This window comes from Postechiella marina, from assembly GCF_039538365.1.
In the GTDB taxonomy this organism is placed as follows: Bacteria; Bacteroidota; Bacteroidia; order Flavobacteriales; family Flavobacteriaceae; genus Postechiella; species Postechiella marina.
Genome location: NZ_BAABCA010000004.1, coordinates 230,686 through 288,356, shown reverse-complemented (window position 1 = coordinate 288,356; position 57,671 = coordinate 230,686). Strand labels below are relative to the sequence as shown.

36 protein-coding genes (2 of these 36 only partly in view) are annotated in these 57,671 nt (G+C 33.3%); 8 read left to right on the top strand and 28 right to left on the bottom strand.

Annotation, left to right across the window (positions count from 1 at the left end; all coding sequences use genetic code 11):
• From aldA to ABD715_RS10510, 5 genes are all read left to right on the top strand, one after another.
• Nucleotides 1-1,151, top strand: the 3' portion of a protein-coding gene (gene aldA, locus ABD715_RS10530) for an aldehyde dehydrogenase (RefSeq protein ID WP_344788177.1). 304 nt of this gene lie to the left of the window's left edge; 1,151 of the gene's 1,455 nt are visible here — the last part of the coding sequence; its start codon lies beyond the left edge, outside the window; the stop codon is at nt 1,149-1,151.
• A 48-nt stretch (nt 1,152-1,199) separates the two neighbouring features.
• Nucleotides 1,200-2,294: a mandelate racemase/muconate lactonizing enzyme family protein gene (locus ABD715_RS10525; RefSeq protein ID WP_344788176.1), complete on the top strand. Its 1,095-nt coding sequence runs from the start codon at nt 1,200-1,202 to the stop codon at nt 2,292-2,294.
• A 76-nt stretch (nt 2,295-2,370) separates the two neighbouring features.
• A complete protein-coding gene (locus ABD715_RS10520; protein WP_344788175.1) occupies nt 2,371-3,402 on the top strand; it encodes an aldose epimerase family protein in 1,032 nt (343 codons plus the stop codon).
• Nucleotides 3,403-3,430: 28 nt separating this feature from the next.
• Entirely contained in the window at nt 3,431-4,450 is a 1,020-nt protein-coding gene (locus tag ABD715_RS10515; protein WP_344788174.1) for an L-rhamnose/proton symporter RhaT, read from the top strand.
• A 21-nt stretch (nt 4,451-4,471) separates the two neighbouring features.
• On the top strand, nt 4,472-5,725 hold the full coding sequence (locus ABD715_RS10510; protein ID WP_344788173.1) for a glycoside hydrolase family 117 protein: 1,254 nt from the start codon (nt 4,472-4,474) through the stop codon (nt 5,723-5,725).
• Between the two features lie 80 nt (nt 5,726-5,805).
• Here ABD715_RS10510 and ABD715_RS10505 read toward each other — a convergent pair whose 3' ends face one another.
• From ABD715_RS10505 to ABD715_RS10465, 9 genes are all read right to left on the bottom strand, one after another.
• Nucleotides 5,806-9,114 carry a VCBS repeat-containing protein gene (locus ABD715_RS10505; RefSeq protein ID WP_344788172.1) on the bottom strand — a complete coding sequence of 1,103 codons (3,309 nt, stop codon included), beginning with the start codon at nt 9,112-9,114 and terminating at the stop codon, nt 5,806-5,808.
• Between the two features lie 11 nt (nt 9,115-9,125).
• Nucleotides 9,126-10,802: a glycerol-3-phosphate dehydrogenase/oxidase gene (locus ABD715_RS10500; RefSeq protein ID WP_344788171.1), complete on the bottom strand. Its 1,677-nt coding sequence runs from the start codon at nt 10,800-10,802 to the stop codon at nt 9,126-9,128.
• Between the two features lie 10 nt (nt 10,803-10,812).
• Nucleotides 10,813-12,294 (bottom strand): glycerol kinase GlpK, encoded by a 1,482-nt coding sequence (gene glpK / locus ABD715_RS10495; protein WP_344788170.1) that lies wholly within the window; start codon nt 12,292-12,294, stop codon nt 10,813-10,815.
• Nucleotides 12,295-12,311: 17 nt separating this feature from the next.
• Nucleotides 12,312-13,967 carry a solute:sodium symporter family transporter gene (locus ABD715_RS10490; protein ID WP_344788169.1) on the bottom strand — a complete coding sequence of 552 codons (1,656 nt, stop codon included), beginning with the start codon at nt 13,965-13,967 and terminating at the stop codon, nt 12,312-12,314.
• A gap of 3 nt (nt 13,968-13,970) precedes the next feature.
• The gene (locus tag ABD715_RS10485; RefSeq protein WP_344788168.1) at nt 13,971-15,743 is read right to left on the bottom strand and encodes a glycoside hydrolase family 36 protein; all 1,773 of its coding nucleotides are present in this window, start codon (nt 15,741-15,743) and stop codon (nt 13,971-13,973) included.
• Nucleotides 15,744-15,895: 152 nt separating this feature from the next.
• Nucleotides 15,896-17,491, bottom strand: a complete 1,596-nt coding sequence (locus ABD715_RS10480) for a RagB/SusD family nutrient uptake outer membrane protein (protein ID WP_344788167.1) — start codon at nt 17,489-17,491, stop codon at nt 15,896-15,898.
• Between the two features lie 10 nt (nt 17,492-17,501).
• Nucleotides 17,502-20,516, bottom strand: a complete 3,015-nt coding sequence (locus ABD715_RS10475; protein WP_344788166.1) for a SusC/RagA family TonB-linked outer membrane protein — start codon at nt 20,514-20,516, stop codon at nt 17,502-17,504.
• Nucleotides 20,517-20,746: 230 nt separating this feature from the next.
• A complete protein-coding gene (locus ABD715_RS10470; protein ID WP_344788165.1) occupies nt 20,747-21,763 on the bottom strand; it encodes a GntR family transcriptional regulator in 1,017 nt (338 codons plus the stop codon).
• 125 nt (nt 21,764-21,888) lie between these two features.
• Nucleotides 21,889-23,205: a Kelch repeat-containing protein gene (locus ABD715_RS10465; RefSeq protein WP_344788164.1), complete on the bottom strand. Its 1,317-nt coding sequence runs from the start codon at nt 23,203-23,205 to the stop codon at nt 21,889-21,891.
• 194 nt (nt 23,206-23,399) lie between these two features.
• Here ABD715_RS10465 and ABD715_RS10460 point away from each other — a divergent pair, with 194 nt between their 5' ends.
• Complete coding sequence (locus ABD715_RS10460; protein WP_344788163.1) at nt 23,400-26,276, top strand: DUF5060 domain-containing protein; 2,877 nt, start codon at nt 23,400-23,402, stop codon at nt 26,274-26,276.
• Nucleotides 26,277-26,392: 116 nt separating this feature from the next.
• Here the strand turns inward: ABD715_RS10460 and ABD715_RS10455 are convergent, their stop codons facing one another.
• The 16 genes from ABD715_RS10455 to ABD715_RS10380 all read right to left on the bottom strand — a co-directional run bounded on the left by ABD715_RS10455 (nt 26,393) and on the right by ABD715_RS10380 (nt 52,640).
• Nucleotides 26,393-28,048, bottom strand: a complete 1,656-nt coding sequence (locus tag ABD715_RS10455; protein WP_344788162.1) for a glycoside hydrolase family protein — start codon at nt 28,046-28,048, stop codon at nt 26,393-26,395.
• Nucleotides 28,049-28,066: 18 nt separating this feature from the next.
• Complete coding sequence (locus ABD715_RS10450; RefSeq protein ID WP_344788161.1) at nt 28,067-29,626, bottom strand: alpha-L-fucosidase; 1,560 nt, start codon at nt 29,624-29,626, stop codon at nt 28,067-28,069.
• Nucleotides 29,627-29,886: 260 nt separating this feature from the next.
• Nucleotides 29,887-31,335 carry a sulfatase family protein gene (locus tag ABD715_RS10445; protein WP_344788159.1) on the bottom strand — a complete coding sequence of 483 codons (1,449 nt, stop codon included), beginning with the start codon at nt 31,333-31,335 and terminating at the stop codon, nt 29,887-29,889.
• 8 nt (nt 31,336-31,343) lie between these two features.
• Complete coding sequence (locus tag ABD715_RS10440) at nt 31,344-32,162, bottom strand: hypothetical protein (protein ID WP_344788158.1); 819 nt, start codon at nt 32,160-32,162, stop codon at nt 31,344-31,346.
• A gap of 1 nt (nt 32,163) precedes the next feature.
• Nucleotides 32,164-33,441: a glycoside hydrolase family 117 protein gene (locus tag ABD715_RS10435; RefSeq protein ID WP_344788157.1), complete on the bottom strand. Its 1,278-nt coding sequence runs from the start codon at nt 33,439-33,441 to the stop codon at nt 32,164-32,166.
• A 5-nt stretch (nt 33,442-33,446) separates the two neighbouring features.
• Nucleotides 33,447-34,751 carry a glycoside hydrolase family 117 protein gene (locus ABD715_RS10430; RefSeq protein WP_344788156.1) on the bottom strand — a complete coding sequence of 435 codons (1,305 nt, stop codon included), beginning with the start codon at nt 34,749-34,751 and terminating at the stop codon, nt 33,447-33,449.
• A gap of 12 nt (nt 34,752-34,763) precedes the next feature.
• Complete coding sequence (locus tag ABD715_RS10425; protein WP_344788155.1) at nt 34,764-36,005, bottom strand: family 16 glycosylhydrolase; 1,242 nt, start codon at nt 36,003-36,005, stop codon at nt 34,764-34,766.
• Entirely contained in the window at nt 35,996-37,714 is a 1,719-nt protein-coding gene (locus ABD715_RS10420) for a glycoside hydrolase family 2 protein (RefSeq protein WP_344788153.1), read from the bottom strand. The genes ABD715_RS10425 and ABD715_RS10420 overlap by 10 nt, the downstream gene beginning before the upstream one ends.
• A gap of 5 nt (nt 37,715-37,719) precedes the next feature.
• Nucleotides 37,720-38,847, bottom strand: a complete 1,128-nt coding sequence (locus ABD715_RS10415) for a glycoside hydrolase family protein (protein WP_344788151.1) — start codon at nt 38,845-38,847, stop codon at nt 37,720-37,722.
• Complete coding sequence (locus ABD715_RS10410) at nt 38,844-39,938, bottom strand: glycoside hydrolase family protein (protein WP_344788150.1); 1,095 nt, start codon at nt 39,936-39,938, stop codon at nt 38,844-38,846. The genes ABD715_RS10415 and ABD715_RS10410 overlap by 4 nt, the downstream gene beginning before the upstream one ends.
• A 36-nt stretch (nt 39,939-39,974) precedes the next feature.
• Entirely contained in the window at nt 39,975-41,570 is a 1,596-nt protein-coding gene (locus ABD715_RS10405; protein ID WP_344788149.1) for a sulfatase family protein, read from the bottom strand.
• A gap of 15 nt (nt 41,571-41,585) precedes the next feature.
• Nucleotides 41,586-42,623: a hypothetical protein gene (locus ABD715_RS10400; protein WP_344788148.1), complete on the bottom strand. Its 1,038-nt coding sequence runs from the start codon at nt 42,621-42,623 to the stop codon at nt 41,586-41,588.
• Entirely contained in the window at nt 42,623-45,661 is a 3,039-nt protein-coding gene (locus ABD715_RS10395) for a glycoside hydrolase family 2 TIM barrel-domain containing protein (protein WP_344788147.1), read from the bottom strand. The genes ABD715_RS10400 and ABD715_RS10395 overlap by 1 nt, the downstream gene beginning before the upstream one ends.
• A complete protein-coding gene (locus tag ABD715_RS10390) occupies nt 45,662-48,679 on the bottom strand; it encodes a glycoside hydrolase family 2 TIM barrel-domain containing protein (protein ID WP_344788146.1) in 3,018 nt (1,005 codons plus the stop codon).
• 1 nt (nt 48,680) lies between these two features.
• On the bottom strand, nt 48,681-50,960 hold the full coding sequence (locus ABD715_RS10385; protein WP_344788144.1) for an FAD-dependent oxidoreductase: 2,280 nt from the start codon (nt 50,958-50,960) through the stop codon (nt 48,681-48,683).
• Between the two features lie 33 nt (nt 50,961-50,993).
• Nucleotides 50,994-52,640 carry a sodium:solute symporter family protein gene (locus ABD715_RS10380; protein ID WP_344788143.1) on the bottom strand — a complete coding sequence of 549 codons (1,647 nt, stop codon included), beginning with the start codon at nt 52,638-52,640 and terminating at the stop codon, nt 50,994-50,996.
• 379 nt (nt 52,641-53,019) lie between these two features.
• Here ABD715_RS10380 and ABD715_RS10375 point away from each other — a divergent pair, with 379 nt between their 5' ends.
• Nucleotides 53,020-54,039 (top strand): LacI family DNA-binding transcriptional regulator, encoded by a 1,020-nt coding sequence (locus tag ABD715_RS10375; protein ID WP_344788142.1) that lies wholly within the window; start codon nt 53,020-53,022, stop codon nt 54,037-54,039.
• Between the two features lie 6 nt (nt 54,040-54,045).
• Here the strand turns inward: ABD715_RS10375 and ABD715_RS10370 are convergent, their stop codons facing one another.
• The 3 genes from ABD715_RS10370 to ABD715_RS10360 are packed head-to-tail and all read right to left on the bottom strand — an operon-like array spanning nt 54,046 to nt 57,295.
• Complete coding sequence (locus ABD715_RS10370) at nt 54,046-55,398, bottom strand: GH1 family beta-glucosidase (RefSeq protein WP_344788141.1); 1,353 nt, start codon at nt 55,396-55,398, stop codon at nt 54,046-54,048.
• Nucleotides 55,399-55,407: 9 nt separating this feature from the next.
• Nucleotides 55,408-56,400, bottom strand: a complete 993-nt coding sequence (locus ABD715_RS10365; RefSeq protein WP_344788140.1) for a glycosyltransferase family protein — start codon at nt 56,398-56,400, stop codon at nt 55,408-55,410.
• A 22-nt stretch (nt 56,401-56,422) separates the two neighbouring features.
• Nucleotides 56,423-57,295 carry a UDP-2,3-diacylglucosamine diphosphatase gene (locus ABD715_RS10360; protein WP_344788139.1) on the bottom strand — a complete coding sequence of 291 codons (873 nt, stop codon included), beginning with the start codon at nt 57,293-57,295 and terminating at the stop codon, nt 56,423-56,425.
• A 361-nt stretch (nt 57,296-57,656) separates the two neighbouring features.
• Between ABD715_RS10360 and bamJ the strand changes: the two genes are divergently transcribed.
• Nucleotides 57,657-57,671 carry the beginning of a BamJ family beta-barrel-assembly machinery protein gene (gene bamJ, locus ABD715_RS10355; RefSeq protein WP_344788138.1) on the top strand. Its footprint extends 708 nt past the window's final position, so only the first 15 of its 723 coding nucleotides appear in the window; it begins with the start codon at nt 57,657-57,659; its stop codon lies off the right edge, out of view.

Genomic DNA, 57,671 nt, shown 5'->3' with positions numbered 1-57,671 from the left:
GTTTTGAAGTAGCTGTTACAGCATCTTTTATAAGATATGCATGCGAAGGAGCACGAAGAATTGAAGGAGATATTATCCCTTCAGATAATCCAAACGAGCAAATCTGGATTCAAAAAGTACCTCGTGGTGTCGTAGTAGCAATTACTGCATGGAACTTTCCTCTAGCTTTAGCAGGACGTAAATTAGGTCCAGCTTTGGTAGCAGGAAATACTATTATTATTAAACCAACATCAGAAACGCCTTTAGCAACTTTAGAGTTAGGAGATTTAGCTAACAAAGTAGGTATTCCTGCAGGTGTAATTAACATTTTAACAGGGCCAGGTCGTGCTATGGGTAATGCTCTAGTAGAAAGTCCGCTTTGTAAAATGGTAACCATGACCGGGTCTACACCTGTTGGTCAGCAAATTGCAAGAAATGCAGCTCAAAACTTAACACATGTTCAATTAGAATTAGGAGGAAAAGCACCTTTTATTGTTTTTGAAGATGCCGATATCGATGCAGCTGTAGATGCAGCTTTACATTCTCGTTTCGATAACTGTGGTCAAGTTTGTACTTGTAACGAGCGTATGTATGTGCACGAAGGTATTTACGATGTGTTTATGAAGAAATTCTTAGCTAAAGTTGCCGAAATAAAAGTTGGAGACCCAATGCTAGAAGCTACAGATATGGGGCCAAAAGTAAATGGTTCTGAGTTAAAACATATGGAGCATTTAGTAAAAGTAAGTTTAGATGAAGGCGCAACACTAGCTGCAGGAGGAAAAAGACCAGAAGGTGCTGGATTTGAAAAAGGATTCTGGTTCGAGCCAACCGTTTTAACTAACGTTACTCAAGAGATGACTATTGTACACGAAGAATCTTTCGGACCAATTTTACCAGTATTAAAATTTAAAACTTTTGAAGAAGTAATTGGTTTTGCAAACGATTGTGAATATGGTTTAGCTGCAATGGTATTTACTAACGACATGAATACCATTATGAAATGTAATGACGAACTTGAATACGGAGAAATCTATGTAAACAGAGGTCATGGAGAGCAGCACCAAGGATTTCATAACGGATATAAATTATCTGGTTCTGGTGGTGAAGATGGTAAATATGGTTTTGAACAATATATGGAGAAGAAGACTTTCTATATTAGACATAAAGCTTAATTTTTTTTAACTGAATAGTAATCGTTAGAGACTAAAAGCAAGAAAAGAATGAGTACAAAAATTTCAAATATAAAAACACGTTTGTTTACGGTGCCATTACCAGAAGTAATGTCTGATGCTAAACATGGCGACCATTACCATTTTGAGTTAGTTACGGTAACCATAACTCTTGAAGATGGTAGCGAGGGTACAGGTTATACCTATACTGGAGGAAAAGGAGGCTTTTCTATAAAAGCTATGGTAGAACACGATTTTACTGAAGCTCTAATTGGTAAAGACGGTACAGACATAGAAGGTATTTACGACTTTTTAGAGTGGCATGTGCATTACGTTGGTCGTGGTGGTATTGCTTCTTTTGCAATTTCTGCAGTTGATATTGCACTGTGGGATATTCGTTGTAAAAAAGCAAATCAACCCTTATGGAAAATGGCAGGTGGCGCAGGAAATACCTGTAAAGCATATTGCGGTGGTATCGATTTAATGTTTCCATTAGATAAACTTTTAGGTAATATGGAATCTTATTTATCTCGTGGTTTTAACGCAGTGAAGATTAAAATAGGTAGAGATAATTTACAAGAAGATCTAGATCGTATTAAAGCAGTTAGAGAGTATATTGGACCAGATGTTACCTTTATGGTAGATGCCAATTATTCTATGACCGTAGAAAAAGCTATTAAAGCTATTGAAGGTTTTAAAGAACATAATATTACTTGGTTTGAAGAGCCAATTATTCCAGATAACTATAAAGGTTTTGGAGAGATAGTTGATGCTACGGGGTTCCCTTTGGCTATGGGAGAAAATTTACACACTATTCATGAGTTTGAGTACGCTATGGAGCAATCAAAACTTTCGTTTGTGCAACCAGATGCTTCAAACTGTGGAGGTGTAACAGGATGGTTAGCTGCTGCCAGATTAGCAGATAAACATAATATACCTGCCTGTTCTCATGGTATGCAAGAATTACATGTAAGCTTAGTGTCTGCTCAACCTAATTCAGGTTGGTTAGAGGTGCATAGCTTTCCTATTGACGAGTATACAACTAGACCATTAGTAGTCGAGAATTTTAGAGCTGTGGCTCCAGATTATCCAGGTGTTGGTGTTATTTTTAATTGGGAAAAATTGGCACCATACGAGGAAAAGTAAAAAAACTAAACTAAACTAAATCTGCATGAGTTTAATTTCGCATTAAACTCATGCTTCATTAAAATATTAAATTCAAATGGCAGAAGTTTCAAATTTTGGAAATTATCAAGGTGAAGATGTTAAAGAGTTTTCATTAAAAAATGAAAATGGTGTTGAAGTAAAAATAACTAATTATGGCGCTACAATTACATCTATATTAGTGCCTAATAGTAATGGCGATATTGAAAATATAGCTTGCGGATTTGATACTTTAAATGGTTATTTCGGGAAAGAATATGTGGATAATTCTCCATATTTTGGCGGAACTATAGGACGTTATTGTTCTCAAATTAAAGACTCTAAGTTTTCTTTAAACGGAAAAGAATACAACTTGTCAAAAAACTGTGGAGAGAATAATTTACATGGCGGTACAGTTGGTTTCGATAAAAGAATATGGCAAGCAGAAGCGAGTGGAAGTTCTGTGATTATGAAACTTTACAGTAAAGACCTAGAAGAGGGTTTTCCTGGTAACGTTGAGGTTACAGTTACGTTTACTTTAACATCTAATAATGAGTTGAAAATTGATTACAGCGCTATACCAGACCAAGACACTCCATTATCTTTAACAAACCACACGTATTTTAATTTGAATGCATTTTCGTCTACAGTCGAAAGCCATAATGCAAAGGTAAATACAGCTAAAAGACACGTTATGGATGATACCGGAGCTGCAACAGGAGAAATAGCAAATATTACTGGTGAAGCAGACGATTTAACTAACGGAAAAATAATAGGCGATGTGCATGAGGCTCTTGGAGATGGTTTCGAGCATTTTTATGTGTTTGATAATGCAGATTTTAAACTACAAGAAGTTGCACAAATTACATCGGCTGATTCTGGACGTTCTTTAACCGTATTATCAACAGAACCTTGCATGTTGTTATATACAGGCAAATACACATCGGATGCCATAAAAAGAGAAAACGGAGAACAATATGGTAAGTATAGAGGTTTTTGCTGTGAAACACACAGATACCAAAACGGACCAAATATAGATAACTCACCAAAGTCAATAACCAAGGCTGGAGAAGAATTTAAAAGTACAACCATCTTTAAATTTGGATGGTAATAATTATTAAACTAAAACTAAATATATTATGATTACAGGCGTTTTATTTGCGATTATAGCTGGATTACTATTAGGGCTATACGCATTACCAGAAAAATTTACCAAAGACTACGAGTTTGAGAATACATGGAGTATGTTTTTCGCTATTAACACATTTGTTGTACCTAACGTAGCTGCTTTTTTGTTAATCGATGGATTTGCAGATGTTCTTGCTGCTATTCCTGCTAGCGCTTTAATTACCATGATTATTTGTAGTGTCCTTTGGGGTATTGGTGCAATGATGTGGGGTAAAGCCATAAATTACATAGGCCTATCTTTAGGTTTTTCTATTTTTATAGGAACCATTATTCTAGTAGGTTCTCTTTTGCCTTTTATACAAGTTGGCTTGCCAAAAAGTAATGTGTTTTTAACAATTTTAGCTGGTTTAGCTATTGTTCTTGTTGGAGTTATGGCTAATGGTAGAGCTGGTATACTTCGTCAAAAAGACGAAGAAAATACTAATAATGCAGAAACCAAGAAAAGTGGCTCTATAATTACAGGTATTCTTATTGCTGTTATTGGCGGTTTATTGGCAACAGGTTTTAGTTATGCTTACGCAGCTGGAGGCGAAATTATAGATGCTGCATCGCAAGCACAAGGTAATGCTCCATGGAAAAGCGCTATTGCTGTTATGTATGTTATTTACATGGCTGGTGGTGTTGCTATTGCTATTTATTTTGCACAACAATTATCTGCTAAAAAATTATGGAGTAAATTTAAAACACCACACTTAGGAAAAAATATTATGTTAACTACTATTATGGGAGTTTTCAATTTTGCTGCATCTGTAGTTTTTGCCTATGCAGGTTTTAAATTAGGTAAAGAATTAGGCGGTAGTGTAGGTTACGCTATTTTTAACACTGCATGCGTAGTAACCGCTATTATTAGTGGCTTAGTTACTAAAGAATGGATAAACGCTTCAGCTAAAGCTAAAAACTCTCTTTATTTAGGGTTGTCTTGTATGGTTATAGGTATTATTGTTATTGCTTACTCAAACACTCTAGCATAATTTAATCAAATAAAAATAAAAATGAAAAAAATAAAATATACTCTTTCAACACTTTTAGTGATTATTTTGTTTTCTTGTAATGAGAAAGTAGAACAAAATCATATTCAAGATGAAGCTATGGAAATAACTGATGAAAAATTAGACCGTTTTGGTATAACAAATAGAGACTATTTAAGTGCTGCTTCAAAAAGAGCATTAGATTGGAAGTATGTAGAGAACGATTGGTATCGTGTATTTAAACCAATGCAACCGCTTAAAGGAGATTTGGCTTACGAAGAGGGCGTTGTGCGTCGTGATCCATCTGCAATGATTAAAGAAAATGGGAAATACTATGTTTGGTATTCTAAGAGTACAGGCGAAAGTCAAGGTTTTGGAGGAGATGTAGAAAAAGATAAAGTTTTCCCTTGGGATAGATGCGATATTTGGTATGCAACTTCTGTTGATGGATGGACATGGAAAGAAGAAGGTCCTGCAGTTTTAAGGGGTGAAAAAGGAAGTTACGACGATCGTTCTGTGTTTACTGTAGAAATAATGAAGCATGACGATTTGTATTATTTATGCTATCAAACAGTAAAATCTCCATATACAGTTAGGGTTAAAAATCAAGTGGGATTAGCTTGGTCTAAATCTCCTAACGGACCTTGGACAAAGAGTGAAGAGCCTATTTTAAGTCCTGCAGATAATGGTGTTTGGAAAGGAACAGAGCAAAACCGTTTTATGGTAGAAAAGAAAGGTGATTTCGATTCGCATAAAGTGCACGATCCTTGTATTATTCCATTTAAAGGAAAGTTTTATTTATACTATAAAGGCGAGCAAATGGGAGAAGAGATTTTATTTGGAGGTCGCCAAATTCGTCATGGTGTAGCTGTGGCAGACAATCCTAAAGGCCCTTATGTAAAGTCTAAATATAATCCAATCTCAAATTCTGGACACGAAATTTGTGTGTGGCCTACAAGTGGTGGTATTGCTTCTTTAATTACAACCGATGGACCAGAACGTAATACGTTTCAGTTTGCAGAAGATGGTGTTAACTTTGAAATTCGTGGAGCTGTTAAAGGTGCAAATATGCCGCATGCTATAGGTATAAACAGAACATTAGATGCTCCTGCAGATAACCCAACACAAGTATTTGAATGGGGATTATCTCATGTTTATAACAACTGGAATTACCAAAGTATTATGCGTTTTAGTTCTGAGAGAAAAACATCTCACGTTGCTAAAGGAGCTGTAAGTGCAAAAGGAGATAAGAAAGAAGATACTCAAGATGATAATTAATTATCTATTAACTTGAGATAATAAGCTAACTACTAATTACTATCTATTAAAGTCAGTGCATTTATAATGCACTGGCTTTTTTATTTAGAAATATGTACGGTTTGAATGCTATCGTTATTTTTTGCAGCAATAATATAGTGCTCGTTATTTGTCTTTATAGTGCAAAGGTTTTTAACATCTCCTGGTACAAAAAAACCACTTTTACTGGTAGGTATAGCTTCAAATGTTCCGTTGTTATTTCCTTTTAAAAAGACACCATGACCTGCATCATTTCTAGGGGTTTCAATTTCTGAGGCAAAAAGATTCCCTGCTATTAAAGCATCAAGAGCACCGTCTTTATCATAATCATCTATTAAAATAGAATTAATGCTAGAAGTTTGGGCTTCTATTGGTAATTGGTGTATAATAAATTTACCATTTTTGTTTTCTAAATATATACTAGCAAACGATTTAACCTGGTAGTGTGTTGACGATTCTAGCGATTTTTCGTCATAAACATCAACCAAAGTAGCTTCAGAAAAACTCTCATAATTTTTAAATTTATCTTTAATTTTCGGAATTTGTTGAGACGAGCATTCTCGACCCCTTACTGGGTATTGTTTGCCTTCATTATAATAGCTTAAAACAATATCTTTTTTCTTGTCGTTATCAAAATCATTTACATAAATATCGAAAGTTTCGTCTTTGGTTGCCTTGTATTTGTAGTTTAACCCATTGTTTCCAACTATGTAATCCATATCACCATCATTATCAAAATCACCTTCGTTTATGCTCCACCACCAGCCAGTAGTGTCTTTTGTTAAGCCAAGCGCGTTTGATGCTTCTGTAAACACACCATTGTTGTTTATAAAAGCTCTAATAGGCATCCACTCTCCTACAATAATAACATCGCCCCAAGAGTCGTTATTTATATCTGTTATAATAGCACTAGTTGCCATACCCAAATTATTAAACGCTTCTGCGTGAGTTGATGTAATATCGTTAAACTTTGCAATACCGTTTATACTTTTATTTTCTAACAGAAAGCTATTGGCAGGAGCAGGGTAGTTGCCAGGAACTTGTCTGCCTAAAATTAAAAGATCTTGTTTGCCATCCTTATTAAAATCTAATTTATAAGCTTTAGATCCGCTAGATATCATTTTAGGTAGTGCGTCATCAGCTTTAGTAAAATTGCCATCGCCATTATTTAGGTACAGCCTGTCTTGAAGCATTTTAGATTTTGATGAGAATTCGTATCCGCCACTAACAACATACAAATCGTTGTCACCATCGTGGTCTGCATCAAAAATTAATGCGCCAACATCTTCACTTAATTTATCTTTATCTAAAGCATCAATATTTTGTTTTTTAAAACCGTTTTTAGTTTGAAAAAACAAGTTACCCTCTCTATTAAAAGCTCCGCCAACAAAATAATCATCTAGACCATCATTATTTAAATCTCCTACAGCAAGGGCAGGTCCTAAAGAAGACATTTTGTGCGGTAATAAAACTTGATATTTAAAATCGTCAAAATTATTTTCGTTGTGTTTATGCTCTGGTAAAATATTTGTTATGTTAGAATTAAATAGCGTTGCTTTATGTTCTGTTTTATCGTTTTGTTTATTCGCATTTGTGTGCTTTAAAACTAAAGATTGATTTGCAGAAATATTTTTTAAAACTTCTTCTTTACCATCACTCCAAATAACTTTTAATACATTAATAGTGTTGCTTTGGCCTAATCCAAAATGCAATTCTGGAGCTACAGAAGATTGAAAACCACGTGTAAGCGTAAGCTCTTGCATTTGTGTTTCGCCATTTGCAGTAATATATACGCGATTGCCAAGTCCAAATTTATTTTTAGATGAGCCTTCAAATTTTAATTTTATGAAGTTATTAGTAGTCGAACTATTATTTTTAAAAACAGAAGCCTTATCGTCTATGTTATTAGTTATAATTTCTAAATCTCCATCGTTATCTAAATCTGCGTAAGCTACGCCATTAGAAAAGCCTTTGTATGTTATTCCCCAATCTTTATTAGCTTGTTTAAAGTTGAGGTTTCCGTTATTTTTAAATATAAAATTATCTATTTTTTCTGATGGTATTTTTAAGCTCATTTCTAACGTCTTATCGCTATCTATAGCAAAAGCATCATCTATTTGATTAAAAAAGTCTCTGTTATTAACCTCTCTACGCGTGCCATTGGTAACAAATAAATCTTTTAAACCATCGTTATCAAAATCGGCAAAGAGTGGACCCCAACTCCAGTCTGTAGACGATAAGCCTGTAATTCGAGAAATGTTAGAGAAAAACGGATTATTGTCTTTAAAAACACCAGAGTTAGTTTGCAAACAGTTTTGCATATATTGATAATGAAAACCAGCATCTACTACACCCCAAAACAAATCTGGATTCATACCAGCCATATTAGCCTTTTTGCGTTTATTGGTTTTAGCATCCATATCTACTTGAAAAATATCTAAGTAGCCATCGTTATTAAAGTCGGCAATATCTACACCCATACCATAAAAGGCAGTGTGCGATGTGGCTTGCTTTACAACTTCTTTAAAGGTGCCATCTTGGTTATTTATATATAAATAATCGGGTGAAGCAAAATCGTTAGAAATGTATAAATCTGGCCAAGAATCGTTGTTTAAATCGCCAACAGTTGCGCTTAGTGTTAATCCAAAGCTTTTTACACCAGCTTGGTTGGTAACATTAGTAAAAGTATTGCCATCGTTTCTGTATAAATGATCGGTTTCTAAATCGTTAACCGTTTTCATTTTTTGACTATATACATAAACATCGGCATTAAATTTAGTAATAGGGTAGTTGGCAACATATAGGTCTAAATCGCCATCTTTATCGTAATCGAAAAAAGTGGTTTGTACACTGTTTCCAATATCATCTAACCCATATTCTTTTGCTTTATCTGTAAATGTGCCATCTTGGTTATTGATAAATAATTGATTGTTTTTGGGGTTAAATTTCCCTGCAACAGAGCAGTAAATATCTAAATAACCATCGGCATTTACATCGGCCATGGTAACACCTGTATACCAGCGGTTATCGCCAGAAACACCAGCATTATCTGTAATGTCTTCAAACTGAAGATTGCCTTTGTTTAAGTATAATTTATTGGGTACTTGATTGCCCGTAAAGTAAATATCGTTTAAACCATCGTTATTTATATCGCCAACAGATACGCCACCACCCATATATAAATACGAGTAAGTAAAGTAATTTAAGCTATCGTTTTCTGTAAGTGTATTACAAAAATTTATACCCGAATACGATGCGTTTAAATCTTCAAATATTTTTTTAGAACTGGATGTGTTTTTCTCTTTCGAGCAATTAAAAAAGAGTATTAAAACAAATAAAGTTGTTAATATATTTAATTCTCTATTTTTCATGCTAATGTTTTTTATTTAAACTCTTCTTGGTAATATGTTGTTGCGTCTAGAATTAATATTTCTAAATTTTCTTTTTCTGAAGTTATACGCTCTGCATTCCAATTTAAATAGTTTACAGCGTCTTTTAAAACGATATCTAAATATTTTTGTACACTTGGTATATTAAAATATAAGCGTCCTGTACGACGTACAAAGAAATCTGTTAGACTATTTGTCATTTCATGATGGATACAATACCACAATTCTGCACGAATTAAACGTTCTAATACATCAGTATTATCAAAATCTTTAGATTTTTCAATAATTAAATCAGATTTTTTACCGTAAGTGGTACATAAATACCAAGCGTGGTAAGGCGCTTTTATTCCCATTGCAGTAAGCTCGAACATTAATTCTTTTTGGTAAGTACTAACCTCTGCAGAGGAGTTAAGCGATGGTGTTACTAATGCAATGGTTTTAGTTTCAGACTTTTTAAGTTTCGATACTTTATCATCATCCATCGTATCTATTACAGCTTCAATAACACGTTGTGCCATTCTTCTATAACCTGTTAATTTACCTCCAGCAATAGATATTAGGCCACTATCTGAAATAAATAACTCATCTTTTCTTGATAGTTCTGACGGGTCTTTATCTTCCTCATGTATTAAAGGCCTTAATCCTGCCCAATTAGATTCAATATCTTTTTCGGTTAAATGTACATCTGGAAATGTAGCATTAATAGCTTCTAAAATATAGTTAGCATCATCTTTAGTGGCTACAACACGATTTAAATTACCGTAGTAATTGGTGTCTGTAGTGCCAACATAAGTAACACGACCTCTAGGTATTGCAAAAATCATTCTGCCATCTGGAACATCAAAGTAAAGTGGTTGACTAATAGGTAGTTTATTGGCAGGAAAAACAATATGTACTCCTTTTGTTAAGTGCAAATGTTTCTTATTCATTGAGTGGTCTTTTTTACGTAATAAATCGACCCATGGACCTGCTGCAGAAACATAATTATTGGCTTTAATCATTAATTTTTCGCCAGTATTATAATCTATACAGTTAAGACTTTCAATTTTTTTAGATTCGTTATAATTAAACGATTCCATTTCACAATAATTTATAATAGTGGCTCCAAACGATACTGCTTTTTTTAGTATTTCGATGGTTAAACGAGCGTCATCTGTTCTGTACTCTGCATAAAGACCGCCACCTAAAACAACTTCTTTATCTAATAAAGGTTCCTTGTCTAAAGTTTCTTCTTTGTCAAGCATTCTGCGTCTATCATCTCCTTTAACATCGGCTAAAAAGTCGTATACTTTAAGCCCAATAGAAGTCATCATTTTGCCATACGTACCACCTTCTACCAAAGGTAAAAGCATTTTTTCTGGTATAACTAAGTGTGGTGCTAATTTATGAACAATAGCACGTTCTGAACCAGATTCTCTAACTAAACCAATTTCAAATTGTTTTAAATAGCGTAATCCACCATGTATTAATTTGGTAGATTTATTACTAGTACCCGATGCAAAATCGTTTTTTTCGACTAAGCATACATTTAAGCCTCTAGAAGCTGCATCTAATGCTATTCCTGCTCCTGTAACACCACCACCAATTATAGCTAAATCAAATTTTTGATTTTGTAATTTTTCTAAAGTTTCTGTTCTATTTAGAACTGAAAAAGTTGCTTCTGCTTCCATCACGTTCATTTTAATTTCTTTTAGTTCTTTTTATGGCTTTTTTCCAGCCTTTGTACTTTTGTTTTCTTGTTTTATCATCCATTTTTGGACTAAAAATAATATCGCTTTCGCGGATAGACGATATCTCTGTTTTAGACCATACTTTAGCTTTTATTCCTGCTAATAAGGCAGCGCCAAAGGCAGTAACTTCTATCATTTTAGGACGATCTACATTAACGTTTAATAAATCTGACTGAAATTGCATTAAATAGTTATTTGCACTTGCACCACCATCTACTTTTAATGTAGAAATATAACTCTTGCTATCTTTTTCCATAGCACCAATAACATCTTTTGTTTGGTATGCTAAGGCTTCAACTGTAGCTTTAACAAGTTCTTCTTTTCCGGTATCGAGTGTCATACCGTAAACACTTCCTTTTGCTTTGTGATCCCAATGTGGTGCACCTAAACCAGCGAAAGCGGGAACAACATAAATATTTTTTAATGGCGGAATACTATTGCAAATGGCTTCGGTTTCGCTTGCAGATGTTATAATTTGCATACGGTCTCTTAGCCATTGTATAGAGGCGCCTCCTGCAAAAATACTGCCTTCTAGTGCGTAGTTAATGGGTTCATTATCTAAACTACAAGTTAAAGTAGTAAGTAATCCTTTTTTAGATTTTACTTGCTTTTTGCCAGTGTTTAATAAAATAAAACAGCCTGTACCAAAGGTACTTTTGGCAATCCCTTTTTCGAAACCACCTTGACCAAATAAAGATGCTTGTTGGTCGCCTGCAACACCATAAATTGGAATTTGTACTCCATTAAATTCGATGTTACCAAAATTGGAAGACGAATTTTGTACTGTAGGAAGTAGGGAGGAAGGGATGTTTAAAGACTTTAATAGCTTGTTATCCCATGATAATGTTTTTATATTATAAATCATGGTACGAGACGCATTGGTATGGTCTGTAACATGTTTTTGTCCTTTAGTAAATTTGTAGATTAACCAACTATCTATAGTGCCAAAAGCGAGTTTGCCTTGTTCTGCTTTTTCTTGAGCGCCTTCTACATGGTCTAAAATCCATTTTAATTTAGTGCCCGAAAAATAAGAATCTATAACTAAGCCTGTGTTTTTTTTAATATAATTGGATAGCTTTTGCTTTTTTAAATCTTTACAAATATCTGTAGTACGTTTATCTAGCCAAACTATGGCATTGTGTATAGGCTTACCGGTTTCCTTATCCCAAACCACTGTGGTTTCTCTTTGGTTTGTTATACCTATGCTTGCAATGTTTTTAGGGTTTATTCCAGATTCTAAAACAGCTTTATTAAATGTTTCTAATTGGTCGTTATATATATCTAACGGGTTGTGCTCGACCCAACCTGGTTGCGGATAATGTTGTGTTAATTCTTTTTGAGAAATAGCCACAATGTTACCTTGTTCATCAAAAACAATGGTTCTGGTACTTGTGGTACCTTGATCGAACGCTATAACATATTTTTTACTCATTTTTTAGTTAATCTAAATTAGAAAATAAAGTAAGTGCTTAAAACTAGTATTGTAATAGCTATACCAACAATTTTAGCATGTTTCCATGGTGTAATATCTATTTCTTCTGTAACTTTTGGAGTATACTCTTTTTTACTAGGGTATAGCTTACCAATTATTAGCATAAAAACAATGTTTACAACAAATAAGATGCCCATAATATGTAAAAAGTGAGGGTATGCCTTAGCTTTAATAATACCCAACGCTTTAACATCTATAATACCATTTGCAGCAGCCTCGGTTAGAGCTTCGTTTATAAAATGTGGAGCTAATACAAACTGGCTTATTAAGTATAGTAATACACCAATGGTTAATACAATTTTTGCTGCTAATGCAGGTACTTTTTTTGTGGTCATACCAATAACAACTACTGCCAAAATAGGTGTGCTTAAACTACCTAAAGATTCTTGAATGTATGAAAATAATCCATCTGGAGCATTAGCAATAAAAGGTGCTATACTCATAGAAACTATGGCTAAGAATAATCCGAATTTCTTTCCAGCTTTAACCATTTGTAATTCTGAAGCATTTGTATTGAAATATTGGCGGTATAAATCGACACCAAAAAGAGTAGAGCTGCTATTAAGTAAGCTATTAAAAGAACTTAGTACAGCACCAAACAATACAGCAGCAAAGAAACCTAAAAAAGCGCCAGGTAATACTTTGCGTACTAATGCAGGATATGCTTGATCTGCGTTAGCTAAATCGTTTCCAAAAATATGCCAAGCAATAATACCAGGAAGTACAACTATTATTGGAATTAGAAATTTTACAAAACCTGCTAGAATCATTCCTTTTTGCCCATCGGCTAAACTTTTTGCTCCAAACACACGTTGTAAAATAGATTGGTTTGTGCCCCAATAATACATTTGTGCAATCATCATACCTGTAAAAATTGTACTGAAAGGTAAGAACGAATCTATATCGCCTTTAGCATTAAATTTTTCTGGGTTTGCAGTCCATAATTCATTTAAACCATCAGATATATTTCCGTTTCCAATTAGCATTAATCCAAAAATTGGAATTAGTAAGCCACCTATTAACAAACCAATAGCATTAACTAAATCAGATATTGCAACAGCTTTTAAACCTCCAAAAATAGCATAGATAGAACCAATTATGCCTATAGTCCAGACCGATATCCAAATAACTGTAGATTGCGATACTCCTAGTGTTTCTGGTAAGTCGAACATGGTGCTAAAAGCTAAAGAACCAGAGTATAATATAGTTGGTAATAATACAAAGCCAAAAGCGACTAAAAACAAAATAGATAAAATAGATTTTGTTTGTGAATCGAAGCGCTCTTGAACAAACTCTGGAATAGTTGTAATACCAGATCGCATATATTTGGGTAAAAGATATATGGCTGTAATAATCATAGAAATGGCAGCTAAGGTTTCCCAAGCCATTACTAATACACCTTGTGCAAAAGACTGTCCGTTTAAACCAACAATTTGTTCTGCAGATAGGTTTGTTAATAATAGGGACCCAGCTATGGTTATCGCTCCTAAACTTCTTCCGCCTAGGTAGTAACCATCAGCAGAATTTTCATCTGTTTTACGGGTAGCGTACCATGCAATAAAGGCCACTAATAAAGTGAATCCTAAAAAAGAAATAATTGATAACGCTCCCATATTTTAATTCTGTTTAGTTAGTTTTATTAATCCGCATGCAGGTGTTGTAATTTCTATTAGACCTTGGCGAAACTCGATAATCTCTTCAGATATAACATTGCCAGTACAATTGTATATATGCATGGTATATTCTTTAGATTTTGCTGTGTTTTTTATAATAACACTATTGGTTAGTTTTCCGTTAATGATATCTATGTTGTCAAAATCGTTATTAATTTCAATAACATTATCATCAAAAACCCCAATAATGGTTTTGTTTCCTTTTGATACTTGATTTATTGGGTAGTTAGCCAAAGGTTTAAAAGGCACAAAATGACCTGTAACAATTAAGTTTTGGTTTGTATTCCAATAATCTGTGTAAAATTTAATCATTTTTAAATGATTATCAGGTATTTCTTTTAGTATTACTGAAATTTGTGGTACGCCAAATAATGTGTTTACGAGCTGCAATGCTGCAACTTCTAAGCTTTCATTATTATGCCAAGTAATCATATCTGAATGTACAGCTGTATTTCCTGCTAACATTTTAATATCGGCAATTCTAATTCTGTTCATTGCAGAGTCACCAGGGCAATCAAAAGCACGGAACATGTTACCGTATTTTCTCATGGCAGGACCAGTATATTTTTGTCTAAATTCTATAAAAATATCGGGCTTAATGTTGCGTAATGTTTGCATAACATCGGTTAGCAATCTATCTACAGCATCGTTTATCGATACATAATCCATTTCGTCAGTTTGTTCTGTAACTGTTTCTGGATATAGCTTAAAATCGTCAATAAAATCGAGTTTAAATCCATCAAGGTTCCAATCTATTAAAGCCGATTTGTATATGTTTATTAAATACTCTCTTACTTCTGGGTATCTTGGGTCGAAAACAGGAGCCCAACGATGATTTTCTGTTAGAAATTTGCCTTTAAATTTTTTGTAAGCTTTAGAGTGTTTTCCACAAAAAGGGACACTGTACCAAAAACCAACTTTCATGCCAATAGCATGAATATTATCTACAAATTCTTTAGTTTTAGATAGGCGATCTGGATTCCAATCTCCTGTGTAATCGTAACCACGGTTGTCGTCGTTTGTTTGCCACCCATCATCTATAATAATAGATTTGTAACCTAGGTTGTAAGCTATTTTGCATTCTTCGTAAAGTGTTTCTGAATCAAGATTTTGATGAAAATTATACCAGGTTGAATACAATGGAGCATTGGCTATTTCTGGAACTGGAGCTGGTTTTAAATTATCGAATGTTTCCCACCATTTTGATACTCCACTTATAGCTTCAGAAAAATGTTTTTCTTCAGAGTCTATTCTAAGTTGAATGTTATAGGTTTCTAAGTTTGTGTAGTGTTCTGCAAAAAGAGTAACATGGCAATAGAAAAAATCATCTTCTTCTCGTATTCTAGCATTTAACTCTAATTTATCTATGGCGTTAGAGCAAGAAAATGTGTGTCTGTTACTATCGTCATGGCCAAATAAACTAATGATAGGTGCATCAATTGAAATTCTAGATTCCATATGATCCATTTCCCAATCGGCTTGAATTCGTTTAGAAAAATCTGTTGTGGGTTTCCAAACACCTTTTATATTATGTGCAGGAATTTTCCAAGTTAATGTTATTGGTTTAGGTATTTCAGCTTGAATAGCTGTAATATTTATATCGAAAATAGATATACCGCCTTCATTAAAAATAGAGTTTACTTTTGTAATGAAATTATCAGAACTTCCAGAAACCTGGATATCTTTTTCTAATGTGATATGGTTATGTTTTATCATTGTTTTATTTGTATTAAGGCTTAAATACAATGTATTATGTTACTTTATATTTGGGTATTTGAATTGATTTTTTAAAGTAATGAAAGCCAAGGATTAGATTAATTAAAACCTTGACTTTCATTTAAAATAAACTAAACAAACAAATCTTGATACTAGTTGTATCCTATATTTTGATTTAAATTAGGGTTTGCATCCCTTTCTGAGTTAGGAATCCAAATTAATTCGTGTTTTCCTGTTTGAAAAACACCACCACTTAACGATTTTGGGTGTGTACCATGTAAAGATGTTGCTCCCATATAATCGTCTGCTAAACCCCAACGTACTAAGTCGAAAAAACGGTGTCCTTCTCCTGCTAATTCCATAGCGCGTTCTTCAATAATAGCTTGGCGCATATCTGTTTGATTAATTCCAGGGTTTGTATCTGCAATTAATGTTAAGCCAGCTCTATTTCTAACCATATCTATAAAAGGTATAGCTTCTTGTGTTCTGTTTTCTTCGTTTAAGGCTTCTGCTAACATTAATAATACATCAGAGTAGCGAATAACTCTCCAGTTGTTTCCAACATTAGTACCTAAGAAATCTACTTGTTTTCTAGTTCCTAATTCCATACCTGTATATTTTTTAGAAAATATTGGTTCTAAACCTAAATCTGTAGCAATTTGAATATCGTTATCTCCATCTTCATTATTAGTAGAGAAATCGGTAGTAAAATCTATACCACCATAACCTAAAGCTCCAGGGTAATCGTAAACAATTGTTTCGTTTCTACGCACAATATCTCCGTTGGCAACAAATAAATCTCTTAACCAAGGGTTTACTATGTGGCCTCTATCTGGAGATTTTGCTGGAGGCGCATAGTCGATATGGAAGTTACCCATACTACCTGTACCAGGAATATCTGTTCCCCAAGCAAAAGATTCTTGTCCTAAAAATTGTAATTCGAATACAGACTCACTGTTATTCTCGTTAGTAGTGCTAAAGTTTTCGCCATATTGTGCAGCTGGTAATAAACTATATTTGCCAACTAAGCTGTTAAGTGCGATTACAGCAGGACCTGTTTGTCCCATATATAAGTAACTTTTTCCTTTTAATGCTGTTGCAGCACCAGAAGTAGCACGTCCTAAATCGTCTCCAGACCAAGATTCTGGCAGCATAGTTTCAGCTTTTTCTAAATCTGAAATTATTTGAGCCCATATATCTGCAGGATCTGCTTGGTCTACTAATAAGTTATCTAAATCTGGTAATTCTGTAATTAATGGCACATTACCAAAAAGGTTTACTAAATACCAGTAGTTAAAAGCTCTTAAAAAGTATGCTTGACCAACTAAATGCTCTCTAGTTGTAGTGTCTGGAATACCTTCTTCTGTAGTGTTTATTATAATATTATTACATCTAGCAATAGATTTATAAAGCTCTTGCCATGGCTCTGTAGCCCAACGTCCATCTCCAGGGTTACCTTGAAATGTAGACATTTTTGTATTCGTATCATTTGGAATGATATTAAACACATCTGAGCGTAATAAAGCTCCTGTGTGTACTATACGTCCCCAGAAAAAAGTTCCTGTTATTGGGTGAAATGCTCCGTTTATTGCTGCTTTTACTTGCTCTGCAGATGTACCAAAATTAGCAGTAGATGTTGCATTGTTATTTTGTTGCTCTAGAATATCGTTAGAGCAAGCTGCTGTTACTAATAATAACGCTGAGGTTACTACGCCATAAACAGATTTTATTTTAAATATATTTTTCATAATCTATTTTTTAAAAAGTTACCTTAAGTCCTAACATAAAAGTTCTTGCATTTGGATATGCTCTTTGGTCTATACCTCTACCTAATAAAGGGTTAACGTCTGTTCTTACTCCAGGTACACCAGAGTTAAGGTTTGCTCTACCACTGTTTGTAGATGCTACATCTGGATCGTAACCCGAGTAGTCTGTAATTACAAATACGTTTTGTACGTTAAAAGATAATCTTGTTTGTTTAATCCAGTCTACACCAAATACACCTTCGTCAAAATTGTACCCAATTTCTAAGTTTTTAAGTCTGAAGTAAGATCCGTTTTCTACAAAGAAAGAAGATGGCGCTTTATTACCAGCTGCATCGCTAATAGAAGCTCTAGGAATGCTGGTATCTGTGTTTGTAGGTGTCCAAGAATTTAATACATCTGTTAGCTTACCACCATCTTGCCATAAGATGTTATAATATCGACTTAGGTTATAAATTTCGTTACCAGAAACACCATTAAAGTTTAAAGCAATATCGAAGTTTTTGTATTGCCCGTTAAAGTTTAAACCATATGTAAAGTCTGGAGTTGGATCTCCAATAATAGTTTGATCGTCTGCAGTAATTCCAGCAACACCATCTGTATCTACTCTAATAAAATCTCCTGTAGCAGGATCTACTTTATCTTCTACAATATACCCGTAAAATGCGCCTACAGGAGCATTTGCTTCTGTTCTATTAACTATACGTAAATCTTCGTCTATACCAGGACCTAAAATAGTAGCAGGAATATCTTTTGCTTCGTTTTTAAGGTTAAAAGAAAAGTTTGTGCCAACGCTATATGTAAAATCGCCTTCTTGTTTTTTGTAAGTTACATCAAACTCAAATCCATTATTAATTAATGTTCCTGCGTTTCTTACAACAGGTAGACTTACACCAGAAGTAGAAGGTACGTTAATTGGTACTAAAGCATCCTCGACATCTTTAGAGTAATAATCTGCAGAAAAAGTAATGGCACTGTTTAAAAAGCTCATATCTACACCAACATCAAATGTTTTTGTTGTTTCCCAAACTAAATCTTTATCTGCTAACGATGTTTGTGCTAGTCCATTAGCAGCAGTTCCGTTAAATGTTGTATTAGATTGGTTTGCTAAAAACACAGCTTGTGTTGGGTAAAACGTATCTGGGTAAGACCCTAGTTCTCCATAAGAGACTCTAAATTTAAAGAAGTTTATTGTTTCAGATTTCCAGAAATCTTCGTTAGATATATTCCAAGCACCAGAAACAGAAGGGAAATAGCCTACTTGGTTTTCTTTAGCAAACCTAGAAGAGGCATCTCTTCTCATTGTACCAGAGAAAATGTACTTGTCGTTAAAGTTGTAGTTTAAACGACCGAAGTAAGAAATTAACCCAGCTTCGTTATCCTGTCCTAATAATATATTTTGATCGCTAGCAGGTAAAGCTCCAACAACTTGTATGCTGTTTGCAGGTGTACCTTGTCCATAAATACCACTACTCGTTTGGTTTTCTATAAAACGTGTATAACCTAGTACTGCAGATACTTTATGTACATCGTTAAATGTTTTCTTATAAGATAGTGTTGGCTCGAATAATAAGTTAACATCTTCTTGTTTATAGCTTGTTAAATCGTTTAAGTTATTTACATTTCTTACAGGGTCTAAAGTACTCATAAAGTAAGTTGGTGTAAATTGAAACTGGTTTGAATTTGTATAGTCTACACCTAAATTAATTCCAGCAGTTAAATCTTCTGTAATTTTATAGTCTAATTTTAAGCTAGCAAATAGGGTACGTGTTGTTTCTAAATTATTTTCTAAAGATGCTAGACCATATTGGTTTACTCCACCAGGACCTTGAACACCTCCAGAAGGTGCTTCGAAACCACCATCGTTATTTGGGTTAAATAATGCCACTGTTGGAGCAGTAGTACCATCAAAACCATACCAATTGTTGTCTTGCAATTTACCCTCTGTAATACCTAAAGACTGAGATAATTTGAATTTGCCAAATTCGTGTTCACTATTAAACCTAGCGTTTAATCTTTTAAACCCAGACCCTACTAATATACCATCTTGGTTGTAATAATTAAGAGAAGAGAAGTACGACGATTTTTCGCCACCGCCAGACAAAGTTAATCCGTAATCTTCTATAATTCCACTTTGCAGGTTCTCGTCTTGCCAATCTGTGTCTACACCATTGTTAGCTACAGTAGTAGAACTTCCGTCGTTAGCAAAACGTTGGTTTAAATAATCTGTGTATTGTTGCCCATTAATAAAATCTAATTTTTTACTAGGGGTATCAAAACCGATTCTAGAGCTGAAAGTAACTTCTAAATCTCTGTTCTTTCTACCATGATTTGTTTTAATTAAAACCACACCATTTGCAGCTCTAGATCCATAAATAGCTGCAGCTGCAGCATCTTTAAGTACAGAAATATTTTCTATATCGTTAGGGTTTATATAGTTCATGTTATCTACAAACAAACCATCTACAATGTAAAGCGGAGACGCATTACTTAACGAGTTTATACCACGAATAAATACATTCCCTGTTCCGCCTGGTTTTCCTCCCGGGTTTTCTACTTGTATACCTGTAAGCTTACCTTGTAATGCTGCTGTAGGGTTACCTGCAACAGTACCGACAAGATCTCCTCCTTTTATGGTACCTATAGATCCTGTTAATTCTCTTTTGTTAGAAGTACCATAACCAACTATAACAACTTCGTCTAATGCAGCTGCGTCTTCTAACATTGTTGCGTTAATTTTTGTTTGGTTTCCAACGGTAATTTCTAAAGTTTTGTAGCCTACATAGCTAAAAACTAAAATGTCGTTAGGACTTACATTATTTAAAGAGTAATTTCCATCAAAATCGGTAGTTGCACCATTTGTTGTATTCTTTACAAGAATATTAACTCCCGGAAGCGGAAATTGAGCATCTGATACAACCCCTGATACGGTTGTCGTTTGTGCATTTACTGATAATCCTATGAAGGATATTACTAAGCAAAATAATAGTCGTATTACTTGTTTTTTCATAAGATTTGGTTTTTAGTTAATAAAGATAAGTTGTTGTGAATCATTTTAATGCGTCTTTTAAAATTATATTTAGTAAGTTGTTTTTTGTAACCCGTGTTTTTATAGTAAAAGTATACTATGCTACACTATGCTACAATGCAAATATATAAAAAAAAGTGATATGTTTTAATAATTTGAAAAAAAAACACCTTAAAATTTGTTAGATATACAGAGAAGTATTATAAATACTGCTAAAGTGAGTTTCTTTGAATTAGCTCTGAAGTTGTAATTTTACTAATAGGATCTCTAAATTTAACGTAACGAGCAGCTTCTATGGCCATTTTTTTGAAATCTGTAGATATTGTAGTAATACCACCAAATAGAATTTCTTTTATTGCATTATCATTATGAGCTATAACACCAATATCTTTTCCTAGAGCAAATCTATTTGTTTTAGAGTCTCGTAAAACCTCCCATAAATAGCTGTCGTTTATAAAAAAGTATAATGTGTTTTTTTCTATACTTTCTTTTTTGTAACGTTTTACTACTTTACCATTAATATAGAATTCTGCAATAAATTTATTAAAAGCATTTAGTATGCCTATAGGGTAATCTTTATCGTCTCTGTAAAATAAAATAAATGTTTTATATTTTAAAATAGCTGGTAAAAGTTTTTTTAATTGTCTGTAAGTCGAGTTTTCAAATTCTTGAGATATATAAGAATAGGCAGGAGGCATTTTTAAATATCTATCTATAATTAAAAGCTTTTCTGAAGGAATTTCTTGTAGCATGTCACTTATTTCTGGAGCTTGAATAGGGGCAACCACATACATGCCATACCTACCAGAAGTTCTTTCAAGAATATCTTTAAATACATCTGTGTTATTATGATGGAAAAACACATTAATAATATATTTTTTTCCTAGTTCTTCTCTAAAAGTATTGTAAAAATCTTCTTGAAATGTTTGAAAAGAGTATAATAAAAGGCAAACTCTAAGTTTTGTTTTTGTGTTAACATCAGCAATAAAATACCCTTTAAAATTTTTAGACACTACAATACCACGCCCTTTTAAATCCTCGTAAGCCTTAACAATAGTTTTTCTAGCATAACCAATTTCTGCTACCATAACGTTAATAGATGGTAAACGGTCGCCTTGTTTAAGCTCTTTAGATTCAATTGTATTTAGAATACCATTAACGAGTTGTTCGTGTTTAGATAATGTATTTATATTTTTTAATTCAGAAATATTATCAAATAGGGCTTGCATACTTTGCTATTAAAGTCTTTGTAATTTAATGTTTAATTTTAAGTAGTACTAGGTTAAAACTAGAAAATAAGGGATAAATATATAGATTTATTATTGAGTTAAAATATTTACATCTACTTTATAAATTATTTAACACCAATTTTAGTTGTGGTTTTTAATTTACCATTATAATTAATAATAAGTGTTGCTTCACTATTACTATTTTGCCCTTTATGCTCAATATCTACAGTAATTTTGTCATTGCTATCTATTAGAATATAATTTATTTTAGAATTGATTTGAAATTGATCTTTATTATCTCCAGTTAATTCTATCGATGTAATAAAGCTACCCGTATTTCCGCCTTTATTCTTTATTGTGATCGTTTTTTTAGAATTAGGTTTTATAAAAACCTGTTTTGGTGCTATTAAAGTTGAGGCTATTAAAGCTTTTCCTTTAGGAGCATCTTCACTATAAACTTCCATATTATGTTGGCTACCACCACCTCGTATAGGCGATCCTGCAGCAATATAAATTCCCTTACCAGAAACAATAGCTTGTGTACCATGCCTTGGGTAGTGCATATCTTGTTTTGTAGCCCATGTTTTTGTTTTAGGACTGTACACCTCCAGAGTTTTATATGCTGGCCCCTTTTTTTCGCCTTCTCCACCCATAACATAAAGTTTATTTTTAAATACAGCAACTCCAGGAGCTGCTCTAGGTGTAGGTAGTGGCTTTTGTAATATAGACCAACTTTTGGTTTTAAAATTATATACATCAACAGTATCTATTAAGGGAGCAAAAACACCACCCTTACCACCAGAATGTCTTCCGCCAACAGCATATAGCTTATTATTAATTACCGCAGCGCTAAAATGATCGCGGGCTTGCGAAGCATTTTCTAGTACAGTCCATGTGTTTGTTTTAGGATTATATTCATCAAACCAATTTACATAACCTCCATAATGGCCTATAGTGTTGCCTCCAATTAAATAAAATTTATCATTATGTACCACTAATCCAGCGCCACCGCGTCTTCTGTCTTTTGGTATTTCTGGTCCTTGAATCCACGTTTTTGTTGGTGGGTAATACAACCAAACATAATCTGCAGGAATTTCTTTAGGAAATTTATTAGTTTTAAAACTACCAATTATCCAAACAAAACCTTTGTGTGCTGTTGCTTGAAAGTGATTAAACTGTTTAGGGGCTTTACCTCCCTGACTCCACGTATTGGTTTTATAATTATAAATATCCAGCCTTTGAGCTTTTTCTCGACCACCAAACATTATAAATTTATCTCCAGCCTGTACAAACGAGCATTCGTGCCTTGATTGATAATTTTCATCTTCATTTTTATCAATCCATATATCTGTTTGAGAAAATACAGAGTTTAAATTCAATACAAAAATTATTAATAAACTCAATGCTGGTGTTTTTGTAAAAATAAAAGTTCGATGGGTCATACAAATTTTGGTTCGTTTTTTATTAAAAAGCTTCTAGGCTTTATTTAACAATGTTAATTTAAGCTATTTTGATGCAACTAATGTTCAAATTTACTAAATAGATTAATAATTTAACTCTATTTTGTATACAAAACGCAAAATATTGTGTTTCTTTGTTTCAAATCAACAGTATCAACAACTAAATATTACAGAGTATGTTAAAAAGAAAGTACAAGCATTTAATGTTTTTGGGGCTATTTTTTCTCGGGTTGAGTCTTGTTTACGCTCAGGAATCTAATGTGTTAATAGATGGCGAATTAAAAAAATGGCATAAAGTAACATTATCTTTTGAAGGAGATAATTTAAGTGAAAGCGACGAAAATAATCCGTTTTTAAATTATAGACTTAATGTAATTTTTAAAAATAAACAAAAAACGTATGTAGTTCCTGGTTTTTATGCAGCCGATGGTAATGCAGCAGAGACTAGTGCAAAAAGTGGTAAAGTTTGGCAGGTAAGATTTACACCAGATGCTGTGGGCGAGTGGAGTTACGAAGTGTCGTTTAGAAAAGGTGAAAATATAGCGATTAGTAGTGCTATTAATGCAGGAGAACCTGTTGGTTTTAATGGTGCTAAAGGTAAATTTACCATTGCAGATTCAGATAAAGTAGGCTCTGCTTTTAGAACAAAGGGAAGATTAAAATATACAGGCGAACGTTATTTGAAATATGCAGATACTAACGAGGCATATATAAAAGGTGGAGCCGATAGTCCGGAAAGTTTTTTAGGATATTACGAGTTCGATCAAACGCCCGCTTCACATAAATATGAAGCCCATGCTAAAGACTGGAAACAAGGCAACCCAACATGGCAAAATGGTAAAGGGAAAAATATAATTGGAGCTTTAAATTATTTAGCTTCAGAAGATATGAATTCTGTTTACTTTTTAACTATGAGTGTACAAGGCGATGGTAAAGATGTTTGGCCATGGACAAGCATTAACGAGCGCTATCGTTTTGATTGTAGTAAACTAGACCAATGGGAAGTTGTTTTCGATCATATGGATAATTTAGGCTTAATGTTACACATTGTAACTCAAGAAACAGAAAACGAATTGTTGTTAGATATAGGAGAACTTGGTGTGCAACGTAAACTATATTATAGAGAGTTAATAGCCCGTTTTGCACATCATTTAGGTGTTACATGGAATTTAGGAGAAGAGAACGGACCTTTACATTGGACTCCTAAAGGGCAGTCTGATAAAGATAGAAAAGCTATGGCTAAGTATATTAAACAAAACGACCCATACCAAAACTACGTGTCTTTACACACACATGCTGTTACTAAAGCTCAAGATTTATATTTAACACCACTATTGGGTTACGAGTATCTAGATGGTCCATCAATGCAAACACATCACCCACACGATGTACACGATATTACCGTAAAATGGATAAACGAATCTAAAGCATTTGGGAAACAATGGGTTGTTACTCAAGATGAAATAGGGCCAGCAGGAACAGGAGCGAAGCCAGATGCAGACGATCCTGAACATAACGAAATTAGAGCAGATGTATTATGGGGTAATTTAATGGCTGGTGGAGCTGGTGTAGAATGGTATTTTGGATACAAATTTGAGCATAACGATTTAAAATGTGAAGATTGGAGATCTAGAGATATTTTATGGGATCAAACAAGATTTGCGATAAAATTCTTTAAAGATAATTTACCTTTTGAAACCATGACATCTAATGATGCATTAACCGATAATGTTCACGATTTTGTTTTAGCTAAAAAAGGAAAGGTTTATGCTGTGTATCTTCCAAAGGTAGAAGATACAAAACTAGATTTATCAGATAGTAAATCTAAATTTTCTATTCAATGGTATAACCCTAGAAAAGGAGGAGCATTGCAAAAAGGCAGCATTAAAACTATAAATGGAGGTAGCAAAGTATCTTTAGGAACACCGCCATCAAAAACAGGAGATTGGGTTGCTTTAGTAAAAAGTTTATCGAAAAAAACTGAGAAAGTGGCCTCTACAGCGATTACTTTAAAAGCTTTAAGAGATTTTGAGGTCGATAAAACATCGGATGCTACGTATTATGCAGAAGATAAAAGAGGAACTCTAGCTATAAACGCAGGTAATAAGAACCAACGCGATAAATTTGCTAGAGCAAAGAGTGTGTTTTTAGGCGAAACAGGCTATTATTCTGCGGTTTTAAACACCATAGCAGAGAACGATGGAGAATCTGTTTACACAGTTTATATTAATAACGAAAAATTAAAAACGGTTAAAAACCAGGAAGTTCCAGATTCATTTAAAAAAGTAGATTTAGCTCTTGGTAAAATTTATTTAAAAGCCAATGACACTTTAAAAATATCATCAAAAACAGCAACTAATGGAAAAATTCCAGAATATGACGAAACTGCATGGTCTAGAGGAAGATGGCATGCTATTAGCTTAACTCCTGTTGTATTTAATTTAGATAAACAACTTAAAAATGTTAAAGCTTTTGAAGAGAAAAACGGAATGTTACAGGTAGAAGCAGAAGCTTTTCATCATAATACAAATAACGAAAGTCCAAGGAAGTTTTACACACATTCTGATAAAATGGTTGTTCCTTTTACAGTAAAACCTAATAATCATACAAAAACAGCAAGTGGAAAATCCTATATCGAAGCCATGCCAGATACTAGAGTAACTCATGGCGATAAACTTATACAAGGAGAAAACTTTTTTCCTATTCCAGGTACAGGAGGTATAGTGTCTTATAAAGTAAAAATTAATACACCAGGAAAGTATTATGTATGGGTTAAAGCATATTCTAGTGGGCCAGAAGATAATGGCTTACATGTAGGGTTAAATGGTGAATGGCCAGAAAGCGGACAACGCATTCAGTTATGTCAAGGTAAACATAAATGGACTTGGTCTTCTGCACAGCGTGTCCCAGAAAACCATTGCGGTATACCAATGCATATTTATTTAAATATTAAAGAAGCAGGCGAGCATATTATTTCGTTCTCGATGCGAGAAGATGGATTTGAATTAGATCAATTTATTTTATCTAAAGACGCATCTTTTAAACCCGAATAGTAATTAGTTTATTATTATAGTTAATTAGTTAGAAGCCCATAATCTCATAATTTATGGGCTTCGTTGTATAACTATATTTTCAGATGTTTTAAATAAAATTTATAAGATTTAAATACTTACCTAATAATAACAAAACCTTCTAAAACATCGTCTTTTTGGTCTTTTTGTTTTATTGTAACCTTTACTTTTACAGGTGTTTCTCTGTCTGCAAACTTTTTACCATGTATGGTTAATGTTTGTTTTTTAAAAGGTTTTAAAGTGGTTACAGTGTCTTTTGCAAATTCTACCCATTTATCGTTTTTAAGGTAGTCTATGGTAAGTAGCGAAGGTTTAGAGCTAATTTGGCCAAAATTTTGTACCTCAATTTCTGTTTTTAAGTGTTTACCGTTTAAGGACAAAGTAGGAAACTTACTAGAAAGTGCTTGTTGGTTGTAATTTATTTCTGGTAAACGTGCATATCCAAAAAGTAGTTTGCCTTTTTTTGTTTTTCCTAGTAATTTACCTGCAAAGTTGTTATGGGTTAAACCATTGTTTTTACCATGAAAAATTAATATTAAATCGTTACCAGATTTTTCGGTTTTATAGATTTTAGAACCGCGACCAAAGTTAATTTCTTCTGACGCTCCAAATCTTAAAGATTTAATATTGATATTTTTATGCGGATTAAAATCTGCTTCTGCTTTTATTTTTACTCTAATAAAATCGGTGTTAGCGTTTATTCTCGATGTATTTAAAACAGTTAGTAACTTTCCTTTTTTTAAAGGTATTCCTATGTTTTTAGAACTATGATTATCACTGCCTTTATCTTGCTTTTTTATAGTGTCTGCCACAGCAAAATTAGCTTGATACGCTCTACCGTATTCATCTTGATAAATTTTCATACGCTCAAACTTATACCAATTTACTAGTGTTTTATCTTCGTATTTGGCTATGCCTGGTAAATAGGCTTCTCCAGTGTCTGTTTTCCAGTTAATACCATCTTTAGATCTTAGGTAGTATGCAATTCTGCCTAACCAATCGTTTACAATTAAATGATATTGAATATTTGTTTTCCAAACAACAGGGTCTTCATATCTGCCTTCATATGGCGGATACACAGTTTTAGTATTAACTTGATTAAAAGGAGGTAAACCTGTTTCGCTAAAAGATATTTCTCCACCTCTGCTAACCATTAAATAAGACCCATCTTCACGTTGTGCATAGGTGTTGTTTGTTAAATGATCGAAAACGGGACGATTACGTTGGTCATATTCAAATATTTTAAATTCCCAAGGGCCATTTAAGCTAGAAGAAAGGTAGTAACCATTATTAACAGATATTACATATTGACCATTTTTTAATTTATAAATTTCTGGATTATGCCCTTGTCCTATAGTTTCTACATACTTAAATGGTCCAATTAATTGGTTGGATTTGGCGTGTATAACTTCCGATCTAGGCCATTCCATATGTCCTTTTTCAGAATCTTCTCGCCACCTACATACAAACATATGGTATTTGCCATCGTTTCCTTTTTTAATATTTCCTCCCCAATACGACCAGTCTTTATGTTCTATACCGTTATCTGTATATCTGGGTTTTACTTCTTGTGCACCCCATGTATTACCGGTTAATTTACCAACCTTAGGAATAGGAGAGAAGCGATCTATAAAACGTCCTCCAAAAATTAAACCGTCCCACTCTTGGGGACGGTTTCTTTTAAGATCTTGAGCATTAATATTTAATGCAAAATTTGTAAATACTATTAAAAATAAAAACTTTAATATTTTCATTTTGATGTATTTTTATTATTAATCATTATGAGCTTCAACACCTCCACCAATATTGTTTTCGGTGTAGCCTTCTAAAGTAATTTTATAAGAATGAGCATAATCACTTGGTAATTTTTTTGGTGCTTGAATAACAAGACCTTTTTCGTTTCTTTCCCATTTAATAGACTCATCACTTCCTAATAATTCTATTTTTTCTATTTTAGAATTTAAAACGCCTAATTGAGTACTTAAAGATTTAATAACTGTTTCCCCTTCAGGTTTATCCATTACAATGGCATAAAACTCTTTATCAGATTTTTTAGTAAAACGAATATCTGTGTTTGTGTATTCAATTTTAATTTTTTCAACCTTATGACCGCCTTCAGGTAAACGAGTAGGTCCTTCACCAAAAATTGTCCAAGGTCTTGTACCGTAAATGGCGTCTCCATTTACATTTAACCAGGCACCCATATCTAATAATAAGTTTTCCATAACTTCAGGAATTGTTCCGTCTGGGTTAGGAGGAACGTTTAATAACATTAAACCATTTTTAGATACAATATCTACTAAAATATCAACTAAATCATTAGGTTTTTTAAATTTTGTATGTGGTCTGTAAAACCATGCTCCTGGCGATGTATCTGTTAACCAAGTTTTAGCTTTTGGTTGGTTTGGGCGTCCGCGTTCGTAATCTTTTATAGCAGCTGTATCTGGAAAAGTTGTTTCTTTATAGCAAACAACAACTTCTTTTCCCCATTCTATGCCTTTGTTATAGTAGTATGCTAAAAATTTCTGACGTGTTTCTTCTGTCATGTTTTCTAGCCACCAATCAAACCAAATTAAATCGGGTTGATAAACATCAATAAACTCGGTAATTTTAGCCCACCAATCTTTGTAAAATTGCTCGTCTGGAGTGTCAGAATCTACAGAGTGTGGGTTAGTGTATAAATCGTAATCTTTAGGGTTTATTCCCCCATGAGCGTGCGATGGTGCGAAGTATTTCCAAGTAAAAGCATGGTGAAACGACCCCATAAATTTTAATCCCTTGGCTTCAATTTCTTTTTTAAGTGCAGCAGAAGGATCTATTCCTCCATAGTTCATAGAATTCCAACGTGTTGCTTTACTATCCCACATAGCAAAATTATCGTGATGCATAGCTACTGGTCCTGCAAATTTGGCTCCAGATTTAGCAAATAAATCGGCCCATTTTTTTGCATCAAAACCAGAGGTTTCAAATTGCTCTATTATTTCTTTGTAACCATGTTTTTTAGGGTTGCCATATTTCTTTTTATGGTGAAGATAATTAGATGTAGGTTTTCCATTTTTTGTTTTAACTATTTTACCGTCTTCATACATTTTCATACCATGCCAACCAGCATAGTGTTTTCCTTTTTCTGTACCTTCGAAGGCAGACGACACAGGTCCCCAATGGGCGTAAATGCCAAATTTAGCATCTTTAAACCAATCTGGAGCTTCATTAACTTGGTTTATCGATTTCCAGTTAGGTTCAACCTTATTGGCGGTTTGAGCATTGCTAAAGGTTGTAAATAATAAAGCAAGAGTTAAAATGCTTAATGTTTGAAATTGGTGTAATTTCATGATTGGTTAGGTTTTGTTTTTTTATTTATTTTAATTGAATTTTACTCATAAATATGCAGAGAAAATCCATGTGCTAAATAAAGAAACATAGAAGCAAATTAAAGCGCTGTTTGTAGAAAAAGACATAACATATGTTCAAAATTATTGTATAAACGCCTGTAAACGTGCTTTTTTTTACATAATAAAAAAAGCACGTTTAAATTTAATTTGTTTTTAAAAAAATATCTTAATTTATATTAAACAGGCATATGCTCTTATTTTTAATTTGTTGATAAAAGATCTTTTTCCCATTTATTTAAAATTTCTTCGTTGGTAGGGTTACTTCCTAAGCCTTTTTTTACAAAACCTTTTGATGCAAACTTACTAGAACCTTGTTTTGCTTTTTTTATAATTTCGGGAGATTCTATAATCATGTTTTTTTCTATAAGGTTTAATTTAGAGTGCAACGCGTTAAATAATTTATTTTGAATTTCTTTATAGGTTTCTTTTTCTGTTAAATTATTAAATTCATTGGCATCATTTTTTAAATCGTACAATTCGAATTCTGGACGAGTTTTTGCCATGAATTGATTAAAAGGAGCTTCTAGTTTGCCTTGTTTATGCAAAACATTATAAAGCGTAAAAGCTGGATATTGTAATTTTTTATAAGAGGTTAATTGCATATACGGTAAATGTGGCATTCTGTTCCAAATTAATTTATATCTACCATCGGTAATAGATCTAATATCGTCTACAGCATCTCCACAGCGTTGGCGAAAGCCATAAACATAATTTTGTTTTTCACCATTTAATACATCTTTTCCATGCATGTATTCTGGAACTTTAATGTTTGCTAATTTTAGTGAGCTAGCAGTAACATCTACTAAGCTAATAAGGTCTTTTTTTATTGTTCCTGCATCACGGTTTTTGGGATAGCGTACAATTAATGGAATAGCTAAGCCTCCTTCGTACAACCATTGTTTATCTCTTAAGTGTGGGCGTCCATGATCTCCAAAAAGAATAACAACCGTGTTATCTGCTAAGCCTTCGTCTTCTAGCCTTTTTAAAATTTGACCAACTTGTTTATCTGCAGTTTGCACACTTTCTAAATATTTTGACCAATCTGCTCTAATTAATGGGTAATCTGGATAACATCCAGGTAGTTTTACCGTATCAGGATCTATTGGGTTTTCATTATCATTAACAAAAATACGATGAGGTTCATGAATTTGCACTTGTGCAAAAAATGGTTGGTCTTTATCGCGTTGGTTCCAGTCTGTACCATCAAAAAAGTTTTTACCTAAAAAGTTATAATCTTCCTTTCCCTTTTTGTTCATGGCATGAGCCCAACCATTGGAACAGAAATATCCTTTTTCTTTGAATAGTTCCATAATTGGAGGTATGCTATCTGGTAGTTTTTTCTTATCAATAGTTCTGTGATTTAGCACATTTATAGCACTTGGGTACATGCCCGTAATTTGAGAAGATCGACTTGATGAGCATACTGGCGCGTTCGAGTAAGCGTTTGTATATTTTACTCCTTGTTTAGCCAAATTATCGATGTGAGGCGTTTTAACATCTGGGTTGCCATAGCAAGAAAGTTCTCTTCCTAGGTCATCACAATTTATCCAAAGGATGTTTAAAGGTTGCTTTGCTGCACTTCGTTTTGAAGTTTCTTTACAGCCTATAAAAACAAATGATAGGCTTAGAATAAAAATTTTAAATTTCATTTTAAAAATTATTTATAAGGGTAATAATGAAAATAATCGACGTCGAACCAAGAGTCTTTATCAGATCCCTCTTTATGTCCAAAATATCCGTTTGAAATTATCCAATGCATATTTTGAAAGCAAGTAGCTTTCATTACATCTCTAGATTGCTCTTTGCCTGCAGGTACTTTTCTGCCAAGTTTTTGCCATTCTCCGTTAACAAATTCCCATGCTTGCATATAATTTGGCGTAAACTCTAAACCAACAGTTTCCCAATCTCCAAATTTGGTTTTTACATCGTGTTCTAGCATCACGCTAATTAACTCTTTATGCCTTTTGGTATTTAAATTTGGAGGCGCATCAATATCCCAACAATTTTGCTTACTCCAAGCATAATATTCTACCCAGTCTAACTCCATCCAGTCATTACCTTCTACAGGAGCATTTTTATGGTCTACGCCCATATTACCTCTATTTCCCCAAATAGCAGGATGTGTGTGCGATTTAGGTCCATTGGTCTCTATTCCTCTAATTCTAAATTTTGTAACGAAAAAACCAAAACGACAGTAGTTTAATCCTGAAATTCCGCCTCCTTTCTTATCCGATACATCGCACTGTATACTTAGATACGATTTATCTACAATGCTTACATATTTTTCGCTATCTCCAGTTAATCTATCAGGTCTTCTATACGTCCATTTTGTTTTGTCTAAATAACTGAAGTTATCTGATATATTCCAATCTATTTTGGTTTTATATAATTTGGCAACCTTTTTTGGAGGCAACTGCGAAAAGATATTTCCATGAAGAATTATTGCTCCAAATACCAGTAAAATGTTTTTAATCATTTTATAGCTCTTTTAGTTTCTTATTTTCTTCAGCAATCCTTTCGCGTTGTTTTTTATTCAACCCTTGGCTATAGTAAACATCTAAATTATGGCGAATCCCAGTTGTTTTCATTGCAGGGTCATCAACATCAAGACTTAAGTCACAATCAAAGCGAACCAGAATAGAGTGAGGGTTAATACCATATTTTCCTGCATTTACAAAATGAGACATACCCCAAGTTATACCACGACCATATTTAGTATCTGTAAATGCATCTGGTACAAAAGGGCCTGTAGCCACAGGCACTAATTCGCAAATCGAAGCAATTTCAAAGTTTAGCCAATCTTCGGCGTATTGTATCGTAAAATGCTCTGTTCCGTCTTTAGCTACAATGGCTCCTAAACCTTTTTTAAAAGGAAAAAGTGTTACCTCGTGCCCAGAACTTGTTAATGGGTTTAATGGGTGTTTTTTAAATGGCCCTAGCGGATTGTCTCCTGTTACTAAACCACCGCCAACCCAAACCGGGTTTGGTCTGTTAAAAGCCGATTTGTAATAAATATAAATTTTACCATTATGAACTAAAGGATATGGATCGTGAATAGCATATTGATCCCAAGCGCCTTCTGGTCCGTTTTCAATAACAACTTTTCCTGCTGGTGTCCATGGGCCATCTGGAGAATCGGCATACGATGCTGTTACCGGACAATAATCGCCTTTTAAACCACTTGCTTCCATAAAACCTTGGTAGTATAAGTAGTATTTGCCTTTCCATTTTAAAATATCTGTTGTTGTTACTGCACGCCAACCTACTTCTGGTTTTGGTGGTCTTGGTACTGCTACGCCTTGTTCTTTCCATGTAAATCCATCTTCACTTGTGGCGTACCAAATTTCAGATAAATCCCAATCTGTAGATGGAATGGTATCATTACTTTTTTCTGCATTTTTCGCACCAACAGGAATTACTGGAGTATCTCGTTTTGTATACCAAACATAATATTTTCCGTTTTCAAAAATAACTTTTGAAGGATCTCTACGAGATACCGTACCATCGTGGTTGTTATAATCAAAACCTTTTAATTCTGTATATTTAAAGTTGGTGTACAACTCATTATTTCTTGGATGGATGTTACTGTAATTATTAAAGCTCCTATCCATAGCAGCACTTAATGTTCTGTTTTTTGTGCTATCTGTAACCGTATACGGAAAAGGACCTTGTTCTTCAATTTTAGAAGATTCTACCTTGTGCTCTTTACACGAAACCAAGCTAGTTAATAGTAATATTAGATAAATTCTTTTCATAATGTTTATTTTTGTTTGGCACCACGACCTTCTGGATTTTTATTTATAGATCCTGTCCCTTGTGCAAAATAGACTTCTGGTTTATGCCAAACGCCTGTGTTTTTATAAGCAGGCTCATTATAATCTAAGCTTAAATCGCAATCAAAACGTGCAATAATGGAATAACCTTTTTTTGCTGTTCCTGCATTTATAAAATGAGATAATCCCCAGGTAAAACCTCTACCGTCTTTAGTGTCTGTAAAAGCATCGGCTACAAATGGTGCTGCTGCTGTTGGTACTAGTGAAACGCTAGATGCTAGTTTAAAATTAGCGCCATCTTCAGCATATTGGATTGTTTCACGTTCGTTACCATCTTTAATTGCTAAAGTGGCAATACCACCTTTGTAAGGCCAATATGTGGTTTCATGCCCCGATTGCATTACGGGATTTAAAGGATGTTTTGTGTAAGGTCCTAACGGGTTATCTGCTATTGCTAAACCATGACCAACAGCGTAATTAGTTCTGTTATCTGGCCATTTGTTATAGGCTGCTTTGTAATACACATAAATTTTTCCGTTGTGGACTATAGGTTGTGGATCGTGAGTTGCTTTATGGTCCCATTCGTTTTCTTTTCCAAACGGAATTACTTTATCTCCTCTATGTGTCCATGGTCCATTTGGAGAATCTGCAGATGATACTGAGACTGGACATAAATCGCCTCTTAATCCGCTAGGTTCATCAAAAGCTTGATAGTACAAGTAGTATTTTCCTTTCCAAACTAGTATATCTGGAGTGGCTACAGAACGCCATCCTGATTTTGGCTTTTCTGGTCTAGAAATGGCAACACCTTCCTCTTTCCAGGTTATACCGTCTTTACTAGTGGCATACCATATCTCGGCTAGATCCCAATCTGTAGAAGGGATTTTGTCGGTTGCTTCAGCAGCTCTATTCCAACCAATTGGAGGAACAATAGTATGGCGTTTTGTATACCAAACATAGTATGTGCCATTTACTAAAATAGGCCTGGAAGGGTCTCTACGAGACACCGTACCATCGCCTCCATTATAATCAAATCCTTTTAAGCGTGTGTATTTAAATTGTGAAAACAACTCGTTGTCTTGTACTCTTGGTGTTGGGTAATCGAACATACGTTCAGACGAAGCACTTAATGGAATGTTTGGTTTTTTTGCAGGTAATTTAAAAGGAAAAACACTTTCAGCTTGTTTTTCATTAACTTGTTCTACAGTTTGTTCTGTTTTAGTACAAGAAACTACCATGGTAATTAGTAATAACTTAATACCAATTTTTAAACTTGTTTTAAATTGTTTCATTTTTATTTGCAATTAATTAGCTTCATAATATTTCACGTAATCGACTTTCATACTTTTACCATCTAGATCGTCTCTAAGTGTACCGTGCCATTTTATAAGGGCTAAGCTTAAAAAAATGGGAGCTTCACTATGACAAAATTCATTTTTGGTTCTTCTTATTTCTTTTCCATCAAAATAGAATACCAATTCTTTTTCGGTCCATTCTAAACCGTAGGTGTGAAACTCTTTCGAAAAATCATAATTCTCTTTAGCGTCTAAGACAGAAATATCTCTCCAAATACCATCTTTTAAATATTGTACTTTATAATTTGCTATTAAGTTTCTCCAATTGTTGTTTTGATCTTTCCATCCATTTATAAATTGAATACAACCAACTTTTATAGGAGTACTCCAAGAAAACTCGACCCATTTTTCACCATCATTTTGTGTGCTCCAAGATGTTAAAGGGTTACCATCTATTAACCTAGATTCTGATGGTTTGTTTTTATAAGAACCGCTAGACGTTATTTTTACATGTTCTACTCTAACATAATTTACTATGCCAGGAATATCTGTATCGGCAGTATTAGACAGTGCTTCTGGATATTCACCCGATTCGTTTACACCATAAACTCTAAATTCGCCAAGGTTGAATTTTGAATCTTCATTAGAGACAAATCGTATTTTTTGAGTTTCTACAGGAAGTTCTAACTGAATAGAATAATCTGGCTTAGCACCAAAGTAAAACTGCTTGTTAAAACTAGGGTGTTTCTTTTTTCCGTTTGGTAGTTTTGTAAAGTCTGACCAATTGTGAATATTGGTACTAATTTCATTTGGATAATGTCCTTCGTTTATATCAATTTCAAATATTTTTCCTTCTTTAGGTGCTTTTATAGGTTTGGTCATTAACCAAAAAGAATTATTTGTAGCTTCTCCTCCAGCATATTTGTATCTGCATTCAAAATAACCATATTTAAACTTTTGCTTAGTCCAAATACTACCAGCTGTCCAATCTTGACCGCCTCGTTTTTCCTTATGAATATCTAAATGCAATTCACCATTTCTAACTACTGCATTTTCTCTCCACCTACTACAGTATAAGTTTTTACTAGGGTGGTTTGCAGAGATCCATTGTAGGTCTAGTTCTTTGTTTGAATAACTAAAATCGTCCTCCCACGTTAGTTTATATTTTGTCTCTATATTTTTTGGTAATTGAGCTGATATAAGTCCTGTTACCAAAAATAATAAAATACAGAGGTTTTTTATTATTGCCATTCGTTATATACTTCTTTAAGTTGATTGTAAGCTTCTTTTTTATTTCGTCTTTCATCTACAATTCCCCATTCTCTAAAACCAGACTCTGGAGTGCCTTTATAATTACTACGGTAATCGTTATAACTCCATATGGAAACACCTGTTACATAAGGAAATGCTTTTAGGTCTCTTAAAAAATTAACTAAATCATTTTTTAAAACAGCATTAGGTGCAGGACCAATTTGCCCTTGTCCTATTTCTGAAACAAAAATGGGTTTGTTAGGGAATCTTTTATGAACCTTTTCTATAATTTTTATCGCATGACCATAACTGTTTACGCATAAAAAATCTACTTTTTCGTAAGGTTCTTTTCCTATTTCTCCACCTTGATAAGATGTATTACTCACGTACGTTTTAAGTCTTGTTTTATCTAGAGACCCTGTATAATCTATCATTTCATTTACATAATTATACTGGTCTTTAGTAAGGTGTTGTTCTCCCCATTTAGGTTCTGTAGTTCTCAGTTCGTTACCAACGCTCCAAGCAACTACAGAAGGGTGATTAAAATCGCGTTCTATCATATCTTTCATCCACAGCTTGGTTTGTGGGTTATTAGGTATTGATTGGGGATCGTTTTCTCCCCAAACTGGAATTTCTTCAACTAATAAAAACCCAATACTATCGCATAGTTTCAATATGTTTTTAGATAATGGTGCATGCATTAATCTAGAAAAATTACATCCTAGATTGTATTTAATATCTAGCATATCTTGCTTTATTAAATGATATGGTTCTGTGTTACCATAAGCTGGATGGTCGTGTACACGATTAACACCATTCATTCTTACCGCTTCATTATTAAGAAAAAATTGCTCGCCTTTAACTTCAAATTTTCTAATACCAAATTTATCGGAAGCTGTATCAAGTTCTTCTTTATTTATAGAAATAGAACTCTTTAATTCGTATAGATTTGGTGTATTAAAGTGCCACAACTTAACATCTGAAAGTTCTTTTTCGAATTTGATAGTAGATATAGTTGTAGAATGACCTTTAACCAGAATACCTAAAGTATCGGAATGCACACCTTTAATTTTAGCATTTACTTTTAAAGAAGCTTCATTTTCTCCGTTGTTTTCAATTTTATATTTAATAGAGAAATTTACCTTGTTGGTTTCAAAATTGGGTTCTGAGGTGATATGTTGATACACGATTCTAACATCATTATTTGCTAAAAGGGATACATCTCTACTTATACCGCCCCAAGCCCACCAAGCGCCACGTTTATAAGTATTATCAGCCATAACAACAATCTTGTTTTCATTTTTAAAATCTACTTTATCTGTTATGTTAAAGTCAAAAGGGAGGTAGCCACCAACGTGTTCGCCTAACAAGTTTCCGTTTAACCAAACCTTAGCAGTTTCGTAAACAGCATCAAACTTTAGTCTTATTTGTTTGTTTTTCCAATTAGCAGGAGGTGTAAATGTTTTTTGATAATATCCTTTTCCTACATATTCAGAATAACGTTCTCTAGTATCCCAATTTCCTGGTACTTGAATAGTATCCCATTTAGAGAAATCTTCTGCAAGAACTTCCTTAGCATCAACTTCGTTAGACGCCAAAAATTGCCATGTACCATTTAATGGGAACTTATTACCTAAAATATACTCTTTTTCATTTTGGCAGTTCCAAAAAGAAAAAATAATGAATAGCAAGAAAAATATTCTTTTCATAACACTTAGTTTTTTGTTACTTTTAATGGTATTTGGATGTTAAAAGAGTGTCTAACTTTATTTACTAAAGTATCTGCAGCACACATTAAAGCTATGGCTTCGCCATTTTCTACAATAACTTGTGGGCGTTCTAAATGCGTAAATTGTTGTTTTCTGCCATTTTCCCATTGTACAATTCTTTCAGATATATTGTGATGCTTTGATGGTTTCCAATCTAATCCATCTTCAGAATCATATTGCACTAAAGAAAATACACGTTTTTTACCTTCGTGTTTTATGCGTTTTACAATAGCTCTATATTTTCCGTCTTGATGCCATATATAAGGATCTTCGGCAGGAAAACGTTCGCCTTTAATTTCGAAAGCTAATTTTTCTTGTTTTATAAAAGGACCAGTAGGGCTATCTGCAATAGCAACCATGTGTACAACAGGGCCTCCATTTGGCATTGGGAATTTTTTACCAACAGCTTTATAAACCATAAGTACTCTACCGTCTGTCATTTGGCATACAGATGGGTTGGAGGTCATTAAAGCATCGGGCGCATCATCGTTGTTATACGTAATGTCTAAAACTGGTTTGTCAAAACGTTTCCATGGTCCGTTGGGGCTATCGGCAACAGCAACACCAATACGTTGGTTGTTTCTGTGCATCCAATTAATTTTTGCTTTTCCTGGTACACTTACAATTTTTTTATCGCCAAAATTTCCCATGTAGTACAAGTAGTATTTTCCATTCATTTTATGAACAGTAGGGTTGTGGGTTGCAGATCCATCCCAAAAACCTTCTCCGCGTTCGTCTAGAGCTACATCTACATGTTTATAAGGTCCTAAAGGTGATTTTGAAACTGCATGTGCAACCTCGGAATAGTTAACCCATTCCCAACCAATATTTTTTGGCCAACGAGAATATAACATATGGTAAAGCCCGTCTTCTCCTTTAACTACAGAACCACCCCAAATGCTTAAAGAGTCGCCTCCCGAAAAAACAGATTTTGGAGATACTTTACCAAATTCTATTTTTAAATTTTCAATTTTTGAAGCATCAACATTTTTGCTTTCTAGTTGTTGCTTTTCTTTCTTTCCGCATGCATAAATTACAAGTGCTATGGATGCGATTAATGCTAATTTTTTCATTTTAAAGGTATTTGTACGTTAAAAGATTGTAATACGCCATTTTTATCTTTGATATCTGATGCACATAATAAGGCAATTGGCTTTCCGTTTTCTATGTATAGTTGAGGTCTTTCTAAATGATCGACTTTTTGAATTGTTCCATCTTCCCAGTGTATTTCTAGTTTGGATACTAAAGCGTTTTTAGATAAATTCCAATCGAAACCATCTTCAGACTCAAATAAAACCAAAGACTGTCCAGCATCTGTAAAAGCACCATGCATATCTTTTAATATGGCTCTGTACTTGCCTTTTTCGTACCAAATAAAAGGATCTTCGGCAGGGAAATCGTAACCTTTTGCTGTAAAAACAGGCTTGTCATGCTTTTTAAAAGGACCTGTTGGACTGTCTGAAGTGGCTACACAATGCACTACTGGACCTCCAAATTTTCCTTTCTTTTTCTTGCCAACAGCTTTGTATACCATTAAATAGCCTCCATCTGGTCTTTTGGTTATAGACGGATTGCTCGTCATTAAAGCATCTAAGGCTTGATTGTTATGAGATACATCTATTAACGGAGTGTTAAAACGTTTCCATGGGCCATTAGGATTATCGGCTACAGCTACGCCAATTCTTTGATTATTTCTATGCGATACATTTAATTTTATTTTACCCGGAGTTCCTGTTACCACACCATCTCCAGTGTTGCCCATGTAGTACAAGTAATATTTATTTTCAAATTTATGCACGGTTGGGTTATGGGTGCAAAGTCCATCCCATAAACTGGCGTCTCTAATCGCAAGCGCTACATCTTTATGCTCAAAAGGACCAAAAGGCGATTTTGAAACTGCGTGAGCAATTTCGGAATGTGTAACCCATGCCCATCCTAAATCTTTTTTCCATCTAGAATAATACATGTGGTATAAATTATCTTGTCCCTTTACAATAGATGCCCCCCAAATAGTTATGGAATCGTTTTCAAATTTAGATTTTAGGGCTGCTTTACCTAATTCTAACTTGTAATCGACCTCTTTTATTTCTGCTACATTTTTAGGTTGCTCTTTGCAAGAATTGAAAAAGAATAAAATAACTAATAGCGATGTTAAATATTTCATGATCGTTAATCTTATGGTTTTAGTTGGTTTGTTCTTTTAATCATGCCAATGCTGATTAATTATTTTTTGAATATGAGGGTAGTTGTCATCTTCCTCATTTAAATCTTTTCGCTTTTGTTTCAAATCTTTTTTAAGCTTAGATATAAGGTTTTTGTATTTTGCATTATGGTATTCGTTTTGCATTTCGTTAGGGTCTTTTTTTAAATCGTAAAACTCCCAAGCTACAGGTGTGTTAAAATCGTATCGACCCCAATTGTCTGACTTTGTGTCGGTTTTGTAATACCTTCCGTAATAAAATATTAATTTATAATCTTTAGTTCTAATACCAAAATGGGCAGGGTTCGCATGTCTACTTCCCATATGCATCCAATACCTGTAATAGGTAGATTGTCTCCAGTTGTCTGGTTCTTTTCCTGTTTCTATTATAGATTTAAAGCTACGACCTTGCATGTATTTAGGTGTGTTGCCTCCAGCTAAATCAATTAGGGTAGGAGCGAAGTCTGTATTATTTATAAGTGTATTGTTTCTTGTGCCTTGTCTAAAGCCTTTTGGGTAATGAATAATAAAAGGCATACGCATAGATTCTTCGTACATCCAACGTTTATCTATATAATCGTGTTCGCCTAGCATAAAACCTTGGTCTGCGGTATAAATAATAATTGTGTTTTCGTATAAACCTTCGGCTTTAAGCTGATCAATTAAGCGTTTTACATTATCATCAACACCTTTAACACACCTTAAATAGCGTTTTAAATATTCTTGATACGCTTCGTGTTTATGGTTTGGTGATTCGGTATCAACTTCCAAACTTCTACCCACACCGCGTATTGTGTTACGCAAACCAACTGAAGAACCAATATCGTGAATTAATGAATCGTTTTTTCCACGAGTCCCCTCAGAACCATGATTTCCAGATTGATATAAACTAGCAGGTTCTGGGATATAAGTGTCTTCTAAATAATCAGCATATCTTGGTGCAAATTCAAACATTCCATGTGGTGCTTTAAAATGATGCATTAACATAAATGGTTTAGATTTATCGCGTTTGTTCTTTAGCCATTCTATAGATCTGTCGGTTACAATATCTGACGAGTGTCCTTCGTATTTCGTTGTTTTTACTGTTCTTTTACCATGTTTTCCAAAACTTATTTCTTCGGATGTTTTTCCATCTCTCGAAATTAGTTTTGGGTTGAAGTATTTGCCTTGAAGCGGTAAAACTTCGTAATAATCAAAATTAGCTGGTTCTTCTTTTAAGTGCCATTTACCAATTACCGCAGTTTCGTAACCTAAGGCTTTCAGGTCTTTGGGTAAAAATTGTTTTTCTTTATCTAGAGCTTGATGCAAATCTAAAACACCATTGGTTTGTGGGTATTGACCAGAAAGTATGCTTGCTCTACTAGGAGTACAAATGGAGTTGTTACAAAACACATTATCGAAAATAATACCTTGGTTTGCTAGTGCATCTATATTTGGTGTTGGGTTTAAATGTGCTAACCTACTACCATAGATGCCAAATGCCTGAGATGTGTGGTCGTCGGACATTATAAATAGTATATTAGGCTTCTTATTTTCTTGGGCTTGTAACTTAAATAAAAGACCTAAAATTTGAATAAAAATGATTAGTTTTTTCATGTGCTGATTTCCCATTTAAATTTTTGAAGCATCTTTTTTTACTTTCCCGCCTCCGTTTTTAAGTCCGTTTTCCCATGGCCAATCAAGGTTTTTAGTGCTTTTATGGCGGTAGTATCTAAAGAAATCAAAATCTACAGACAAATCTTTTATTGTGTGTGTATTTGTTCCGTTTTCAACTTTTTCTAATATAAAGCCTGCAACAATATTCCCTAAATACCAAAAAGTTGGTTTTCTGGCACTTTTTCCAATCGTACTAATCGTGTATTTACTTTCTGGATTTACTTCATCTTCCTTAACAAACTTAACGACACGTTTTCCCATATGCGCCCATTCTCCATTCTTCCATTGCCATAATTTTATATATTCTGGAGTATATTCCAATCCAATAGTTTGCCAAACCGGAGCATAAGTTTGAAAAGGCCCTTTAGTCATTATTGCCTTTTCTGCATTTTTTCCTTTGGTTAGAACTTTACGTTTTACACCTTTACTATCTCGAAATCGAGAAGGAGCATCACTACTCCATCCGTTGGCTCTATTTTCCCACTCCATAAAATCAATTTCTGTCCAGGAATCACTATTTTTAATAGAAGATTTTTTCTTTCCACCTGTATAATTTCCAATGGCAGACCAAACAGAAGGATGCCAAACAGAACCTTTTTCTATAACCTCAGGATCATCAAAGCCACGAAATCTAAATTTTACCGTATAAAAACCGTAAAAAGCAGAGGCATTACTTACTAAGCCTGCAGTTTTAGGAGATCCATTTTCTGTAGTCCCTTTTATGGAAACATAATTAGTGGTTTGTCCTTTTAGAGTTTCTTTTTCCATTACTACTAGCGATTTATCGTTTTCGTGACCTTGAATAGAACCTCCACCTGTATTTCGTCTTCCCCATTTAGCAGTATTTAATGTTTTAGAGTTAAACTCGTCAGAAATACTATTATCTCTAAAGGATTCGTACTGATTTCCGTTTTCTGGAAGTTGTTGTGGTGATTGTGCACCCGAAAACTGAAAAACTCCAAATACCAATACTATTATAGCTAAAATCTTCATTACTTTGAAGCTTTTATAATATGAGACCAATTACCAGATTTATTGTTGCTTTCTCTTTGAATTTGAAAATAAATTTCAGTTTCATTTTCAATATCAATGGTCATCATTCCTCTTACATTGGTTCTAAATTCTTTATCTAAATTTTCTTTTGATGTTCCATACTTTATATTATAAAAAGTATCTTCAAACTCACTTGTATATCCAATTACAACTTTATTATCTGTTATAAATGCATCCCAAATTTTAGGCGCTAATAGTTTGCCATTTGGTGTTGCTTTTATGGCGTTAGGCGAAGTGCTTTCTCCTTTATCATTTATAGCTATTACACTAAAATTATATTCTTTATTGTTAGTTAGGCTATCTACTTCAATAGCATTTGTAATGGTTTTGAAAGACTCAACAGTTGCTCCTTTATCATTTTTATAACGAACAACATACTCTGTGGCTCCTGGTACTTTTTCAAAGAACACTCTTGCAGATGTATCTCCTAAATCTACACTTGAAATTAATGGAGATTTTGGAACTGTAAATGGAATTACTTTTTCATACCTAATATACCCAGTTGCACTCACTAAACGGATTCTTAAATCTAATAAATTTTTTGGTAATTTGCTCCAAGTAATTTCGCCTTTCCAGGTTTTATCTTCTGGATTTATAGTTGGTAATTTAATAAATTTTTCTTCAATAACTTTACCTGCAGTATTTCTAAAATCCCATTCTAATTTGTAGTTGTTTAAAGCGTAACTTGGGTAATCGTCTAGCCCTCTAACTGGAATTACAACCTCTGCTTTGTTTTTTGATAGGTTTAAGTTTTTTACTTTAATGTCTTTAATAGGACTAAACTCTTTAGCAACTCTATTAAACATTCTTCTTTTTTGTCGCCAAACATTTATTAATCCCCAAACTCTGTTTTCTTCTTGAGATGTTGCTGCATAGCCACTTCTGTAGTCATTAAATGTCCACAAAGAACCACCAATTACAAATTCGTTTTTACCTCTCCAATGCTCATTCCAATCTGTAAAAATTTGTTGATCTCCGTCTAACGATGTTGTTGGGTAAGGGTCGAACCCATATTCTGAAATAAAGATTGGCTTCTCTGGCCATTCGCTTCTCAACTTATCTATAATTTCTTGAGGTTTCCCTTGCCAACGGTACATGTTGTGCATAATTATATCTACCTCTGTATTAGGGTCTGTTTTACGGTTCGAAAAGCTTTTTTGCCCACTATTACTCACACAAGTTACTAGTCTGTTTGGGTCTAATTCACGAACAAAATCCATGGTTGTTTTTGCATATTGGTAATGATTAGAAAGTTCGTTACCAACACTCCAACCAATAATACTTGGATGATTCCAGTCGCGTTCTACCATGCCTTTTAACCAATATTTGGCTAACGGATACTCTGGAGCAGTAAATTCTGGATTGGTTAAATCTCTAATATTTGCTTCTTCAAAAATTAAGATTCCTTTTTTATCACATAATTCGATAAGCTTTTCGTTTTGGGTGCCATGCATAATGCGCATAAAATTAGCACCCGCTTCTTTCATTAAATCAACATCTTTTTCAAGTACTTCTATAGGTTCTGAAGATCCGTAATAGCGATGTTCACTAACACGATTAAACCCGCCTAAACGAACAGGTTCTCCATTTAATAATAATTTTGAATCTGTTACTTCAACTTTTCTAATTCCAAAATCATTTTCTTTAGAATCAATTACTGTTTCATTTTCTGAAATAGTAGTAGCTAAATTGTACAATTCAGGATTGTCAAAATGCCATAATTTAACATTTTTTGCTTCTAATTTTTCTTCTAAAATAACTTCTGAAATTTTATTTGCAGGTATTTCAACAGTTTTTACTAATTCTGAAATTTTTCCATCTTTAGAAATAATAGATGTAATAGAAATACTTTTAACTTCATCTGAATTGTTTTCAACCTTCACTTTTAACTTTAAAGCTGCTGTCCCTTTTTCTAAATTTGGCTCTGCATGAATGTATTGGTTGTTAATTCTAACTTGATTGTTTTTTAGTAAATACACATCTCTAATAATGCCACCCCAATTCCAAGTGGCACCAACTGCATTACTATTATCAACTTCTAAGGCCAGTAAATTAGAACCTTCAAAATTTAAATATTCTTCAACTTCAAATTCAAAAGGTGTAAAACCACCTCTATGTTTCCCAATGTATGTTCCATTTAAATACACTTTGGCTACATGGTAAACACCATCAAACTTTAGTCTAAATTTTTCATTGGTATTTGCATTCCAATTTTGTGGTAACTTAAATTCTTTTCTATACCAACCTAAACCATTGTAATTTGAATACGAATTTATCATTCCCCAATGCCCAGGGACTTTTAAATTATGCCATTCTGAATCGTTGTAATTCGATAAAAACACTTGTTCCGGTTGTTTTTTTGCAGCTAAAAATTCGTCTTCTGGAATTGGTCTAAACATAATAGCGTCTGCAGCTACTGTACCATCTGTTATAGCAGTAATTTCTACATAATTATTGTCTTCTGCATTAAATTTATAAATGCCTAAACTTATCCATTGTCCACAATTTGTTCTTTGGCTTACGTATTTAGCTGTTTTTCCACCAGCATTATTTATGTTTATTTGAGCAGTTAAATGAGAGGAAAACGGGTACAAAATTAAAGCTTCATAATATCCCGTTTTATTAATATTTGGTTTAAAACGCACATAATTATTGGCCGATTCATTTTCTTTAAAATTATGGGTTAAATAATCGTTTCCATGAAAAACAGAACCTCTTGCTCCTTCTTTTTTTACTCTCCATTTTCCTTTTACTTCAACATTTATTTTATCAGTATTATCAATAACTATATCTGTTGATTGTACTTGGATATTTAATGGGTTGGAACCCATACCATAAATGGTGTTGAATTTCCATTCTCCACTTAGTAACAGGTGATTTGAATCGGAATTATTATCAGAAATTTGTAATGTCTTTTGCGAACAAGAAATTTGCCACAAACACATGAATACAACCAAATATTTAAGACTATTTTTCATTTATTTTTCCACTTTTAATATGTTGGACCAATTGCTTTTTTCTCCTTTTATTGCTCTTTGAATTTGAAAATAAACAGTTTTTTCGTTTTCAATATCAATAGTCATAATTCCTCTTGAATTGGAAGTTATATCCTTGTTTAAATGATCTTTTGTAACTCCATATCTAATGGTGTAATTAACATCATCAAACGATCCAGAATAACCAATAACCAACTTGTTATCTGTAATAAAACTATCCCAAATAATTGGTGCTAAAATCTTTCCGTCAGTTTTTATAGTTGAAACCTCAGACGCTTTACTATCACCTTTAGAATTACTCGCAATTAGTTGAATTTGAATTTCTTTGTTTGCTGGTAAACTATCTAAATCAATATAGTTTACAATGGTTTTGTAGCTCTCTTTTTCTTCACCATTAATATTATATTTTGCGTAGTACTCAAAAGCATCTCTATTTTTGGTAAAATGTACGCGAACTTTGCTTTTAGATATTTTTACTTCATTAATAATGGGTTGAGAAGGAACTTCAAAATAAATCTTCTTTTCTCCTCTAGAATAACCATTTGGAGTGACTAGTGAAACTAAAAGTTCATAAGGTTTTTTAGTTAGTTTATTCCAAGTTATAGACCCATTCCATTTTTCCATGCCTGGTTTTAGCAATGGCAAGTTCAGCGTTTTATTTAATACTATTTCTCCTTTTCTATTTTTAAACACATAGTGTAATGTGTAATTTTTCATTGTAAAGCTTGGAAAGTCATTTGTATCTCTAATGTTAAAAGACACATTTGCGTTTCCTTTTTCAAAATCTAAATTTTCGATATTCAAATTTGTAATAGGACTATTTTCTTTTTGATGTGTATAAAAAGCTCTTCGTTTTGTTCTCCACGCGTTTACCATTCCCCAAGCACGATTTTCATCTGCTAAAGTATTTGAGTATCCACTTTTATAATCGTTAAAAGTCCATATAGAAGCGCCAGTTGTATAAGGGCGCTGGTTTCTCATATTATTGTACCAAGTTCCTAGCTTTGAAACATCATTGTCCAGATTAGCAGTAGTAAACCGCTCAACTCCAAATTCTGAAAAGAACATGGCTTTATTAGGCCAGCGTTTGTGTAAGGTATCCATTACCGCTCCTGGATTTTTTTGATAAATATTCTGAAAAATCATATCTCCATATTCCAACGGATTGTTTTCTGCAGATTCTCCTTTTCTATACCCTCTATTGCTTACGTGCAATGCCATGCGATTGGGGTCTAGTTTTTTTGTGTATTCATACATCATTTTAACATATTCAAAATGATCTGAAAGTTCATTTCCAACACTCCAACCTACAACAGAAGGATGATTAACATCTCTTTCTATCATTTCTTTTACCCATTGTTTTGGTTTGGCAAAATGATCTTCATAAACCTCAGGCATTTTTAAGCTTCGAACATTTACTTCTTCAAAAATTAAGATTCCCTTTTCATCACATCTATCTAACAACTTTTTGTTTTGAGTACCATGCATAATTCGTGTAAAATTTGCACCTGCAGTTTTCATTAAATCAACATCTAAATTAATAAGTTCTTGAGGTTCTGAAGATCCCCAGTATCTATGATCACTTACTCTGTTAAACCCAACCAAACGGACAGGTTCACCATTTAATAACATTTGAGTTGCTGTAGCTTCAAATTTTCTAATACCAAATCGATTTACTTTTGTATCCAACACTTTACTTTTTTCGGATATAGAAGTTTTTATATGATATAATTCTGGAGTATCAAAATGCCATAATTTTACATCTTCAGCATTTAATTCCCCTTCTAATTTAAGCTCTTTAACGCTATTTGGGGCAACTGTAATTTTAGCTGAAGTATTATTTAAAACTTTCCCTTTTTCAATGAGTGCATTAACATTTAATTCTCTTTTTTTTTCTGAATTATTTTCTACACGAACAATAACTTGATAACTAGCGCTACCTTTTACTAAATCTGGCTCAGCGTGGATGTATTGATATTTTACACGAACATCTTTACTTTTTACAAGTTGTACATCTCTAATAATTCCTCCCCAATTCCAAGTAGCTCCAACTAAATAATTATTATCGGCTTCAACAACTAGAATGTTTTTATTTGAAAAATTTATTTTATCAGTAATGTCAAACTCAAAAGGGGTAAAGCCACCTTGGTGTCTACCAACATATTCTCCGTTAAAAAATACACGAGCTACATGGTATACACCTTCAAACTGAATTCTAATTCTTTCGTCAGTCGTCTTTTTCCATGTTTTTGGTAATTTAACTTCTGTTCTATACCAAGCCTTACCTGTATAATTACTGTATTTATTAATCATTCCGAAATGACCTGGAACTTTTAATTCATCCCAATTGGAATCATCATAAGCCACATTAACTAACTGTTGTTTTTCTTCTAATGAATTCTTATAGTCAGCTTCATCTATAGGTCGTAACATAATGGCATCTACGTTATACAGCCCTTGATGTTTGGAGTGAAACCTAATAGAATGCTTTTTTTTAGTATCTATTCTAAAAATCCCTAAACTAACCCATACACTTGGCCTTGTTTTTAAAATAAAATCTTTTGTGTACGAACCATCTGCATGATTTACCTCGACTAATGCAGACATTTGCGAGCCAACTGGATAATAAATGAAATGTTCGTAATATCCAGATTTTGGCACTTTTGTATTTATTTCTACAGATGCTGGATCGTTATTTTTTTTGAAATTATAACTTAAATAATCTTTACTCCAAGGTTTCGTTTCCTTATCTGTACCTTGATAGGTTTTAGTTTCCCAAGCCCCTTTTATTTTCAATAATTCTGTTTGACTATTATCAATTATAATATCATCCTTCGTAGGTTGGATGTTTAAATAATTTGAACCATCACCTAAAAAAGTATTGAATTCCCAATTACCGTTTAAGGATAGCGTATAGTCTTCCTCTTTTAGAGAACGATTACTATGACTATTACAGCCAACAATTAATAAAACTAAAATTATTGAATATAAATATTTCATACTAACTACATATTATTTCAAAAATAGAAGCAGGTACATTTACTGATGGGTGCTCAGCTTCTATAATAATTCCTTTTGTTTTTATTTTTGAATCGAATTTCCAAGTATTTATGGTTTGATAATTTCCTTCCTTTTTAGCTAAAATTGTGCCTTGTAAATCTGTAATGGTGTAATTCCTAACACAGAAAGGCGCAACTTCTTCTGGATGTCCCATTAAAGTAGACTCTAAAGGATGGTCGTAATCTGGATCTAGAAATAATTTTATTTCAGACAATTCTTTTTCAGAATCCCATTCTATTTTTAACGATGGATTTTTATCATTTAAATTAGCTACCCAAGCATTTGTAGTTCCGTAAGGTCTAACAAAACCATTGCCAATATTATCTGCATTAAAAGCTTCTATAGCAGGAGAAATATCCATGGCAATATTTTGTCCATCTGGTCTACGGTGCGGTGTCCAAAACTCGAAAGTATCTACGCCAATATTATCTGGTGGAGTTTGTTTACCGTTGTTAGAAACCGCTTTATTTACACCGTTAAATACCGATAATACACCTGTGTAACGATTGTTACTTGTTTTTAAACTAGCGTGTTTGTTCGATAAAAAAGTTACAAAACCATATTGATTGTTAGGCACAGGATTAGAAAAACTAATTTCAATATACTGTTCTCCTTTTTCTAAATTGAAATTTTGCGTTTCTAAAATAACTTCTGGAGCATAATTTTTAGATTTTATAGATGTTCTTAAATCTACTTGCAACGTTGTAGTTTCTTCGGCTTTAACTAAAACTTTAAATTTATAATTTTGATTTGCTTTAAACGGAAGCATTTGTGCTGCCGAGATAGAGAGACTAAACCAATCGCCATTATAAGGAATTTGATTAAGATTTAAAATTGAAGACGCATTAATAGTTGCTTCATTAATTAAATTGCTAGATTTATTTATGGGTACATTAGGAATGCTTTGTCCTAATTTATTGAGTTCGTTTTGCAGGTTTTTAATTTCTCCTTTTTCTAAAAGATCTGCAGGTTTTAAGTTTTTATCTACACAAATAGAAGCAGCCATACCAACTGCCTGAGCACAAAAACCTGTAGTTGCCATAACTCTTGTAGAACCAAAAGCCACGTGGGTTGCGCTAATTATTCGTCCAGCTAAAAATAAATTATCGATGTCTTTACTAACAAAAGAGCGATACGGAATATCGTAAATGCCTTTCGAGTGCCATTGTGTACAACCAGAAAGTTCGCTGTAAACACCATCGGCTGGGTGTAAATCTATAGCCCAACCTCCAAAAGCAATGGCATCGTCAAATTGGCGTTGCTCTATAATATCTTGTTGGGTCATCATGTATAGTCCTTCAAAACGACGACTTTCACGTTTTCCAGGAACGGTACCAACCCATTCAAGCGTCATATTATCGACATCTTCAAACTCGCCAGAGTTTTTTATATAATCCCAAACACCATAAATAACTTTCCAAAGTTCGTATTTAATTTCTTCTGTTTCGTGAATGGTATCGTGTCTTCCTCCATATTCAAACCACCAAAAACGACAACCTTTATCACCTTTTCCTATGGCTTTATATCTAGGGATAGCTGTAATATCTTTTAGAGCATATTTTGGAGCTACATATTTTACAGGCTTATTGGTGTTTTTGCTATAGAAGTACATAGAATGCCCTAATAATTCGCCATAAGATTTATCTGGAGCAAATTGTTCTCCAAATTCTTCTTTAGTTTCGGCTCCCATTCTAAAAGAAGCGCCCGCTTTAAAAGCTACAATTCCGTCTCCAGAAGCATCGCAAAATATAGGCGATTTTATAACGTATTCTGTTGAGTTTTGAGAATTAAATGCTTGTACAGACTCTATTTTAGTGTCGCTAGATTTTTTAACATCGTAAACCGATGTGTTTAAAAGTAACGTAATGTTTTCTTCTTCTAAAACCTTCTCTAATAAAACGGTATCAAATATAACAGCGTTTCCTTCTTTGTTTCGATATAGGTTTTCAACCAAAATCTCGTCCATAACACCACCCTCACGAGACCAACGGTTGTTATTTCCCATGTGTGAAGTTGCACCTAAAATCCAGAGTCTAACCTCAGATGACGCATTACCGCCTAAAACAGGTCTGTCTTGAATTAAAACCGTTTTGGTGCCTTGCCTAGCAGCAGTAATAGCAGCGCAAACACCAGCTGTGCCACCACCAATAACTACAAAATTGGTGTTAATTGTTGTAGTTTTGTTTTGTCTTATGTTTTTATCAAATGCTTTAACTAACATGAAAAAAGTTATTTTTAATTTTATGATTTGAGTTTAATCTAGAGATTTTTTTATAACAAAAAGGCCTAAAATCAATACAGCAATGCCCATACCGCCAACCAATAGTGCGCCAGTTTCTGCTATTATTGATAATAATAGAATAAGTAAGCCTGTTGAAGCTACCCCAATACCTATAACTTTAGTACCTTTTTTATTACTCGCAGACGACTCTTCTTCTGGTTCTTGTTGTTTCTTTTCTAATACTTTTAAGTAATCTAGATATTGTTTGTTTTCTTGTTTTTTAGAGTTAAAATATATTTCTGAGAGCACAAGAAGTACAATTGGAATACCCATGCCAACTCCCATTTCTGTGGCTCTGTCTAATTTGATACCGATTAAATCTGGAGAAAGAAATTTAAAAAATGCATTAATAGCTAAGGATATAAAAGTAACCGATAATACACTTTTTCCGGTTTGGTTTTTAGAGAACAATGCCCAAAGTGGTGGTAAAAACATAGCGCCACCTGTTAAAGCAGCTAAACTCATAACAACTTCTACTATACCACCAAAAAGAGGTACTAATAATGCTATAATTATAGTTAAAACACCAAGTGCTATTGTAGCTCCTTTTCCTACTCTAACTAATTCTTTATCGCTAGAATCTGGTCTTAAATTTTTATAAATATCGTTTGCTAATACACCTGCAGAAATATTTAAAGTGGTATTTACAGAACTAGATGTGGCAAAAATCATACCTCCAAGCATAAGCCCAAGCATACCTATTGGTAAGACTTCTTTACACATTAAAAGGTAAGCACCTTCGTCTGCTAACTCTCCCAAATCTGGATTTAATACTTTGTATATCATGGGAGGAATCATCCAAATAAGCGGACTAATAGCGTATAAGCCCCCAAATAACCAGCCTACTTTTTTAGCATCTTTAGGTGTAGCAACACTTGTGTAGCGTTGTACATATGCCCAATTACCAGCAATAAAAAATAAATTATATAATCCAAAGGCAATCATGAACCCCCAAGAATATTCAGAATTCGTAAATTCGAAAAAACGTTCGGGAGCTTTTGCAACAAATTCATTAATACCTCCAATTTTATCAAAAGAAAGCGGAACCACTATTAACACTGCAGCTGTAAGCACAATAAATTGAAGTACATCGGTTACAATAACAGCCCATAAACCACCTACAGCGGTATATACAAGTATTAAAATACCTAAAATAATAATACTTGTGGTAATAGGAAAACCTGTAGATACTTCAACAATTTTTGCTACAGGATATAAAAAGGCTCCTGTTGTAAATATAGAAATGAATAAAAATAAATAGGTGTATGTTTTTTGGGTAGACTTTCCTAGGCGGTCATTTATAAATTCTGCAGCTGTTATGGCTTTAGTTTTTTGCCATTTTGGAGCGATAATAAAACCAATTATTAAGCCAGCAATACACATAGTCCATTGTATAGTAACTGCAACCCAACCGCTGCTATAGGCTACAGAGCCCCAAACAACAAAGGTTCCAGCAGAGAAAAAACTCATAAATAAAGACAAGCCACTCATCCACCATGGTAAAGCGCCTCCAGCAGCAAAATACGATTTCATGTTTTTTCCTGCCTTAGAAAAACTCATTCCGCATACAAAAACGAGTGCGGTGAAAATTAAAATAACAGCAATATCTATGTTACTCATTTTAAAATAAATTAAATTATTACTTAAAGATAAGCTTAGAATTATTACCAAAAGCTCTAGAGGTTGATTTTGTGAGCGAAACCGTTTCCGAAAACCGATATTTTTACCGAAAACGTTTCCGAAAAATTAAAAATCTAGTGATGTCTACATTAAATAAATGCATTATTGTTGTAAGTGTATAATTTAAGAAAGCTTGTTATGTCTTATTTTTAAACAACTTAGGGTTTGTGGGTTAAGGTTTTGTTTGCTATAATTTTTTTGTTTTTAATAGATGGTTTTTTATAAAGTGTTATTTGCTTAAAAAACATGTAACCTATCTTTTTGTTTAAAATTTTGAATATATTTATTAAAGTTTTCGGAAATACAAATATCACCAATTATGAAACATGTAACTATTAAGGATGTAGCAAAGCGATTAAATGTTTCGGTGTCTTCTGTATCTAGGGCATTTAATAATAAGTACGATATTAAAAAAGAAACTAAAGAATTAATACTAAGTACAGCAAAGGAAATGGGATATTATCCTAACCCTATTGCTAAAAAGTTAAGTCAGAATAAATCATTAAATATAGGTGTTGTGGTTCCTGAGTTTATTAACGAATATTACTCTGAAATTGTTATTGCCTTACAAGATGTTTTAATATCTAAAGGGTATCAGGTTTTAGTTATGCAGTCTGATGAAAAACCAGAACTTGAATTAAAAAATGTCGAAACATTGATTCATAGTATGACCGACGGATTAATTATAGCTCCAACTGTTGGTAACAATAATATGTCGTATTATTTAGAGCAGCATAATGCTGGTTACCCTATAGTCTTTTTAAATAGAATTGACGATTCTGTAGCTGCTTCAAAAGTTATTTTTAATAATGTAAAATGGAGTTTTTTTGCTACAGAGCATCTTATAAGGCAGGGGTATAAAAAGATTTATCATTTATCAGGATATAAAAATTTATCTGTTTCTAAAGAGCGTATAGAAGGGTTTAAAAAAGCTATGTTTAAGCACAATGTGGTTAAAGAAAATTATAAAATAATAGAAGCAGGTTTATTGGCCGAAGAGGGCATGGAGATTATTGAAGATTTAATTTATAATCATGATTTGCCAGATGCTTTTTTTTGTGTAAACGACATGGTTGCTATGGGCGCCATGAAAAAATTACGAGATAACGGTTATAGTGTGCCCGACGATATTGCTTTTATAGGTTTTACCGAAACCCGCATGGCAGAATTAGTTACGCCACAGTTAAGTAGTGTAAAACAACCCACGTTTAAAATGGCTAAAGCAGCAGCAGAATTGCTTTTAAAGCGTATCGAAAATGCTAATGAACCTATTGAAACTGTTGTTATGAACGGTGAATTAAATATTAGAGAGTCTTCAATTAATAAAGCTTTAGATTAACTATAATTATAAGTTTTCTAGAAAAGATTTAAACCATTTACCAGAAGATTTTATTGTTCTTTTTTGGTTAGAAAAATTGACATGAACTAGGCCAAAACGAGCTTTGTAGCCTTCTGCCCATTCAAAATTATCTGTAAAAGTCCAAGCAAAATAACCATCTATATTTAAACCATCTTGTTGTGCTTTATGTACTTGTTCTAGGTGCGATTTAAAGTAGTTTAACCTTTTAGTATCCTCTATGTTTTCGTTTTTCACAACATCGGTAAAAGCTGCTCCATTTTCTGTTATAATAAGTTTTTTTATGTTTTTATATTGATTAAACTGTTTAATCATGTTATAAATACTTGGAGGGTAAACTTCCCAATCCATCAAGGTGGTTTCTACTTGTCGTTTTGAGGCTTTTATTATTTTAGCTTGAATATAGGGTACAAAATAACTGTGTTTTACAACTTCTCGTGTGTAATTTTGAATTCCGATAAAATCAAACTCAAACTCAGATAATTTGTCGTCTCCCGGTTTTATATATGCTTTTAGTCGTTTTAAAACGGGTAGCGACTCTGTAGGATAGTCCATGCCTAAAAGCGGTTCTATAAAAAGCCTGTTTAATAAAGTATCAGCTTTTTTAGCAGCTAAGTTGTGTTTTCGAGTATTTTTATAAGGTGTTATTTGAGAGCAAGAAAATGTGGTACCAATAATACCATTTTTTACTGTCTTTTTTAATATTCTACCTCCTAAAGCTTGGCACAGTGTGGCGTGGTGTATTGCAGGTAAGAAGTTTTTTAAACCCTTTTTTCCTGGTGCGTGTACACCTAGAAAATACCCAGCGCCAGTAAAAACCATGGGTTCGTTTAAAACCATCCAATGTTTTACGCGATCTCCAAAAGTGTTAGCGCAAAGTGTTGTATATTTTTCAAACCAACCTAAAATCGCTCTATTTGTCCAACCACCTTGTTTTTCTAGTGCTAAGGGTAAATCCCAATGGTATAAAGTTACCCATGGAGTAATATTGCATTCTAAGCAAAAGTTAATAACACGATTATAAAAATCGATGCCTTGTTGGTTAACTTCGCCATTACCGTCTGGTATGATTCTAGACCATGATAATGAAAATCTAAAATTTGGAATATTCATAGATTTCATAAGTAAAATGTCTTCTTTATACTTATTAAAAAAATCTACAGCAACATTTGCATGTTCGTTATTATGAATTTTTCCTTTTTGAGATGTAAAATCGTCCCAAATAGAGAGGCCTTTTCCGTTTACGTTATAAGCACCTTCGGTTTGGTATGCAGCATTAGATACACCCCAAACAAAGTTTTCTCCAAAATCTTGAGGTTTTAATTTAAAATTTGTAGGCATAATATTTTATTAAGCAATAGACTCTTTAAGTAATTGATTAACAATTTTTTCGGTTAGGTCTGGGTAATCAACGTTTATAATTTTATCAGATTCAACCCAGTTTTTAAGCTTGTTTAAATGCTTCTTTTTTAAAGATTTTATAACCGGAACACCCATGTCTTTTAAAGCTGCTGCATTACATTGTTGTTCGTATTGACCTTTCATTGGTATAACCATTAGTTTTTTCTTCATAAACAAAGCTTCGGCAGGAGTTTCGAATCCAGCACCACATAAAATCCCTTTGCTATTTGCCATGCTAGTAACAAAGGCTTCGTTGGATATAGGGTTTATTATAATATTTTTTTCTTTTATAGCTGTTTTGTTATGCTTAGAAAACACTTGCCATTTTGTGTTTTTTATTTTAGATAGTGTTTTTAATATTTTATCATCGCCATAAGAAGGCAGGTATACCGTATAATAATCTCCGGTTGTACAAGTTATATTTCTTATATCTTGTCTTATTACTGGTGTAAAAATATTGTCTTGATAGCTTTTAAAATGAAACCCATATTGCTTAGTTGTAGGTGCGTATTTTTTTAGAATTAGTTTTCCTAAGGGGTCTTTTTTCTTTGGTTTAGGGGCATTAGGTACCATAACAGCTGCTTGATGACTTAAACTAATACAAGCTTTATTTTTCAACTTACACGCCCATGCAGATACGGGTTCGAAATCGTTAATTATAATATCGTATTTTTCAATGGGTAAGCTGTTTATTTCTTTTTGTAAGCGTCTTGTATTAGCTCTAATATATGTTTTCCACATGTTTACACCTCCTTTTTTTCCGAAGATAAAACTGAGTCCTTTTAATTGATATTTTATAGGATGCGGAATATCGATATCTGCTTGTGTGCCACTAACTAGAATATCTAATTCTATGTTCTGTTTATTTAGTAAAGGTATAATATCGCGAGCCCTACTTAAATGACCGTTGCCAGTGCCTTGAATAGCATAAAGTACTTTCATGTAATAATTTTGTGTCGTCGTTTTACTTTTTCTTTATAGCATTTTCAAACTGAAACTCTTTCATTAGGTTTAGAAAAATAGCTTTGTTTTCTAGTAATTCTTCCTCTTCAAAATCGTCTTCAATGTTTTTATCTAATTTTTTATTTAAAGCCGAGTCTTCTTCGTACGAGTAAATACGCCATTGTTTGTTATTGTACTCTAAACTTGTTAGATTTTCAATCCAATCTCCAGAATTTAAGTACATTACAGAGCTATCATTGTTTTTTATTTCTCTCATTTCTGGTTGGTGTATATGCCCGCAAACTACATAGTCGTATTGGTTTTCTATGGCAATATCGGCAGCAATTTTTTCGAAATTATTAATAAATTTAACAGCAGATTTTACACTATTTTTTATTTTTTTAGACATAGAGATGGGTGAGCCTCCAAATTTTACCGTAAAAAAATTAATAGCACTATTAAGTAGAATAAGCGAGTCGTAACCAACTGCACCTAATTTGGCAATCCATTTAGAGTGTTGCATGGTTACATCGAAAACATCACCATGAAAAAACCAAGCTTTTTTATCGTCTAAATCTAAAAGTAATTTATTAATAATACTAAAAGAACCTAATTCGAAACCAACAAATTTTCTTAGCATTTCGTCATGGTTTCCTGTAATATAATGTACTTCTATACCGTTAGAAATCCATTTCATTATGTGTTTAATAACCTTCATGTGCGATTTTGGCCAATACCGTTTGCTAAACTGCCAAATATCTATAATGTCGCCATTTAAAATAACCTTTTTAGGATTTATAGATTTCATGTATTTAAGCAACTCTTTAGATCTACATCCGTATGTTCCTAAATGAACATCGGATATTACAACAATATCGACATCTCGTTTAGCCATAATATTTTAAATTTAATTTTAGATTAAAACGCAATGCTACTAGAAGCGAAGTAAAAATATAAACTATCAATATTAAAAGAAGAGTAGTTATTAGTAGCATATAGCTTAATTATATCGCGAAATTATTGCATTTAATAAAGTGAATTGTAGTTTTTGCTTTAAACTTGAGTTAAATCAATGTTACTATATGTGTTGCCTTATATTTTGTAAGCCTTTTGTTTACAATTAATTAAAGTTGGATGTTGGTGGTGTGTTCTGCGTTTTTAGTCAAAAAAAATGGTATTATGCATAGTAGTAATTAACACTTTGCTTTCTCAGTTTTATTTTCCTATTTTTGGCGTCAAACAAATAAAAATTTAAAATGAAAATAGTAAAA

What these genes read in the sequence shown, in the direction of transcription:
- ABD715_RS10525 (WP_344788176.1), top strand. Translation starts at nt 1,200, where the DNA reads ATGAGTACAAAAATTTCAAATATAAAAACACGTTTGTTTACGGTGCCA.
- ABD715_RS10520 (WP_344788175.1), top strand. Translation starts at nt 2,371, where the DNA reads ATGGCAGAAGTTTCAAATTTTGGAAATTATCAAGGTGAAGATGTTAAA.
- ABD715_RS10515 (WP_344788174.1), top strand. Translation starts at nt 3,431, where the DNA reads ATGATTACAGGCGTTTTATTTGCGATTATAGCTGGATTACTATTAGGG.
- ABD715_RS10510 (WP_344788173.1), top strand. Translation starts at nt 4,472, where the DNA reads ATGAAAAAAATAAAATATACTCTTTCAACACTTTTAGTGATTATTTTG.
- ABD715_RS10505 (WP_344788172.1), bottom strand. Translation starts at nt 9,114, where the DNA reads ATGAAAAATAGAGAATTAAATATATTAACAACTTTATTTGTTTTAATA.
- ABD715_RS10500 (WP_344788171.1), bottom strand. Translation starts at nt 10,802, where the DNA reads ATGGAAGCAGAAGCAACTTTTTCAGTTCTAAATAGAACAGAAACTTTA.
- glpK (WP_344788170.1), bottom strand. Translation starts at nt 12,294, where the DNA reads ATGAGTAAAAAATATGTTATAGCGTTCGATCAAGGTACCACAAGTACC.
- ABD715_RS10490 (WP_344788169.1), bottom strand. Translation starts at nt 13,967, where the DNA reads ATGGGAGCGTTATCAATTATTTCTTTTTTAGGATTCACTTTATTAGTG.
- ABD715_RS10485 (WP_344788168.1), bottom strand. Translation starts at nt 15,743, where the DNA reads ATGATAAAACATAACCATATCACATTAGAAAAAGATATCCAGGTTTCT.
- ABD715_RS10480 (WP_344788167.1), bottom strand. Translation starts at nt 17,491, where the DNA reads ATGAAAAATATATTTAAAATAAAATCTGTTTATGGCGTAGTAACCTCA.
- ABD715_RS10475 (WP_344788166.1), bottom strand. Translation starts at nt 20,516, where the DNA reads ATGAAAAAACAAGTAATACGACTATTATTTTGCTTAGTAATATCCTTC.
- ABD715_RS10470 (WP_344788165.1), bottom strand. Translation starts at nt 21,763, where the DNA reads ATGCAAGCCCTATTTGATAATATTTCTGAATTAAAAAATATAAATACA.
- ABD715_RS10465 (WP_344788164.1), bottom strand. Translation starts at nt 23,205, where the DNA reads ATGACCCATCGAACTTTTATTTTTACAAAAACACCAGCATTGAGTTTA.
- ABD715_RS10460 (WP_344788163.1), top strand. Translation starts at nt 23,400, where the DNA reads ATGTTAAAAAGAAAGTACAAGCATTTAATGTTTTTGGGGCTATTTTTT.
- ABD715_RS10455 (WP_344788162.1), bottom strand. Translation starts at nt 28,048, where the DNA reads ATGAAAATATTAAAGTTTTTATTTTTAATAGTATTTACAAATTTTGCA.
- ABD715_RS10450 (WP_344788161.1), bottom strand. Translation starts at nt 29,626, where the DNA reads ATGAAATTACACCAATTTCAAACATTAAGCATTTTAACTCTTGCTTTA.
- ABD715_RS10445 (WP_344788159.1), bottom strand. Translation starts at nt 31,335, where the DNA reads ATGAAATTTAAAATTTTTATTCTAAGCCTATCATTTGTTTTTATAGGC.
- ABD715_RS10440 (WP_344788158.1), bottom strand. Translation starts at nt 32,162, where the DNA reads ATGATTAAAAACATTTTACTGGTATTTGGAGCAATAATTCTTCATGGA.
- ABD715_RS10435 (WP_344788157.1), bottom strand. Translation starts at nt 33,441, where the DNA reads ATGAAAAGAATTTATCTAATATTACTATTAACTAGCTTGGTTTCGTGT.
- ABD715_RS10430 (WP_344788156.1), bottom strand. Translation starts at nt 34,751, where the DNA reads ATGAAACAATTTAAAACAAGTTTAAAAATTGGTATTAAGTTATTACTA.
- ABD715_RS10425 (WP_344788155.1), bottom strand. Translation starts at nt 36,005, where the DNA reads ATGGCAATAATAAAAAACCTCTGTATTTTATTATTTTTGGTAACAGGA.
- ABD715_RS10420 (WP_344788153.1), bottom strand. Translation starts at nt 37,714, where the DNA reads ATGAAAAGAATATTTTTCTTGCTATTCATTATTTTTTCTTTTTGGAAC.
- ABD715_RS10415 (WP_344788151.1), bottom strand. Translation starts at nt 38,847, where the DNA reads ATGAAAAAATTAGCATTAATCGCATCCATAGCACTTGTAATTTATGCA.
- ABD715_RS10410 (WP_344788150.1), bottom strand. Translation starts at nt 39,938, where the DNA reads ATGAAATATTTAACATCGCTATTAGTTATTTTATTCTTTTTCAATTCT.
- ABD715_RS10405 (WP_344788149.1), bottom strand. Translation starts at nt 41,570, where the DNA reads ATGAAAAAACTAATCATTTTTATTCAAATTTTAGGTCTTTTATTTAAG.
- ABD715_RS10400 (WP_344788148.1), bottom strand. Translation starts at nt 42,623, where the DNA reads ATGAAGATTTTAGCTATAATAGTATTGGTATTTGGAGTTTTTCAGTTT.
- ABD715_RS10395 (WP_344788147.1), bottom strand. Translation starts at nt 45,661, where the DNA reads ATGAAAAATAGTCTTAAATATTTGGTTGTATTCATGTGTTTGTGGCAA.
- ABD715_RS10390 (WP_344788146.1), bottom strand. Translation starts at nt 48,679, where the DNA reads ATGAAATATTTATATTCAATAATTTTAGTTTTATTAATTGTTGGCTGT.
- ABD715_RS10385 (WP_344788144.1), bottom strand. Translation starts at nt 50,960, where the DNA reads ATGTTAGTTAAAGCATTTGATAAAAACATAAGACAAAACAAAACTACA.
- ABD715_RS10380 (WP_344788143.1), bottom strand. Translation starts at nt 52,640, where the DNA reads ATGAGTAACATAGATATTGCTGTTATTTTAATTTTCACCGCACTCGTT.
- ABD715_RS10375 (WP_344788142.1), top strand. Translation starts at nt 53,020, where the DNA reads ATGAAACATGTAACTATTAAGGATGTAGCAAAGCGATTAAATGTTTCG.
- ABD715_RS10370 (WP_344788141.1), bottom strand. Translation starts at nt 55,398, where the DNA reads ATGCCTACAAATTTTAAATTAAAACCTCAAGATTTTGGAGAAAACTTT.
- ABD715_RS10365 (WP_344788140.1), bottom strand. Translation starts at nt 56,400, where the DNA reads ATGAAAGTACTTTATGCTATTCAAGGCACTGGCAACGGTCATTTAAGT.
- ABD715_RS10360 (WP_344788139.1), bottom strand. Translation starts at nt 57,295, where the DNA reads ATGGCTAAACGAGATGTCGATATTGTTGTAATATCCGATGTTCATTTA.